Source organism: Streptomyces sp. NPDC057249, from assembly GCF_042669245.1.
Taxonomy (GTDB): Bacteria; Actinomycetota; Actinomycetes; order Streptomycetales; family Streptomycetaceae; genus Streptomyces.
Genome location: NZ_JBHUXS010000028.1, coordinates 1 through 57671 on the forward strand (window position 1 = coordinate 1; position 57671 = coordinate 57671).

General features: G+C 71.8%; 42 protein-coding genes and 1 other RNA gene (1 of these 43 running past the window's edge). 27 read left to right on the plus strand and 16 right to left on the minus strand.

Annotation, left to right across the window (positions count from 1 at the left end):
* Positions 1-138 precede the first annotated feature (138 nt).
* From ACFUJY_RS32910 to ACFUJY_RS32930, 5 genes are read right to left on the minus strand one after another with little or no spacing between them, the layout of a single operon-like run.
* Positions 139-1449, minus strand: a complete 1311-nt coding sequence (locus tag ACFUJY_RS32910; RefSeq protein WP_383306452.1) for a DUF58 domain-containing protein — start codon at positions 1447-1449, stop codon at positions 139-141.
* 11 nt (positions 1450-1460) lie between these two features.
* Positions 1461-2471: an AAA family ATPase gene (locus ACFUJY_RS32915; RefSeq protein ID WP_383306454.1), complete on the minus strand. Its 1011-nt coding sequence runs from the start codon at positions 2469-2471 to the stop codon at positions 1461-1463.
* The gene (locus ACFUJY_RS32920; RefSeq protein WP_383306456.1) at positions 2468-3688 is read right to left on the minus strand and encodes a DUF4350 domain-containing protein; all 1221 of its coding nucleotides are present in this window, start codon (positions 3686-3688) and stop codon (positions 2468-2470) included. Before ACFUJY_RS32920 ends, ACFUJY_RS32915 begins: the two co-directional genes overlap by 4 nt.
* Positions 3685-4371, minus strand: coding sequence for a DUF4129 domain-containing protein (locus tag ACFUJY_RS32925; RefSeq protein ID WP_383306458.1), 687 nt, complete (start codon positions 4369-4371; stop codon positions 3685-3687). Before ACFUJY_RS32925 ends, ACFUJY_RS32920 begins: the two co-directional genes overlap by 4 nt.
* A 4-nt stretch (positions 4372-4375) precedes the next feature.
* Positions 4376-5830 (minus strand): glycerophosphoryl diester phosphodiesterase membrane domain-containing protein, encoded by a 1455-nt coding sequence (locus ACFUJY_RS32930; RefSeq protein WP_383306460.1) that lies wholly within the window; start codon positions 5828-5830, stop codon positions 4376-4378.
* A 140-nt stretch (positions 5831-5970) separates the two neighbouring features.
* Between ACFUJY_RS32930 and mtnA the strand changes: the two genes are divergently transcribed.
* The 7 genes from mtnA to ACFUJY_RS32965 all read left to right on the plus strand — a co-directional run bounded on the left by mtnA (position 5971) and on the right by ACFUJY_RS32965 (position 14477).
* Complete coding sequence (gene mtnA, locus ACFUJY_RS32935) at positions 5971-7116, plus strand: S-methyl-5-thioribose-1-phosphate isomerase (RefSeq protein ID WP_383306462.1); 1146 nt, start codon at positions 5971-5973, stop codon at positions 7114-7116.
* 4 nt (positions 7117-7120) lie between these two features.
* A complete protein-coding gene (gene mtrA / locus ACFUJY_RS32940) occupies positions 7121-7810 on the plus strand; it encodes a two-component system response regulator MtrA (RefSeq protein ID WP_005316841.1) in 690 nt (229 codons plus the stop codon).
* Between the two features lies 1 nt (position 7811).
* Positions 7812-9854, plus strand: coding sequence for an MtrAB system histidine kinase MtrB (gene mtrB, locus ACFUJY_RS32945; protein WP_383306465.1), 2043 nt, complete (start codon positions 7812-7814; stop codon positions 9852-9854).
* A gap of 85 nt (positions 9855-9939) precedes the next feature.
* Positions 9940-11709 carry an LpqB family beta-propeller domain-containing protein gene (locus tag ACFUJY_RS32950; RefSeq protein WP_383306533.1) on the plus strand — a complete coding sequence of 590 codons (1770 nt, stop codon included), beginning with the start codon at positions 9940-9942 and terminating at the stop codon, positions 11707-11709.
* Between the two features lie 69 nt (positions 11710-11778).
* Entirely contained in the window at positions 11779-12525 is a 747-nt protein-coding gene (locus ACFUJY_RS32955) for a ComF family protein (protein WP_383306467.1), read from the plus strand.
* 322 nt (positions 12526-12847) lie between these two features.
* On the plus strand, positions 12848-13537 hold the full coding sequence (gene hpf, locus ACFUJY_RS32960) for a ribosome hibernation-promoting factor, HPF/YfiA family (RefSeq protein WP_383306469.1): 690 nt from the start codon (positions 12848-12850) through the stop codon (positions 13535-13537).
* Positions 13538-13721: 184 nt separating this feature from the next.
* Positions 13722-14477 (plus strand): response regulator, encoded by a 756-nt coding sequence (locus ACFUJY_RS32965; RefSeq protein WP_383306471.1) that lies wholly within the window; start codon positions 13722-13724, stop codon positions 14475-14477.
* Between the two features lie 31 nt (positions 14478-14508).
* Here ACFUJY_RS32965 and ACFUJY_RS32970 read toward each other — a convergent pair whose 3' ends face one another.
* Both ACFUJY_RS32970 and ACFUJY_RS32975 read right to left on the minus strand, forming a co-directional pair.
* A complete protein-coding gene (locus ACFUJY_RS32970; protein WP_383306473.1) occupies positions 14509-15684 on the minus strand; it encodes a winged helix-turn-helix domain-containing protein in 1176 nt (391 codons plus the stop codon).
* A 10-nt stretch (positions 15685-15694) separates the two neighbouring features.
* On the minus strand, positions 15695-16285 hold the full coding sequence (locus tag ACFUJY_RS32975; RefSeq protein WP_383306535.1) for a GNAT family N-acetyltransferase: 591 nt from the start codon (positions 16283-16285) through the stop codon (positions 15695-15697).
* 251 nt (positions 16286-16536) lie between these two features.
* Between ACFUJY_RS32975 and secA the strand changes: the two genes are divergently transcribed.
* Positions 16537-19359 (plus strand): preprotein translocase subunit SecA, encoded by a 2823-nt coding sequence (secA, locus tag ACFUJY_RS32980; RefSeq protein WP_383306475.1) that lies wholly within the window; start codon positions 16537-16539, stop codon positions 19357-19359.
* Positions 19360-20038: 679 nt separating this feature from the next.
* Here the strand turns inward: secA and ACFUJY_RS32985 are convergent.
* Complete coding sequence (locus tag ACFUJY_RS32985) at positions 20039-20458, minus strand: Rv3235 family protein (RefSeq protein WP_383306477.1); 420 nt, start codon at positions 20456-20458, stop codon at positions 20039-20041.
* Between the two features lie 285 nt (positions 20459-20743).
* Between ACFUJY_RS32985 and ACFUJY_RS32990 the strand changes: the two genes are divergently transcribed.
* From ACFUJY_RS32990 to ACFUJY_RS33000, 3 genes are all read left to right on the plus strand, one after another.
* The gene (locus ACFUJY_RS32990) at positions 20744-21250 is read left to right on the plus strand and encodes a DUF6912 family protein (RefSeq protein WP_383306479.1); all 507 of its coding nucleotides are present in this window, start codon (positions 20744-20746) and stop codon (positions 21248-21250) included.
* A 39-nt stretch (positions 21251-21289) separates the two neighbouring features.
* The gene (locus ACFUJY_RS32995; protein WP_383306481.1) at positions 21290-21967 is read left to right on the plus strand and encodes an HAD family hydrolase; all 678 of its coding nucleotides are present in this window, start codon (positions 21290-21292) and stop codon (positions 21965-21967) included.
* Between the two features lie 380 nt (positions 21968-22347).
* Complete coding sequence (locus ACFUJY_RS33000) at positions 22348-27351, plus strand: NAD-glutamate dehydrogenase (RefSeq protein ID WP_383306482.1); 5004 nt, start codon at positions 22348-22350, stop codon at positions 27349-27351.
* A gap of 124 nt (positions 27352-27475) precedes the next feature.
* On the opposite strand, the gene ACFUJY_RS33005 is transcribed toward ACFUJY_RS33000, so the two are convergent.
* Together ACFUJY_RS33005 and ACFUJY_RS33010 are read right to left on the minus strand one after the other, a co-directional pair.
* Positions 27476-28246 (minus strand): ABC transporter ATP-binding protein, encoded by a 771-nt coding sequence (locus ACFUJY_RS33005; protein ID WP_383306484.1) that lies wholly within the window; start codon positions 28244-28246, stop codon positions 27476-27478.
* On the minus strand, positions 28239-29177 hold the full coding sequence (locus tag ACFUJY_RS33010; RefSeq protein ID WP_383306486.1) for an ABC transporter permease: 939 nt from the start codon (positions 29175-29177) through the stop codon (positions 28239-28241). Before ACFUJY_RS33010 ends, ACFUJY_RS33005 begins: the two co-directional genes overlap by 8 nt.
* A gap of 159 nt (positions 29178-29336) precedes the next feature.
* Here ACFUJY_RS33010 and ACFUJY_RS33015 point away from each other — a divergent pair, with 159 nt between their 5' ends.
* The 5 genes from ACFUJY_RS33015 (at position 29337) to ACFUJY_RS33035 (ending at position 37096) form a co-directional block, all read left to right on the plus strand.
* Complete coding sequence (locus ACFUJY_RS33015; protein WP_383306488.1) at positions 29337-29960, plus strand: TetR/AcrR family transcriptional regulator; 624 nt, start codon at positions 29337-29339, stop codon at positions 29958-29960.
* 206 nt (positions 29961-30166) lie between these two features.
* Positions 30167-33700, plus strand: coding sequence for a CDP-glycerol glycerophosphotransferase family protein (locus tag ACFUJY_RS33020; protein ID WP_383306490.1), 3534 nt, complete (start codon positions 30167-30169; stop codon positions 33698-33700).
* A 144-nt stretch (positions 33701-33844) separates the two neighbouring features.
* On the plus strand, positions 33845-35074 hold the full coding sequence (locus ACFUJY_RS33025) for a glycosyltransferase family 39 protein (protein WP_383306537.1): 1230 nt from the start codon (positions 33845-33847) through the stop codon (positions 35072-35074).
* Between the two features lie 62 nt (positions 35075-35136).
* Positions 35137-36651, plus strand: a complete 1515-nt coding sequence (locus tag ACFUJY_RS33030) for a methyltransferase domain-containing protein (protein WP_383306492.1) — start codon at positions 35137-35139, stop codon at positions 36649-36651.
* Positions 36652-36721: 70 nt separating this feature from the next.
* Positions 36722-37096 carry a hypothetical protein gene (locus ACFUJY_RS33035; RefSeq protein ID WP_383306494.1) on the plus strand — a complete coding sequence of 125 codons (375 nt, stop codon included), beginning with the start codon at positions 36722-36724 and terminating at the stop codon, positions 37094-37096.
* 87 nt (positions 37097-37183) lie between these two features.
* Here ACFUJY_RS33035 and ACFUJY_RS33040 read toward each other — a convergent pair whose 3' ends face one another.
* The 5 genes from ACFUJY_RS33040 to ACFUJY_RS33060 form a co-directional block, all read right to left on the minus strand.
* Complete coding sequence (locus ACFUJY_RS33040) at positions 37184-39340, minus strand: CDP-glycerol glycerophosphotransferase family protein (protein ID WP_383306496.1); 2157 nt, start codon at positions 39338-39340, stop codon at positions 37184-37186.
* A gap of 310 nt (positions 39341-39650) precedes the next feature.
* Positions 39651-40526 carry a carbohydrate ABC transporter permease gene (locus ACFUJY_RS33045; RefSeq protein ID WP_383306498.1) on the minus strand — a complete coding sequence of 292 codons (876 nt, stop codon included), beginning with the start codon at positions 40524-40526 and terminating at the stop codon, positions 39651-39653.
* A complete protein-coding gene (locus ACFUJY_RS33050; RefSeq protein WP_383306500.1) occupies positions 40523-41938 on the minus strand; it encodes a carbohydrate ABC transporter permease in 1416 nt (471 codons plus the stop codon). The genes ACFUJY_RS33045 and ACFUJY_RS33050 overlap by 4 nt, the downstream gene beginning before the upstream one ends.
* 4 nt (positions 41939-41942) lie before the next feature.
* Entirely contained in the window at positions 41943-43313 is a 1371-nt protein-coding gene (locus tag ACFUJY_RS33055; protein WP_383306502.1) for an ABC transporter substrate-binding protein, read from the minus strand.
* Positions 43314-43596: 283 nt separating this feature from the next.
* Positions 43597-46995 carry an FtsK/SpoIIIE domain-containing protein gene (locus ACFUJY_RS33060; RefSeq protein ID WP_383306504.1) on the minus strand — a complete coding sequence of 1133 codons (3399 nt, stop codon included), beginning with the start codon at positions 46993-46995 and terminating at the stop codon, positions 43597-43599.
* A gap of 387 nt (positions 46996-47382) precedes the next feature.
* Between ACFUJY_RS33060 and ACFUJY_RS33065 the strand changes: the two genes are divergently transcribed.
* The 4 genes from ACFUJY_RS33065 to ACFUJY_RS33080 all read left to right on the plus strand — a co-directional run bounded on the left by ACFUJY_RS33065 (position 47383) and on the right by ACFUJY_RS33080 (position 52422).
* A complete protein-coding gene (locus ACFUJY_RS33065) occupies positions 47383-49035 on the plus strand; it encodes a serine/threonine-protein kinase (protein WP_383306506.1) in 1653 nt (550 codons plus the stop codon).
* A 184-nt stretch (positions 49036-49219) separates the two neighbouring features.
* A complete protein-coding gene (locus ACFUJY_RS33070) occupies positions 49220-50461 on the plus strand; it encodes a protein kinase (RefSeq protein ID WP_383306508.1) in 1242 nt (413 codons plus the stop codon).
* Between the two features lie 68 nt (positions 50462-50529).
* Positions 50530-51636: a peptide chain release factor 2 gene (gene prfB, locus ACFUJY_RS33075; protein WP_143616284.1), complete on the plus strand. Its 1107-nt coding sequence runs from the start codon at positions 50530-50532 to the stop codon at positions 51634-51636.
* A 126-nt stretch (positions 51637-51762) separates the two neighbouring features.
* On the plus strand, positions 51763-52422 hold the full coding sequence (locus ACFUJY_RS33080; protein ID WP_383306511.1) for an LPXTG cell wall anchor domain-containing protein: 660 nt from the start codon (positions 51763-51765) through the stop codon (positions 52420-52422).
* 92 nt (positions 52423-52514) lie between these two features.
* Here ACFUJY_RS33080 and ACFUJY_RS33085 read toward each other — a convergent pair whose 3' ends face one another.
* Positions 52515-52712, minus strand: coding sequence for a hypothetical protein (locus tag ACFUJY_RS33085; protein ID WP_383306512.1), 198 nt, complete (start codon positions 52710-52712; stop codon positions 52515-52517).
* A gap of 268 nt (positions 52713-52980) precedes the next feature.
* On the opposite strand from ACFUJY_RS33085, the gene ftsE reads away from it, so the two are divergent.
* The 7 genes from ftsE to ACFUJY_RS33120 form a co-directional block, all read left to right on the plus strand.
* On the plus strand, positions 52981-53670 hold the full coding sequence (gene ftsE, locus ACFUJY_RS33090) for a cell division ATP-binding protein FtsE (protein ID WP_026242629.1): 690 nt from the start codon (positions 52981-52983) through the stop codon (positions 53668-53670).
* 23 nt (positions 53671-53693) lie between these two features.
* Complete coding sequence (gene ftsX / locus ACFUJY_RS33095; protein WP_383306515.1) at positions 53694-54611, plus strand: permease-like cell division protein FtsX; 918 nt, start codon at positions 53694-53696, stop codon at positions 54609-54611.
* A 68-nt stretch (positions 54612-54679) separates the two neighbouring features.
* A complete protein-coding gene (locus ACFUJY_RS33100; protein ID WP_383306517.1) occupies positions 54680-55867 on the plus strand; it encodes a S41 family peptidase in 1188 nt (395 codons plus the stop codon).
* An 18-nt stretch (positions 55868-55885) separates the two neighbouring features.
* On the plus strand, positions 55886-56374 hold the full coding sequence (smpB, locus tag ACFUJY_RS33105; protein ID WP_365681903.1) for an SsrA-binding protein SmpB: 489 nt from the start codon (positions 55886-55888) through the stop codon (positions 56372-56374).
* 123 nt (positions 56375-56497) lie between these two features.
* Positions 56498-56884: a transfer-messenger RNA gene (gene ssrA, locus ACFUJY_RS33110) on the plus strand.
* A 211-nt stretch (positions 56885-57095) separates the two neighbouring features.
* Positions 57096-57485, plus strand: a complete 390-nt coding sequence (locus ACFUJY_RS33115; RefSeq protein WP_383306519.1) for a hypothetical protein — start codon at positions 57096-57098, stop codon at positions 57483-57485.
* A 72-nt stretch (positions 57486-57557) separates the two neighbouring features.
* A protein-coding gene (locus ACFUJY_RS33120; RefSeq protein WP_383306539.1) for a glycosyltransferase crosses the window boundary here: on the plus strand, positions 57558-57671 show its start. Its footprint extends 2013 nt past the window's final position; 114 of the gene's 2127 nt are visible here — the first part of the coding sequence; it begins with the start codon at positions 57558-57560; its stop codon lies beyond the right edge, outside the window.

Genomic DNA, 57671 nt, shown 5'->3' on the forward strand with positions numbered 1-57671 from the left:
TGGTACTGCAGGGGGGACCCTGTGGGAGAGTAGGACGCCGCCGAACAATCATTGTGGGAAAGCCCCGTGCCGTTGGCACGGGGCTTTTCTGCGTTCACGGGCGGATCACATCGTCCGGGGACCGTCCCGGCGCCCGCGTTACAGGCGTCCCGCTGCTTTGACTGCCAGATAGGCATCGGCAAGTGCGGGCGCGAGAGCGTCGGGTGAGGCGTCCACAACGACTACACCGTGGTTCCTGAGTTTGTGCGCGGTGCGGTGACGTTGAGCCTGGGCCTCGACACCGGCGGCCGCCTCGTACATCGCGTCCACTGTTCCGCGCGCGTCGGCCATGTCCGCGATGCGCGGGTCACTCACCGCCGCGACCAGGACGGTGTGCCGCTGGGTGAGCTGGGGCAGCACGGGCAGCAGCCCTTCTTCGACAGGAGCCGCGTCAAGGCTCGTCAGAAGGACGACGAGCGAGTGCCGAGGGGCCTGTGCGATGGCGGCAGCCACGAGTCCTCGTGTGTCGGTCTCCACGAGTTCCGGTTCCAGTGGTGTCAGGGCATCGACCACGGCCGGCAGGACGTCCCCGGCTGCCCGGCCCCGGACCCTCGCCTTCGTACCGCGGCTGTAGGCGAGGAGACCGACACGATCGCCGGCGCGCGTGGCGAGCGCCGTCAGAAGCAAAGTCGCGTCCATCGCCGCGTCGAGGCGGGGCACGTCGCCGACCCGGCCCGCCGAGGTACGGCCGGTGTCGAGGACGACCAGGACATGCCGGTCGCGTTCCGGGCGCCAGGTCCGGACGGCGACCTTGGACTGGCGGGCGGTCGCCCGCCAGTCGATCGATCGGACATCGTCGCCGGGAACGTAGGCGCGCAGGCTGTCGAACTCCGTGCCCTCCCCACGCGTGAGGACGCTGGTACGACCGTCGAGTTCGCGCATCCTGGCGAGCCGCGAAGGGAGATGCTTGCGGCTTGTGAACGGCGGAAGGACGCGTACCGTCCACGGCACGCGGTGGCTGCCCTGGCGCGCGGCCAGACCCAGCGGCCCGTACGAGCGGACGGTGATCTGTGCGGCCTGACGGTCACCGCGACGGGTGGGGCGCAGAATCGTACGGATGAGCCTTCGCTCACCGGCCGGGACGGTCAGCTCGTGGCGGGAGGCGGCGGGCTCGGTGCCGGGCAGCCAGCTGCTCGGAGGCCAGGCGTCGCGGAGCTGTGCCCGCAGAGGGCGGCGGGAAGGGTTGACTACGGTGAGTTGTACTTCTGCCCGGTCGCCGAGTCGAACGGATGTATCACCGGATCGGGTGAACTGCAGCGATCGCACTGGCGCGGCCAGGGCATAGTCGCACAGAATTGCCAGTGAGAGCGGGCCGTCGACCGCGAGCATTCCCGTCCAGCTCGGGGCCACGACGGCTACGGGGAGTGATCCCAGAGCTGCTAGCAAGGCAGCACGTCCGGTGAGGGCCACGGTTCATCGCCTCACCGGGGTACGGGGACTTGGGCGAGCACAGCGGTGATGACGGAGTCGGGGGTGACCCCTTCCATCTGGGCTTCCGGGCGCAGTTGGATGCGGTGCCGGAGCGTCGGGAGGGCCAGGGCCTTCACATCGTCCGGGGTCACATAGTCGCGGCCGGTGAGCCAGGCCCAGGCTCGGGCGGTGGACAGCAGGGCGGTGGCTCCACGGGGGGAGACACCGAGAGAGACCGAGGGGGATTCACGCGTGGCACGACAGATATCGACGACGTAGCCGGTGATCTCGGGGGACACGGCCGTCTTGGCGACCGCGCCGCGGGCGGCTTCGAGATCGGCGGGTCCGGCGACCGGGCGGATGCCCGCGGCCTTCAGATCACGGGGGTCGAACCCGTCGGCATGGCGGGTCAGGACAGCGACCTCGTCCTCACGCGTGGGCAGCGGGACGGTCATCTTCAGTAGAAATCGGTCCAGCTGGGCTTCGGGGAGGGGGTACGTGCCTTCGTACTCGACGGGGTTCTGCGTCGCGGCTACGAGGAAGGGATCGGGCAACAGGCGGGGCGTGCCGTCGACGGTGACCTGTCGCTCTTCCATCGCCTCCAGCAGGGACGACTGTGTCTTGGGAGGCGTCCGGTTGATCTCGTCTGCGAGGAGGAGGTTGGTGAAGACGGGGCCGGGCTGGAAGGAGAACTCGGTCGTGCGCGCGTCGTAGACGAGGGACCCGGTGACATCGCTCGGCATCAGGTCGGGTGTGAACTGCACGCGTGTGGTGTCCAGTTCGAGCGATGCGGCGAGGGCTCGGACCAGCAGGGTCTTGGCCACACCGGGGACGCCTTCGAGGAGTACATGCCCTCGGCAGAGCAGGGCGACGACGAGCCCGGTGACGGCCGGGTCCTGACCGACCACGGCCTTGGCGATCTCGGAGCGCAGCGCCTCCAGGGCGGCGCGGGCTGCGTCGTCGGAGCCGGCTGGCCCGGCGGTTCCTACGGGCCCGGTGGGCGCGGGGGGTGGGGCGCTCATGAGGTTCGGACCTCTCTTTCGAGGGAGTCGAGTCGGTCTGCCAGAAGTACGAGCGCCCGGTCGTCGGCGGGGGCTGGGCCGAAAAGCAGGTCGCTGAGGTTGCCGTGAGCCGGACCGAGGCGTGCGGACAGGGCGGGGAGGAGGACTGCGGCAGAGTCAGCGTCCCCGGGGGAGACACCGGCGAGAGGTGCCAGTTTGGCGCGGGTCGCGTGGCGGAGTGACGCGGCAGCGCGGTCGCGGGCATTGGCCCTGCGGCTGAGCCTGGCCCGGCCCTCAGTGGACTCGGAGGCCCGGATGGCCACGGGCAGGCGTTCGGCGACGAGGGGGCCCAGGCGCCGGGCGCGCCAGACCGCTGCGAGCACGGCGGCGACGGCGAGTTGCAGTGTGCCCCACAGCCAGCCGGACGGGATCAGCTCGATGAGGCTGCTCCGGCCGCCCGTGGTGCCGTCACCACCGGCCGCGCTGCCGGTGGCGGAGGAATCGGTGAGCGAGGGGAGGTACCAGACCAGATGGGCGCGGGAACCGAGGAGTTGCAGGGCCAGGGACGCGTTTCCCTGGTGGTTGAGACGTTCGTTGTACAGGAAGTCGGGGGAGCCCAGCAGAACGGTGTCGCCGGCCGAGGGCCGGCGCAGGAGGAGCACGGAGGGAAGCCCCCCTGCGGGGTAGCAGGCCTCGGCATCGAGGCGCTGGGCGGCGTAGCGGATGCCGCCCGTCTCGACGGCTCCGGCTCTCCGGGCCGCGGGCGACGAGCAGTACGGGGGCCGTGCGACGACGGGGACGGCGGGCTTCGCGTGAACTCCGGGGGCCAGGGTGCCGAGCGAGGGGGAATCGGCACCGAGGAGCACGGTTCGGCCGGTCGTTGTCGCGGTCGCTTTGTGCAGCGCCCTTTGCTGGTGGGGCGTCAGCAGGTTGGGGGCGGTGACCAGGAGTGTCGTGTCGGGGCCTGTCGCGGACACGGCGTCCCGGAGCGTGGTGACGACACGGACGGATATGCCGTGTTCCTTGAGGAGTTCGGCGATGGCCCTGCTGCCGTAGCGATCCGTAGAGCGGGGGTCGAGGCGGCCGTGCTGGTCCCCGGAGCGGGCGGCCGCCAGGGCTATGGCAGCGACTACGAGCAGGAGGGCGGCGAGCAGCACTCCGCGGGAGCGGAGCCAGATCTGGTGCGGCGTGACGGAGATGGAGGTGGAAGAGGGGGACGGGGCGGTGGCCGGTGTCATGGGGATGCCCCCTCGCGGGCGTCGGCCGGTCGCGGGGTGGCGGTCTCGACGGCGCGGTCGAGGTCGAGCAGAGTCAGGTACGCCGCCCGGTCGGCGGAGCGGCCCCCGTATGTGACGTCGTCGAAGCCCCGGGCCGCCGCCCGTAGGCGTGCGTCGTACGCGGGAAGGGCGCGGCCCGCCTCTGCGGCTGCTTCGTCGGCGGTGCGTCCGGGGCGGGGCTCCAGCAGGGCCCGCTCCTCGAGCGAGCGGACGATGGCACGCATCCGTTCCTGGACGGCCTGGTTCCAGCGTCCGGCCGCCGCGTGGGTGTCGGCGGCGGCACGGTGGTCCGCGGCGCTGCGTGGACCGTGTGCGAAGAGTGCTTCGGTGGGCCTCCGACCGGGGCGCGGGACGCCCAGCCGCCACCGGAGCGCGGCCCCCAGACCGAGGACGGCCAGGAGGAGAACGATGAGGCCGGCTGGTCCGCCCGGTGCGGCGACGGAGGCCGCCGAGACGACATCGCCGAACCAGGTCCACAGGTGGTCCAGAGCGCGTTGGAGGGGGTGCGGATCGTTCTCGTGGTACGCGCCCTTGGACAGTTCGCGCCGGGCCGCCTCCCGGGCGGGGAGGCGGCCGGTCTCCACAGGGGCGCCGCCGCTCGCTCGTACCAGCAGCCGTGCTGCCGTACCGCCCGCCCCCGGCACGGTGTCAGTTCCTGGTGCCGAAGCCGGGCAGACCCGCTGCCCTGGCCAGATCGAGGTCGAGCGCTTCGCGGCGGATGCGCTGGTCCACGTAGAGAAGGGCCATGACTCCGGCGGAGAGCGGATACGTGAGGGTGGCGGCGATCACGTCACCGATGGCGGTGACGATCAGGAACGGCCAGCCGAACTCGGTGACTTCCCCGGAGACGAGGGAGCTCAGGGTGCCCTCGTCCACACCCACCGCGACGACGCCGAAGGGGATGCCGACCACCAGACCCACGATGAGTGTCAGCAGCCAGGTCAGGGCGAGGACGCCGAACGTCCGCCACCAGGCGCCGCGGACCAGCTTCGCGGAGCGCCGCATGGCGGCGGCTACCGGCTGCCGTTCCAGCATCAGCGCGGGGGCGGCCAGGCTGAATCGGACGGACAGCCAGAGGAAGACACCGGTCGCGGCGAGCAGCCCGAGGAATGCGAGGCCGACTCCCGCCGCGTCGCCGAGGAGGAACCCGGGGAGGATACCGGCGGTCATGATCGCACCGCCCATGACGGCGATCAGGAGGGTCAGGCCCAGCAGCGGGAGGAGCCTGGGACGGGCCTCGGCCCAGGCTTCGGACAGGCTGACCTGGCGGCCCAGCACCGAGCGGCTGATCACCACGGTGAGCACCGACGTGGTGAAGATCGTGGCCGGCATCGAGATGAGCAGGGGCGGGGCGAGGTCCAGAAGGCTGTACCGGAGCGATTCGGTGGCCTGGCGCAGCGCCTCGGAGCCGGTGGCGTTGCTGTCGACCGAGGGAGGGTCGGGCAGCAGGTTGCGCTGGACAAGGAGGATGGCGGCCTGGGCGATCACGGAGACCACGAGCGTGATGCCGAGGACCGTGCGCCAGTGGGCGCGCATGGTGGAGACGGTGCCGTCGAGGATCTCGCCGATGCCGAGCGGCCGGAGTGGGATGACGCCGGGCTTCGCCGCCGGCGGCGGGCCGCCCCAGCCGGCTCCGCCCGGTGGAGAGCCCCAGCCGGATCGCTGCGGCGGCGCGCCCCAGCCGGGGCCGGTGCTGGAACCAGGCCCTTGTGCCGGGGTGCCCCAGCCCCGGTCGGGCGGCGAGGCGGTGGGGCCGGTTCCGGTGGAGCTTGGAGGGGACCACTGGCCGGCGGGCGGCTGCTGGGCGGCCCAGGTTCCCGAGGGGGCGGTGTCGTCGGCCGGTTCGGAGGGGCGGGGGATGCCCGTTTCGAGGTGGTCCGGCTCCGGGGCGGCCGTTTCCTGGCCGTCTCTTCCCTCGCCGTCTCTTCCCTCGCCGTCTCGCTCCTGACCAGCCGCTTGCTGACCGGCCGCTTCTCGATGTGCCGTTTCCTGACCCGGCGCTTCGCGGTCGGCCGGCTCTCGGTGGTCCGTTTCGCGGCCGTTCGCTCGCTGGTCGTCGGAGGGGGCGGATCCGGGCGAGGCCCAGCCCGGAGTGTCGTTCATTGTCGCTCCTTCGCGGTCCTGTCCGCGCGTCGCGGCGTCAGGCTGGCAGCCATCGTGCCACGCGCCCATGCCGTCCGGGCCCGGCCCTGTGACCGGCTCGTGCCTTCAGGTTCGGGAGGGTCACCGGGCAGACTGGGCGGATGGCTGATCAGGACGTGCAAACGCCGGTGGGCAGCGAGCCCGCCGGGCTGCCCTCAATTCGCTGGGACGAACCTCCGGAAGGCCCCGTGCTGGTGCTCATCGACCAGAGGCGGCTGCCCGCGGAGGAGACGGAGCTGGTGTGCACCGATGTGCCGGCTCTGGTGGACGCGATCAGGACGCTCGCCGTGCGAGGGGCACCCCTGCTGGGGATCGCCGGAGCCTACGGGGTGGCTCTGGCCGCCGTGCGGGGCTATGACGTGGCGGAGGCCACCGGACTTCTGGAGCGGGCGCGGCCCACCGCTGTGAACCTGGGGTACGGCGTGCGCCGGGCCGCCGCGGCGTACTGGGCGGCGCTCGACAAGGGGACCGGTCAGGAGCGGGCCGGGGCGGCCGCGCTGGCGGAGGCCAGGGCGCTGCACCGCGAGGACGCCGAGGCCAGCGGGCGGATGGCCCGGCACGGGCTCGCCCTGCTGGACGAGCTGGTTCCGGGCGGGGGGCACCGGCTGCTGACCCACTGCAACACGGGGGCGCTCGTCTCCGGGGGCGAGGGCACCGCCTTCGCGGTGGCGCTCGGAGCCCACCGGGAGGGGCGGCTGAGGCGGCTGTGGGTGGACGAGACCCGTCCCCTGTTGCAGGGCGCCCGGTTGACCGCGTACGAGGCGGCGCGCAACGGCATGCCGTACAGCCTGCTCACGGACAACGCGGCGGGGTCGCTGTTCGCGGCGGGGGAGGTGGACGCCGTGCTGATCGGGGCGGACCGCATCGCCGCGGACGGGTCGGTGGCCAACAAGGTGGGGAGCTATCCGCTGGCGGTGCTCGCCAAGTACCACCACGTACCGTTCATCGTGGTCGCGCCGACGACGACCGTGGATCTGCTCACCGCGGACGGGACGTCCATCACCGTGGAACAGCGTTCCGGACGGGAGGTGACGGAGCTCATACTCCCGCCGCGCGGAGCGGGGGAGGAGGAGGCGGGCGGAGTGCCCGTCGCCCCGGTGGGGACTCAGTCGTACAACCCCGCCTTCGATGTCACGCCGCCGGAGCTGGTCACGGCGATCGTCACGGAAGAGGGCGTAATCTCGCCGGTCACGGGGGCCGGGCTGGCAGAGCTGTGTGCCAGATCATCGCAGGTAACGATTAGCTAATGGGATGATGTCGTTTATGAAGGGACGCGTCCTTGTCGTCGACGACGACACCGCACTGGCCGAGATGCTCGGCATTGTGCTGCGTGGTGAGGGTTTCGAGCCGTCGTTCGTAGCGGACGGCGACAAGGCACTTGCTGCATTTCGAGAAGCGAAGCCGGACCTGGTCCTGCTCGACCTCATGCTGCCCGGCAGGGACGGCATCGAGGTCTGCAGGCTGATCAGGGCCGAGTCGGGTGTGCCGATCGTCATGCTCACTGCCAAGAGCGACACGGTTGACGTGGTGGTGGGCCTGGAGTCCGGGGCCGACGACTACATCGTCAAGCCGTTCAAACCGAAGGAGTTGGTGGCCCGGATCAGGGCACGTCTGCGCAGGTCCGAAGAGCCGGCCCCGGAGCAGCTGACCATCGGGGACCTGGTCATAGACGTCGCCGGGCACTCGGTGAAGCGGGACGGGCAGTCCATCGCCCTGACGCCGCTGGAGTTCGACCTGCTGGTCGCGCTCGCCCGCAAGCCGTGGCAGGTCTTCACCCGTGAGGTGCTCCTGGAGCAGGTCTGGGGTTACCGGCACGCGGCGGACACCCGCCTGGTCAACGTGCATGTGCAGCGGCTGCGCTCCAAGGTCGAGAAGGACCCGGAGCGGCCGGAGATCGTGGTGACCGTCCGAGGCGTCGGTTACAAGGCCGGACCGAGCTGACATGTCCCTGGGTAGCACTGCTCCGAAGCCCGGGGAGCCGGGAGTCCGTGCGGAGCGGGCTGCCGGTTCAGGGCACACGTCGTCCCCCGTCGACCGTTTCCTGCAGGGCGGCCGGTTGTTCCAGGACCGGGCGCCCGGCGGGCCGGTGCCGCGACTGCTGATGCGCTGGGTGCGGCGCCCGCTGCTGCCCGTCGTCCGGCTGTGGCGGCGCAACCTCCAGCTGCGGGTCGTCGCGGGCACTCTGCTGATGTCGCTCGGAGTGGTGCTTCTGCTCGGCCTCGTCGTGATCGGGCAGGTGCGCAACGGCCTGCTCGACGCGAAGGGCAAGGCGGCCCAGACACAGGCCGCGGGCGGCTTCGCGGCCGCCCAGGAGAAGGCCAACGCGCCGCTCACCACCGTCGCCGGCCAGGGGGACGACGCGGCCGACGGCACGATCGAGAACAACTCCTGGCGCACCGAACTCCTCGACCAGCTCGCCAGTGGCGGCAAGAACGCCTTCAACGTGATGGCGCTCAGCGCCGACGAGGGGGCCCGCGCGCCCCGCGGTTCGGGGCACGTCAAGGCGGTGAGCATTCCGCAGAGCCTGCGGGACGCGGTGAACAAGGGCCCCGGGGCCTTCCAGACGTACTCGCTGATCCAGTACGAGAACGGGCAGGAGTCCCAGCCCGGCCTCATCGTCGGCAAGCGCCTCTACGACATCGACCGCGACCCGTACCAGCTGTACTACGTCTTCCCGCTCACGCAGGAGGAGAAGTCCCTGAACCTGGTCAAGGGCACGCTGGCGACCGCCGGCCTGTTCGTGGTGGTGCTGCTGGGCGCCATCGCCTGGTTCGTGGTGCGCCAGGTCGTCACGCCCGTGCGCATGGCCGCGGGCATCGCCGAACGGCTCTCCGCCGGCCGGCTCCAGGAACGGATGAAGGTCACCGGCGAGGACGACATCGCCCGGCTCGGCGAGGCCTTCAACAAGATGGCGCAGAACCTCCAGCTGAAGATCCAGCAGCTGGAGGAGCTGTCCCGGATGCAGCGGCGGTTCGTCTCGGACGTCTCGCACGAGCTGCGTACGCCCCTCACGACGGTACGGATGGCCGCCGACGTCATCCACGAGGCACGGGCCGACTTCGACCCCATCACAGCCCGGTCCGCCGAGCTGCTGGGCGACCAGCTCGACCGCTTCGAGTCATTGCTCTCCGACCTGCTGGAGATCAGCCGCTTCGACGCCGGCGCCGCCGCGCTGGAGGCCGAGCCGATAGACCTGCGGCAGGTGGTGCGCCGGGTGATCGGCGGCGCAGAACCGCTCGCCGAGCGCAAGGGCACCCGGATCCGGGTCGTCGGCGACGAGCAGCCGGTGATCGCCGAGGCCGACGCACGGCGCGTCGAACGGGTCCTGCGCAACCTCGTGGTCAACGCCGTCGAGCACGGCGAAGGGCGCGATGTGGTCGTGCGCCTGGGCGCGGCCGGCGGAGCGGTCGCCGTCGCCGTCCGGGACTACGGCGTGGGGCTGAAGCCCGGCGAGGCGACCCGGGTCTTCAACCGCTTCTGGCGGGCCGACCCGGCCCGGGCCCGGACCACCGGCGGCACCGGTCTGGGCCTCTCCATCGCGGTGGAGGACGCGCGGCTGCACGGCGGCTGGCTCCAGGCGTGGGGCGAGCCCGGCGGCGGTTCCCAGTTCCGGCTGACGTTGCCGCGCACGGCGGACGAGCCGCTGCGGGGCTCGCCGATACCGCTGGAGCCGGAGGACTCGCGGCGCAACCGGGAGAGCCGGGAGCGGGCCGAGGAGGCCCCCGTCACGGACACCTCCGCCACGGGCGGCGGGCACCGGCTGCTGGCCGTGCCCTCGCAGCACGCCGGTACCGGCCGCGCCCCGCTGCCGGTCCCGGGACGGGCCGCGGTGCCGGCCGGGACCGCACCCGCATCGGTGCATCCAGCGGCCCTGCCGGGCAGTGGGGCGCGCGTGGTGCCGCGCCCCTCGGAGGAACGGCAGGCCGGTCACAACGACTCTCCGGGGAGTGGACCGGGGCGGGAGGACACGATCCGTGAGGACTGACCGTCGTCAGGGCGGCCGTGGGCGTGTGGTGGGGGTGACCGTGCTGGTCGGGTGCGGCGCGCTCGTCCTGTCGGCGTGCGGCTCGATGCCCGTGTCCGGGGACATCAAGGCCGTCGACGCCTCGCAGCCCGGTGACTCCCAGGTGCAGGTGTACGCGGTCGCCCCACGGGACGGCGCCACCCCGAACGAGGTGGTGGACGGCTTCCTCGAGTCGATGACCAGCGACGACTCCGACTTCCGGATGACGCGCAAGTACCTGACCAAGGAGGCGTCGCGGCGGTGGAAGCCGAGCGCGGAGACCACCGTGCTGGCCAAGGCGCCCAATCGGAGCGACCGCCCCGTCCGCGACCACGACCGCAGCGCGAACGAGGTCAGCTTCACCCTGACCGGCGAGCAGGTGGCGACGGTCGACGCGCAGAACGCGTACCAGCCGCTCGCGCCGACCGACTACTCCCGCACGGTGCACCTGGTGCGGGAGAAGACGCCGGAGGGCAAGGAATGGCGCATCGACTCCGTGTCGGACGGCCTGGTGCTCGGGCAGTCCGACTTCAAGCGGCTGTACCGCTCGGTCAATAAGTACTACTTCGCGACGGGGCGGTCCGACGCGGACGCCACCCTCGTCGCCGACCCCGTCTACCTCCGCAACCGGACCGACCCCGCGACGGGGATGGACACGGTGACGCAGGCGGTCCGCAGCCTTCTGCGGGGCCCGACCGACTGGCTGCGGCCGGTCGTCGACTCGCGCTTCCCCAAGGGGACGGACCTCAGGAAGGGGGTCGCCTCGCTGACGCCGGACGACCGCAACGTCCTGAAGGTCCCGCTCAACAAGCACGCGGACGGGACCGGGCAGCGGGTCTGCCGGATGATGGCCTCGCAGGTCCTCTTCACCCTCCGGGACCTGACATCCGCGCGGGTCGAGCAGGTGGAGTTGCAGCGTTCCGACGGTTCGCCGCTGTGCGTGCTCGACGCGGACCAGGCCGAGGAGTACGCCCCCGACGCCTCCTCCGGCGGACCCGACAGCCAGTACTTCGTGGACGCCAAGGGCCGGGTCGAGCGCATCCCGGGCAGCACCAGGGGCAGCGGCGAGCCGGAACCGGTGGCCGGCCCCTTCGGCGACGGCGCGCTGAAGGTGAGCGCGGTCGGCGTGGCCCGGGACGAGCAGTCGGCGGCGGCGCTCTCCCAGCACCACGGGTCGCTCTACGTGGCCTCCATCGCGGTGGACGGCGAGCTCCCCGTACCGGCCGTGACGAGCAAGGGGGCCGACCCCGAGGACCGGCTGACGGCGCCCAGCTGGGACGGCCGGGGCGACCTCTGGGTCGCCGACCGCGACCCGGAGAACTCCAGGCTGCTGCGGCTTCCCCACGGCACGGGCAAGGCGCAGGAAGTGCCCGTGCCGAGCCTGGGCGGCAGCCGCATCGCCGCGCTGCGGCTCTCGTCGGACGGGGTGCGCATAGCGCTGCTGCTGACGAAGGACGGCCACACGACGCTGAAGATCGGCCGGATCGAGCGGCTCGGCCCGCAGGACGACGCCCAGGTGTCGGTGGTCGACCTGCGCCAGGCGGCGCCGCAGTTCGCCGACGTGACGGCGGTGTCCTGGTCCGGCCGCAGCCGCCTCGTGGTCGTCGGCAAGGAGCAGGGCGGCGTGCAGCAGGTGCGTTACGTGCAGGCGGACGGCTCGACGCCCTCCTCGGGCGTCCTGCCCGGGGTGAACCAGGTGCTGGCCATCGCCGCCGCCGACGACGAACAGCTGCCGCTGATGGCGGACACCTTCGGCGACGGGATAGTGAAGCTGCTCCCCGGGGACAGCTGGCAGACCGTCCTCAAGGAGGGCTCGGCGCTGGTCTACCCGGGCTGACGCACCGCCGCCCGGCCGGGGTTTTCCACAGGGGTGGCCCGCCGGCTCCGCGAGGAGCACAGTTGAGGTGTGCGGGGGTGGTGGCAGGAGATCAGCGGGCTCGTTCTTCCGGTGTCCTGCGGCGGCTGCGGCAGGGCGCGGACGGAGCTGTGCGAAGCGTGCGGCGCACAGGTGCACGGTGGCGCACCGCGCCGGGTGCGGCCCTCGCCGGAGCCGCCCGGGCTGCCCGTGGTGCACGCCGCCGCCGGGTACGAGGGCGCGGCGCGGGCGGTCCTGCTGGCCCACAAGGAGCGCGGCGTGCTCGCGATGGCGCGCCCCCTCGGGCGGGCCCTGGCGGGCGCGGTACGGGCCGGAGCGGGGCGGCATCCCGACGGGCGGCCACTGCTGCTCGTACCGGTGCCTTCCGCGCGCCGGGCCGTCGCGGCGCGCGGGCACGACCCCGCTCGCCGGATCGCCCTGGCGGCGGCCGTCCGGCTGCGGCGGACAGGCGTCCCGGCGACCGTCGCCGCGGTGCTGCGGCAGCGGCGGGCGGTGGCCGACCAGTCGGGTCTGACCGCGGCGGAGCGCCGGGCCAACCTGGCCGGTGCGCTGGACGTGGTGGCCGGAGGCGGGCGGCTGCTCTCCGCCGGACGGGTGGTGCTGGTGGACGACCTGCTCACCACGGGGGCCACGCTGGCCGAGGCGGCCCGGGCGCTCGACGCCGCGTGTGGGCGCACGGAGCCCGGCGTACGCGACGCGGCCGTGGTCGCGGCCTCCCCGCCGGCCTTCGACGCAGCATGTCCCGTCGGCCGCGAAATAAACCGGAACTGGAAATGAACTTGCATCGTTGCAGGTAGTGAGGGAGCGAAGAGACCTGAACGGAGGTACGTGCGAGTAGCGGGTGCCGACATCCGTCCGGGCAGGCTATGTTCGGTTGTGAGGAATGGTGAATGCCGGCCCTCGACGAATGCACCATCAGGTTTCGGGCAGGCGACCCACCAGTGGTTCGGAAACCGGAAATCCGGTGGGGTGGAAACCCAGCCGGCTGGGGAGGAGGAGGTGGAAGTCACCGAGTCCGCGGTCCCGGCCATCACCGGGGCCTGGTGCAAAAGGGAGATGCTCCGCCGCCGAGCGGAGCGATCCGGGAACGGAGTTCTGCGTGGACATCGTCGTCAAGGGCCGCAAGACCGAGGTGCCCGAGCGGTTCCGCAAGCACGTGGCCGAGAAGCTGAAGCTGGACAAGATCCAGAAGTTCGACGGCAAGGTGATCAGCCTCGACGTGGAGGTGTCCAAGGAGCCGAACCCTCGTCAGGCTGACCGCTCCGACCGGGTGGAGATCACCCTCCGCTCGCGTGGACCGGTCATCAGGGCGGAAGCGGCCGCAGGCGACCCGTACGCAGCGCTGGACCTGGCCACCGGAAAGCTGGAGGCCCGGCTGCGCAAGCAGCACGACAAGCGCTACAGCCGCCGGGGCACGGGACGCATCCCCGCTGCCGAGGTCGGAGAGATGGTGCCGGACGCGGCATCCTTCAACGGCGACGGCGAGCTGATTCCCGACGAGACGGCACAGGCCGTACCCACCACCAGGGTCGGTTCGCTCGAGGTGCAGGGCGAAGGACCGCTGGTGATGCGCGAGAAGACGCACGTCGCGGCGCCCATGTCGCTCGACCAGGCCCTCTACGAGATGGAACTGGTCGGACACGACTTCTATCTGTTCGTGGACAACGAGACGAAGGAACCCAGTGTCGTCTACCGGCGGCACGCCTACGACTACGGTGTCATTCATCTGAGGACCGACCCGCTGGCCGCCGACGAGGCGGGCGGCGCGGGCGGCGCGCTCGGCGGCTGACGCCACCATCGAGTGGTGCCCCTGGAGCGTCCGTGCGCCCCCAGGGGCACCCGTCTGTCACCAAGTCATCACCGAACTGACGTCCCGGCATGAAATCATGGGTGCCAAGCCAATCGGTGCTCTGCGGACTGCCGTTGGCGGACCGTTCGTGAATTTCAGGCCGTGGCCTTCAGGGGGAGGAACGATGGCGGACACCTTCGGGCCCGTGCGCGACGCGAGTGAGGCCGACGACGCCGCACGCGGTCTCGGCGGTGCGGACCGGGACGGCGGCTACCGCAAGGAGCCCATCCGGGTCCTGGTGGTCGACGACCACGCGCTCTTCCGCAGAGGCCTGGAGATCGTCCTCGCGCACGAGGAGGACATCGAGGTCGTCGGCGAGGCCGGGGACGGCGCCGAAGCGGTCGACAAGGCGGCCGACCTGCTCCCGGACATCGTGCTGATGGACGTCCGGATGCCCCGGCGCGGCGGAATCGAAGCCTGCACGTCCATCAAGGAAGTGGCCCCCAGCGCGAAGATCATCATGCTGACGATCAGCGACGAGGAAGCCGATCTCTACGAGGCGATCAAGGCCGGGGCCACCGGGTATCTCCTCAAGGAGATCTCCACGGACGAGGTGTCCACCGCGATTCGCGCCGTCGCCGACGGGCAGTCCCAGATCAGCCCGTCCATGGCGTCGAAACTGCTCACCGAGTTCAAGTCGATGATCCAGCGCACCGACGAACGCCGTCTGGTGCCGGCGCCCCGGCTCACCGAACGGGAACTGGAAGTCCTCAAACTGGTCGCCACCGGCATGAACAATCGCGATATCGCGAAGGAACTGTTCATTTCCGAGAACACCGTGAAGAACCACGTCCGCAACATTCTGGAGAAGCTCCAGCTCCACTCCCGGATGGAAGCGGTCGTCTACGCCATGCGGGAGAAGATCCTGGAGATCCGGTGAACCGGCGCGGCGGCCGGCGCACCGGGCGCGGTCAGGACAGCAGGCGGCCGATTTCCGCCGCGAGCGGACCACGCAGCTCCGGAGCCTCCACCCGGTCGAGGCGGACATCCGTGCAGCCGACCCAGGACGCCGCCTCCACCAGGGCCTGAGCCATCGGCGCCACCGCCTTCGCGCCCGTCAGGGACACCTGCCGGGCGATCAGCGTCGTCCCCTCGCGGGCGGGATCGACCCGGCCCTGAAGCCGGCCGCCGGCCAGCAGCGGCATCGCGAAATAGCCGTGGACCCGCTTCTGCTTGGGCACGTACGCCTCAAGGCGGTGGGTGAAGCCGAAGATCCGCTCGGTCCGTGCCCGCTCCCAGACCAGCGAGTCGAACGGCGAGAGCAGCGTCGTCCGGTGCCGGCCGCGGGGCTCGGAGGCCAGTGCCGCCGGGTCCGCCCAGGCCGGCTTCGACCAGCCCTCCACGGCCACCGGCACGAGCCCGGAGTCCGCCACCACGGCGTCGAACTGCTCGCCCTTGATGCGGTGGTAGTCGGCGATGTCCGCCCGGGTGCCCACGCCGAGCGACCGCCCGGCGAGCGCCACGAGCCGGCGCAGGCACTCCGCGTCGTCCAGGTCGTCGTGCAGCACGGTGTCCGGCAGGGCGCGCTCCGCGAGGTCGTAGACCCGCTTCCAGCCGCGCCGCTCGGTGCAGACCACCTCGCCGTACATCAGGGCCCGTTCGACGGCGACCTTCGAGGCGGACCAGTCCCACCACTCCCCGCCGTTCTTCGCGCCGCCCAGCTCCGTCGCCGTCAGCGGGCCCTCGGCGGTCAACTGCTTGATAACGGTGTCGTACGCCCCGTCCGGCAGGTCGTGGGACCACTGCGGCCGGGCCCGGTAGGCGCGCCGCCGGAACGCGAAGTGCGGCCACTCCTCGACGGGCAGGATGCACGCCGCGTGCGACCAGTACTCGAAGGCGCGGCCACCCGACCAGTACGCCTCCTCGACCGCACGCCGCCCGATCGCGCCGAGGCGCGCGTACGGGATCAGCTCGTGCGAGCGGGCCAGCACCGAGATCGTGTCCAGCTGTACGGCGCCGAGGTGGCGCAGCACCCCGGGCACCCCCGACCGCCGGTCCGGCGCGCCCAGGAAACCCTGGGCCCGCAGGGCTATCCGGCGGGCCTGGTCGGCGGAGAGTTCGACTGCGGGTGGCTGCACAGACGTCATGCTCCGCACTCTAGGGGGCGGCACTGACACCGCCCGCCGGAACGTAGGCGGCGGTGCCCGGCAGGCCGAGGTCCGCGGGGAGCAGCGCGCCCGCCCACGTGTCGCGGCGCACGCCCTTGTTGAGCAGCCCCGAGCGCTGCTCACCCTCCATGCGGAAGCCGGCCCGCAGGGCGACGGCCCGCGAGGGCACGTTGCCGACCTCCGCACGCCACTCCAGCCGGTCGCAGCCGAGCGCGGTGAAGGACCAGCGGGCGGCGCACAGGACGGCCTCGGTCATGTAGCCGCGGCCGCGCTGCTCCGCGGCGGTCCAGAAGCCGATCTCGTACGTCCCCGAGAGGGTCCGCCGGTTGACGCCGAGCGCGCCCGTCAGCGCCCCGTCCGCACGGGTCCGCACCGCGAAGTTGTACATCGAGCCGTCCCGCCAGCCGTCGGGCGACAGCCGCTCCGTGAAGAACTCCGCGTCCGAGCGCGCGTACGGCGAGGGGACGACCGTCCAGCGCTGGATGTCCGGGTCCTGGCAGGCCTCGTACACCGCGTCGGTGTCCTCGGCGGTGAAGGGGCGCAGCAGCAGGCGGTCGGTGGTGAGGGTGATCGGTTCCAAGGGTTCCATGAAGGGATTCTGGTGAGGCGCCGGTGAGGACGCGAGTACTTTTCGTGGTTCCCCGGCACCTTCGGTGCCCTTCGTCCGTTGACTCTGAAGGGCACCGCGGGGACAACGCGGTGGCAGCCCTCCCGGCGCGGCGGGGTCCTCGCTTACGATGACCGTTGCGGTGGGGCCCACCTGCCGTGCCCGTGCCAGAGTCCATCACACGACCCAGTGCCCAGGCCCGACCGGCAAGGAGACCAGCCTCAGTGTCCGTCTTCAACAAGCTCATGCGTGCAGGCGAAGGCAAGATCCTGCGCAAACTGCACCGCATCGCGGACCAGGTCAGCTCCATCGAAGAGGACTTCGTCAACCTCTCCGACGCCGAGCTGCGGGCGCTCACCGACGAGTACAAGGAACGGTACGCGGACGGCGAGAGCCTGGACGACCTGCTCCCCGAGGCGTTCGCCACCGTCCGCGAGGCGGCCAAGCGCGTTCTCGGCCAGCGCCACTACGACGTCCAGATCATGGGCGGCGCCGCGCTGCACCTCGGCTATGTGGCCGAGATGAAGACCGGTGAGGGCAAGACCCTCGTCGGCACGCTGCCGGCGTATCTGAACGCCCTGTCCGGCGACGGCGTCCACCTGATCACGGTGAACGACTACCTGGCCTCGCGTGACTCCGAGATGATGGGCCGGGTCCACAAGTTCCTCGGCCTCAATGTCGGCTGCATCATCGCGAACATGACGCCGGCCCAGCGCCGTGAGCAGTACGCCTGCGACATCACGTACGGCACGAACAACGAGTTCGGGTTCGACTACCTCCGCGACAACATGGCGTGGTCGAAGGACGAGCTGGTCCAGCGCGGCCACAACTTCGCGATCGTGGACGAGGTCGACTCGATCCTGGTGGACGAGGCGCGTACGCCGCTGATCATCTCCGGCCCCGCCGACCAGGCCACCAAGTGGTACGGCGACTTCGCCAAGCTGGTCACGCGCCTCACCAAGGGCGAGGCGGGCAACCCGCTCAAGGGCATCGAGGAGACCGGCGACTACGAGGTCGACGAGAAGAAGCGGACCGTGGCGATCCACGAGTCCGGTGTCTCCAAGGTCGAGGACTGGCTCGGTATCGACAACCTGTACGAGTCGGTGAACACCCCCCTCGTCGGGTACCTCAACAACGCCATCAAGGCCAAGGAACTCTTCAAGAAGGACAAGGACTACGTCGTCATCGACGGCGAAGTCATGATCGTCGACGAGCACACCGGCCGTATCCTCGCCGGCCGCCGTTACAACGAGGGCATGCACCAGGCGATCGAGGCGAAGGAAGGGGTGGACATCAAGGACGAGAACCAGACGCTCGCCACGATCACCCTGCAGAACTTCTTCCGCCTGTACAACAAGCTCTCCGGCATGACCGGTACGGCGATGACCGAGGCCGCCGAGTTCCACCAGATCTACAAGCTGGGCGTCGTGCCGATCCCGACGAACCGGCCGATGCAGCGCGTCGACCAGTCGGACCTGATCTACCGCACCGAGGTCGCGAAGTTCGCCGCCGTCGTGGACGACATCGCCGAGAAGCACGAGAAGGGGCAGCCGATCCTGGTCGGCACCACCTCCGTCGAGAAGTCGGAGTACCTCTCGCAGCAGCTCTCCAAGCGCGGTGTCCAGCACGAGGTGCTCAACGCCAAGCAGCACGACCGGGAGGCGACGATCGTCGCCCAGGCCGGCCGCAAGGGCGCGGTGACCGTCGCGACGAACATGGCCGGACGAGGCACCGACATCAAGCTCGGCGGCAACCCGGACGACCTCGCCGAGGCGGAGCTGCGGCAGCGCGGTCTCGACCCCGTCGAGCACGTCGAGGAGTGGGCGGCCGCCCTTCCCGCCGCGCTGGAGAAGGCCGAGGAGTCCGTGCGGGCGGAGTTCGAGGAGGTCAAGGACCTCGGCGGGCTGTACGTGCTGGGCACCGAGCGCCACGAGTCGCGCCGCATCGACAACCAGCTGCGCGGTCGTTCCGGCCGTCAGGGCGACCCGGGCGAGTCCCGCTTCTACCTGTCGCTGGGCGACGACCTGATGCGGCTGTTCAAGGCGCAGATGGTCGAGCGCGTCATGTCGATGGCCAACGTGCCGGACGACGTGCCGATCGAGAACAAGATGGTCACGCGGGCCATCGCGTCCGCGCAGTCGCAGGTCGAGCAGCAGAACTTCGAGACGCGCAAGAACGTCCTGAAGTACGACGAGGTGCTCAACCGGCAGCGTGAGGTCATCTACGGTGAGCGGCGCCGGGTCCTGGAGGGCGAGGACCTCCAGGAGCAGATCCGCCACTTCATGGACGACACGATCGACGACTACATCCGTCAGGAGACGGCGGAGGGCTTCGCCGAGGAGTGGGACCTCGACCGGCTGTGGGGCGCGTTCAAGCAGCTCTACCCGGTGAAGGTCACCGTCGCCGAGCTGGAGGAGACCGCGGGGGATCTGGCCGGGGTCACCGCGGAGTTTATCGCCGAGTCGGTCAAGGAAGACATCCACGAGCAGTACGACGAGCGGGAGAAGACGCTCGGCTCCGAGATCATGCGTGAGCTGGAGCGGCGCGTGGTGCTGTCCGTCCTGGACCGCAAGTGGCGTGAACACCTCTACGAGATGGACTACCTCCAGGAGGGCATCGGCCTGCGGGCCATGGCGCAGAAGGACCCGCTGGTCGAGTACCAGCGTGAGGGCTTCGACATGTTCAACGCCATGATGGAGGGCATCAAGGAGGAGTCCGTCGGCTACCTGTTCAACCTGGAGGTCCAGGTCGAGCAGCAGGTCGAGGAGGTGCCGGTGGAGGACGCCGTGACCTCGCTGTCCAAGGAGGACGCGGTGCCGGCCGGGCGGCCGGAGATCCGGGCCAAGGGGCTGGACGCTCCGCAGCGGCCGGACCGGCTGCACTTCTCCGCTCCCACGGTCGATGGGGAGGGCGGGGTCGTCGAGGGCGACTTCGCGAATGTGGACGGTGGGTCGGGGTCCGGGGCCGGTGCGGGGTCGGACGGGCTTACTCGGGCGGAGCGGCGTAAGGCGCAGAAGTCTTCTGGGGGGCGGCGGCGTAAGAAGTAGCTTGCGCTGACGTTGTGCGTTGTGGCTGGGCCGGACACCGGGTGGTGTCCGGCCCGGTTGCGTTTGGGGCGGGCTCGGGGCGGTGGGGTGCGGGTGGGGTGCGCGGTGGGGGCGCCTGCGGCGGGCCTGTTCCCCTACCCGCCCCTTCCCGAAACCGGGGCTCCGCCCCGGACCCCGCTCCTCAAACGCCGGAGGGGCTGGAGGGGGGCCCGGGGCTCCGCCCGGGACCCCGCTCCTCAAACGCCGGAGGGGCTGGAGGGGGGCCGGTGGGGTCGAGAGGGTGCGGATGGGTGGGGTTGGGGAGGGGCAGGTGAGGCGCTGGACGCGCGTGTGTGAGGCCGGGGGAGGGGGCCGCGGAGCCCCGGGAGGGCATGCGTGGGGCCGGTGAGGGGCCGGTGAGGCTCCGGAAGGGCGTGCGTGGGGCTGCGGGCCCGCTACGGCCCTTGGCTCCCTGCGCAGCCCTCGGGGCCTTCCCGCGCAGCCCCTCGGGCTCTGTGCGGCTTCCTGAGCGCCCTGCACACGGCTCTCCGGCCTCCTCGGCACCCCTCTGTCCGTTCCTTCGCCTCCTGGCCCTCCGCGAGGGCTCCGAGCCTTCCGGGTCCGATGGTCCGAGGGGTCACGGAGAGTCCGGCCCCGGTCCGCTGTCACGGGGGTGCTCGTCCGCGTTCCTTATGCGCGCTCACCGCGTGCGCATCGGGGTGTTGCCCAGTTCCACCGCTGCGCAGCGCCAGCGGAGGTCCGGGCCCTGTTCCAGGCGGAAGGCCATGGCCCGGACTTCCTCGCCTGCGGCGATGCTCGCGCAGGCCTCCACCACGCCGGGGGCCGGCTGGGCGCCTCGGCACATGCGGATGACCGGGCGGGTGCCCCGGGTGCGCAAGGGGGTCGTGGGGGCGAGTTCGGCCAGTTGGTCGTAGGCGTCGCCGATGGTGTGGCCCAGCATCCAGTGGACCGGGCGCTGGCCGCTCAGGACCGCGAGCAGGCGTTCCGCGAACCAGTGGTGGGGACGCATGCGCCTCGGGACGCGGTGGCGCTGGGCCGGTACGGCTTCGGGCCTGCGGGTGTCGCGGCGTCCTGCGGGCCGGGTCCTGTCCGTGGTCATCTGTCGCCCCCGTGCTCCAGAGGCCCGGCTATACCGGGCGGTAACTTCTGTTGGGGGATCTTCTACGGGGGAGTCGGATTTGTCGCAAGTGTCGGAGAGGGCGGGCGGGGTGCGGCGGGATTCACCTGTCCGGGTGGTCGGAGGGCGGGGGAGCCGGGCGCGGTGCGGGGCGCGGGGGTGAGTGGGGCGTCGCCGGGTGGACGGGGACCGGGGCGTACGGGTAACCCCAAAGGGGGACGTCGCACGTATCCTGAGGGCGTCTCCGACTACGAAAGCGGCCGAGCCATGCGCGTGTACGTACCCCTGACCCTCGCCGGGCTCGCCGCCGCGCACCGGGCGGGTGAGCTGGGGCCCGGTCCGCTCACCGCCTACGCCGTCACCCCGGCGCTGCGTGAGTGGTACGTCTCCGACGACATCGAAGAGCTGGAGTACGCGGCGCTCAACCGGGCCGCCTCCGCCTCGCTGCGGCTGATCGCCGGGGACCCGCGGGCGGCCAGGCGCCGTGTCGTCGTCGCCGTCGACGTGGCCGACGGGGACGCGGTCGCCGACCCGGACCACATCCTGGACGCCTCCTCGCTCGGCGAGGTCACGATCGCCGCCGCCGTCCCGCTGGCCAAGGCCGCCGCGGTGCACGTCGACTCCGACGACGCGGACGAGGACGTCACGGCCGCCGCGGCCGCGCTCGGGGCCGCGGACCTGGGGGACGACGACGCGCAGTTCACCGTCGACGGCGCCGAGGACCACGAGCTGCTGTGGTTCGGGGTGCAGGAGATCCCCGGCCTGATCGGGTAGGGCGGCCGGTTGTCAGTGGGGGCGAGTACCGTTTCCGGCATGGGGATCGCACCGGGGGAACACCACCGCACGCATCTGGTCTGGGACTGGAACGGCACGCTGCTCGACGACAACACCGCCGTCGTCGGCGCGACCAACGCCGCCTTCGGTGAGGTCGGCCTGGCGCCGATCACCGTGGAGCAGTACCGGGAGATGTACTGCATCCCGATACCCCGGTTCTACGAGCGGCTGATGGGCCGGCTCCCCACTGACGCCGAGTGGGAGCGGATGGACGGGGTCTTCCACCGCCACTACACCGCGCAGCGCGACGCCTGCGGGCTGACCGCCGGGGCCGCCGAACTGCTGGCCCGGTGGCAGCTGACCGGGCACAGTCAGTCGATCATGAGCATGTACCGGCACGAGGAGCTGGTCCCCGTCGTGCGCGGATTCGGCATCGAGCGGCACTTCGTACGCGTGGACGGGCGCACCGGTCCGTCCGGCGGCAGCAAGTCGGAGTACATGGCGCGGCATCTCGCCGCCATGGACGGGATATCCCCGCAGCGCACGGTCGTCATAGGTGACGCGGTGGACGACGCCGTGGCCGCCGCGTACGCCGGTGCCCAGGCCGTCCTCTACACAGGCGGTTCGCACAGCCGTGCCAGCCTGGAGAAGGCCGGGGTGCCCGTCGTGGACACGCTGACCGACGCCATAGCGCTCGCCGAGCAGCTGACCCGGTAGCCGGGAGGAGCCCCGTCGGGCGCGTCCGCAGCCGGGGGAGGGCCCCGTCCGCACTGTCCAGAGTGTCAAATTTCGCGGCCTTCTTTTGTACACATCCGGATCGTGACGGTCACCGGTGCGGGCGAGATAGCCTGGTCCCGTGATCAGCGCGATATGCCTCGGGGGCAGCGAAGCCCCCGGCCCGCGCCCGGAGCGCCACCGTGCCCGGGCTGCCTCGGCTGATCCCTCCCGCCCGGACCGGCCGCTGAAAATGGCCGATACGGTCCCGGCGGTCTCTCCCCGCGGCATAGCGTCGACCCCGACCGGAAAACCCGCGTCGTGGCGTTACGCCGACCTTTTCACCTACGTCACGCAACGGCGCGCGACAGGAGCCAGAGGACATGCAGACCAAGCTGGACGAAGCCAAGGCCGAGCTGCTCGCACGGGCCGCCAAGGTAGCTGACAACAGCCCGGGCGGTGGTGTCGGCGGGCCGGGCGGTGCCCCCCGGGTGCACGTCGCGGCCACCGGGGCCGACGGCTCGGGGGCCGGGCAGGAGCACTCCCGCCAGGACGTCCTGCTCTCCTACCTCCAGCGCTACTACCTGCACACGGCCCCCGAGGACATCGTGGGCCGGGACCCGATCGACGTCTTCGGCGCCGCCTCGTCCCATTACCGGCTGGCCGAGGAACGCCCCCAGGGCAAGGCCAACGTCCGGGTGCACACCCCGACCGTCGAGGAGAACGGCTGGACGTGCAGCCACTCCGTGGTCGAGGTCGTCACCGACGACATGCCGTTCCTGGTCGACTCCGTGACCAACGAGCTCTCCCGCCAGGGCCGCGGCATCCACGTCGTGATCCACCCGCAGGTCGTCGTCCGCCGCGATGTGACCGGCAAGCTGGTCGAGGTCCTGACCGACGGCACCCGCCGGGACGGCGGCAAGGGTCCCAAGGACGCCAAGGCGGGCCTGCCGCACGACGCGCTGGTCGAGTCCTGGATCCACGTCGAGATCGACCGCGAGACCGACCGCGCCGACCTCAAGCAGATCCAGACGGACCTGCTGCGCGTCCTGTCCGACGTACGGGAGACCGTCGAGGACTGGGAGAAGATGCGCAGCGCGGCGCTCCGCATCGCCGACGACCTGCCCGGCGAACCGCTGGACGACCTCGCCGACGACGAGGTCAACGAGGCCCGGGAGCTGCTGCGCTGGCTCGCCGCCGACCACTTCACCTTCCTCGGCTACCGCGAGTACGAGCTGAAGGACTCCGACGCGCTGGCCGCCGTCCCCGGCACCGGACTCGGCATCCTGCGCTCCGACCCGCACCACACCGAGGACGAAGCGCACCCCGTCAGCCCGTCCTTCGACCGGCTGCCCGCCGACGCCCGTGCCAAGGCCCGCGAGCACAAGCTCCTCGTCCTGACCAAGGCCAACAGCCGGGCGACCGTGCACCGCCCCAGCTACCTCGACTACGTCGGCGTGAAGAAGTTCGACGCCGAGGGCAACGTCGTCGGCGAGCGCCGCTTCCTCGGCCTGTTCTCGTCCGCCGCCTACACCGAGTCCGTGCGCCGGGTCCCCGTGATCCGCCGCAAGGTCGCCGAGGTGCTGGAGGGCGCCGGGTTCACGCCCAACAGCCACGACGGCCGCGACCTGCTCCAGATCCTGGAGACCTACCCCCGCGACGAGCTGTTCCAGACGCCCGTCGACCAGCTCCGCTCGATCGTCACCTCGGTGCTCTACCTCCAGGAGCGGCGCCGGCTGCGCCTCTACCTGCGCCAGGACGAGTACGGCCGCTACTACTCCGCGATCGTCTACCTGCCGCGCGACCGCTACACCACCGGTGTGCGGCTGCGGCTGATCGACATCCTCAAGGAGGAACTGAACGGCACCAGCGTCGACTTCACGGCCTGGAACACCGAGTCGATCCTCTCCCGGCTGCACTTCGTCGTCCGTGTCGCGCCCGGCAGCGAGCTGCCCAGCCTCACCGACGCCGAGACCGACCGCATCGAGGCGCGCCTGGTCGAGGCCGCCCGCTCCTGGGCCGACGGCTTCCAGGAGGCGCTGAACGCCGAGTGCGGTGAGGAGCGCGCCGCCGAACTGCTCCGCCAGTACGGGCACTCCTTCCCCGAGGGCTACAAGGCCGACCACTCGGCGCGCGCCGCCGTCGCCGACCTCGTCCACCTCGAAGCGCTCAAGGAGAACGAGCGGAGCTTCTCCCTCAGCCTGTACGAGCCCGTCGGCGCCGCCCCCGGCGAGCGGCGCTTCAAGATCTACCGCACCGGTGAGCAGGTCTCGCTGTCCGCCGTGCTGCCCGCCCTCCAGCGGCTCGGCGTCGAGGTCGTCGACGAGCGGCCCTACGAGCTGCGCTGCGCGGACCGTACGCACGCCTGGATCTACGACTTCGGGCTGCGGATGCCGCAGGCCACCGCCAACGGCGGCTACCTGGCCGACGGTGCGCGCGAGCGGTTCCAGGACGCCTTCGCCGCCGTCTGGACCGGCGAGGCGGAGAACGACGGATTCAACGCGCTGGTGCTGAGCGCCGGCCTGGACTGGCGCCAGGCCATGGTGCTGCGCGCCTACGCGAAGTACCTGCGCCAGGCCGGCTCCACGTTCAGCCAGGACTACATGGAGTCCACCCTCCAGAACAACGTCCACACCACCCGGCTGCTCGTCTCGCTCTTCGAGGCCCGGATGTCGCCGGGCCGCCAGAGCGCGGGCACGGAGCTGACCGACGGACTCCTCGAAGAGCTCGACGGAGCCCTCGACCAGGTCGCCTCGCTCGACGAGGACCGCATCCTGCGCTCCTTCCTCACCGTCATCAAGGCCACCCTGCGCACCAACTTCTTCCAGCACGCGGACGACGGCGAGCCGCACGCGTACGTCTCGATGAAGTTCGACCCGCAGTCCATCCCGGACCTGCCGGCGCCGCGCCCGGCGTTCGAGATCTGGGTCTACTCGCCGCGGGTGGAGGGCGTCCACCTGCGCTTCGGCAAGGTCGCCCGCGGCGGCCTGCGCTGGTCGGACCGGCGCGAGGACTTCCGTACGGAGATCCTGGGCCTGGTCAAGGCGCAGATGGTGAAGAACACCGTCATCGTGCCGGTCGGCGCGAAGGGCGGCTTCGTCGCCAAGCAGCTGCCCGACCCGTCCGACCGGGACGCCTGGATGGCCGAGGGCATCGCCGCGTACCGCACCTTCATCTCGGCGCTCCTCGACATCACCGACAACATGGTGGCCGGCGAGGTCGTCCCGCCCAAGGACGTCGTCCGGCACGACGAGGACGACACGTACCTGGTCGTCGCGGCGGACAAGGGCACCGCGAAGTTCTCCGACATCGCCAACGAGGTCGCCGTCGCGTACGGCTTCTGGCTCGGGGACGCGTTCGCCTCCGGCGGTTCGGCCGGTTACGACCACAAGGGCATGGGCATCACCGCCCGCGGCGCCTGGGAGTCCGTCAAGCGGCACTTCCGGGAGCTCGGCCACGACACCCAGACCGAGGACTTCACCGTCGTCGGCGTCGGTGACATGTCCGGTGACGTCTTCGGCAACGGCATGCTGCTCTCCGAGCACATCAGGCTCGTCGCCGCGTTCGACCACCGGCACATCTTCATCGACCCGAACCCGGACGCGGCCACCTCCTACGCCGAGCGGCGCCGCCTCTTCGACCTGCCGCGCAGCTCCTGGGCCGACTACGACAAGGACCTGATCTCCGCGGGCGGCGGCGTCCACCCGCGCAGCGCCAAGTCCATCCCGGTCAACGCCCACGTGCGCGAGGCGCTGGGCATCGAGGCCGGCGTGAGCAAGCTGACGCCCGCCGAGCTGATGCAGGCCATCCTCAAGGCCCCCGTCGACCTCGTGTGGAACGGCGGCATCGGCACGTACATCAAGTCCACCGCCGAGTCGAACGCGGACGTCGGCGACAAGGGCAACGACGCGATCCGCGTCAACGGCGCCGACCTGCGCGCCAAGGTCGTCGGCGAGGGCGGCAACCTCGGTGCCACCCAGCTCGGCCGGATCGAGTTCGCCCGGGACGGCGGCCGGATCAACACCGACGCGATCGACAACAGCGCCGGCGTCGACACCTCCGACCACGAGGTGAACATCAAGATCCTGCTCAACGGGCTGGTGCGGGACGGCGACATGACGGTCAAGCAGCGCAACAAGCTGCTCGCCGAGATGACCGACGAGATCGGGCACCTGGTGCTGCGCAACAACTACGCGCAGAACACCGCCCTGGCCAACTCGGTCGCCCAGGCGCCCTCCCTGCTCCACGCCCAGCAGCGCTTCATGCGGCGGCTCGGGCGCGACGGCCACCTGGACCGGGCGCTGGAGTTCCTGCCCAGCGACCGGCAGATCCGTGAGCTGCTGAACGCCGGCAAGGGGCTGACGCAGCCCGAGCTGGCCGTGCTGCTCGCCTACACGAAGATCACGGCGGCGCAGGAGCTGATCGGGACCAGCCTGCCCGACGACCCGCACCTCCAGAAGCTGCTGCACGCCTACTTCCCGGAGCAGCTGCGCACGCGCTACGCCGAGGCCGTCGACGGGCACGCCCTGCGGCGCGAGATCATCACCACGGTGCTGGTCAACGACACGGTCAACAGCGGTGGTTCGACCTTCCTGCACCGGCTGCGGGAGGAGACCGGGGCCTCCATCGAGGAGATCGTGCGGGCGCAGTTCGCGGCCCGCGAGATCTTCGGGCTCGGTGAGGTCTGGGACGCGGTGGAAGCCCTCGACAACGAGGTCGCCGCCGACGTCCAGACCCGGGTGCGGCTGCACTCGCGGCGGCTGGTCGAGCGCGGCTCGCGCTGGCTGCTGGGCAACCGGCCGCAGCCGCTGGCGATCTCCGAGACGGTCGACTTCTTCCGCGAGGGCGTCGAGCAGGTCTGGGCGGCGCTGCCGAAGATGCTGAAGGGCGCCGACCAGGAGTGGTACCAGGGCATCCTGGACGAGCTGACCGGGGCGGGCGTCCCGGACGAGCTGGCGCAGCGCGTCGCCGGCTTCTCCTCCGCCTTCCCCGCGCTCGACATCGTGGCGATCGCGGACCGTACCGGCAAGGAGCCGCTGGCCGTCGCCGAGGTGTACTACGACCTGGCGGACCGGCTGGGGATCACGCAGCTGATGGACCGGATCATCGAACTGCCCCGGGCGGACCGGTGGCAGTCCATGGCGCGGGCGTCCATCCGCGAGGACCTGTACGCGGCGCATGCGGCGCTGACGGCCGATGTGCTGAGCGTGGGCAACGGGTCGTCGTCGCCGCAGGAGCGGTTCGCGGCGTGGGAGGAGAAGAACGCGGCGATTCTGGCCCGGTCGCGGTCGACGCTGGAGGAGATCCAGGGGTCGGACGCGTTCGATCTGGCGAATCTTTCGGTGGCTATGCGGACGATGCGGACGTTGTTGCGTACGCACGTCTAGGCTGCGCCGAGGGTGGGGTGGGCGGCTGCGGGGCGTGGCCGCCCGCCCTTGTCCTCAATCGCCGGACGGGCTTGAAAGGATGCCCTCAATCGCCGGGCGGGCTGGATGTGGCCGGGGGCTGGGGTTATCGGTTTTTTGTGAACCTTTCGTACTCCGCCATGACTTCCTTCGCCGGGCCGTCCATGCGGAGGGTTCCGGACTCCAGCCACAGTGCCCGGTCGCAGGTTTCGGTGATCGACTTGTTGTGGTGGCTCACCAGGAACACCGTTCCGGCCTGTTCGCGCAGTTCGAGGATTCTGGCCTTGCTGCGTTGCTGGAAGCGGGCGTCGCCGGTGGAGAGGGCCTCGTCGATCAGCAGGACGTCGTGGTTCTTCGCGGCGGCGATCGAGAAGCGGAGGCGGGCGCCCATGCCGGAGGAGTACGTGCGCATCGGCAGGGTGATGAAGTCGCCCTTGTCGTTGATGCCGGAGAAGTCCACGATGTCGTCGTAGCGTTCGCGGATCTCCGCGCGCGTCATGCCCATCGCGAGGCCGCCGAGCACCACGTTGCGCTCGCCGGTCAGGTCGCTCATCAGGGCGGCGTTGACGCCGAGCAGCGAGGGCTGGCCGTGGGTGTGGACGCGGCCCTTCGCGGTGGGGAGCAGGCCCGCGATGGCCTTCAGCAGGGTGGACTTGCCCGAGCCGTTGGAGCCGATGAGTCCGATCGCCTCCCCCTTGTACGCGGCGAAGCTGACGCCCTTGACGGCGTGCACCTCGCGCACGCCCGGGGCCTGCCGGCGGGAGGCGATCCGGCTCAGCGCGGAGGTGGCGCTGCCCCGGCCGGTGCGGGCGCCGTTGACCTTGTACGTGATGTGGACGTCGTCCACGACGACGGTGGGCGTGCGGGAATCAGCCACGTCCGTAACTCTCCTCGGCCTTCCAGAAGTAGATGAAGCCGCCCGCGCCGCACACCAGCGCCCAGCCGGCCGCGACCGCCCAGACGTGCGGCGGCAGCTGACCGCCGCCGAAGCTGTCGATGAGCGCGAACCTCACCAGGTCGATGAAGACGGCCGCCGGGTTCAGTTCGAGCGCCAGCTTCACCCAGTCCGGCACCCGGTCCCCGCGCAGCATCGTGTCCATGCTCCACATCACGCCCGAGGCGTACATCCAGGTGCGCAGCACGAACGGGGTGAGCTGGGCGATGTCCGGGGTGCGCGCGGCGAGCCGAGCCATGGCCATCGAGATCCCGGTGTTGAAGACGGCCTGGAGGGCCAGGGCCGGCACCGCCAGCAGCCAGGCCGGCCGCGGGTACTGCCCGAAGGCCAGCAGGATCAGGACCAGCGCCCCCAGCGAGAACAGCAGCTGCTGGAGCTGTTGCAGGGCCAGCGCGACCGGCAGCGAGGCGCGCGGGAAGTGCAGCGCCCGTACGAGGCCGATGTTGCCGCTGATCGCGCGGGTGCCGGCGGTGATCGAGGAACTGGTGAACGTCCAGATGAAGACGCCGGTGACCAGGAACGGCACGAAGTCGGGCACGCCGTGCTTCGTCTTCATCAGGATGCCGAAGATGAAGTAGTAGACCGTCGCGTTGAGCAGCGGGGTCATGATCTGCCAGATCTGGCCGAGCTTCGCCTGGCTGTACTGGGCGGTGAGCTTGGCCGTGGCGAAGGCCGTGATGAAGTGCCGCCGCCCCCACAGCTGCCGCACGTACGCGGGCAGCGAGGGCCGCGCGCCGCTCACGGTCAGCCCGTGCCGCGCGGCGAGCGCGGCGAGCTCGCCGGAGCCGTACACGGGCGGGGAGAGGGGCGGCGGGCTGTCCGCCGGGGCCGGGGCTGTTGTCTGGCTCACCACGATCGCTTTCGACGGGAGGCGGGCAGGCGGGGGGCACGGCGTGCGGGCGGAGGAGGGCACGCCCGGCGACGGGACGGAACCGTATCGTCGCAACGCCGAGGGTAGGACGCACTCACGTCGGAACGCAACCGTTTCGTCGTCGCGGACTATGATTCGGCCATGACCACCGACCCCGGAAGCCGCCGCCGAGCCCCGGCGGGAGCCGCCGTCCTGCGCGAGGACGTGACCGACGCCATCCGCAGCGCGGTGTTCGCGGAGCTCGCCGCGGTCGGATTCGCCCGGATGTCCATCGAGGGCATCGCCCGCCGGGCCGGCGTCGGCAAGACCGCCGTCTACCGGCGCTGGAAGTCCAAGCTGCACCTGGTCCTGGACCTGGTCTCGGCCGTCGCCGCGCAGGGCATGCCCGCCCCCGCAACCGGCTCCCTGTACGGGGACGTGCGCGCCGTGCTCGAACTGGCCGCGTACGCCCTGCGCCACCCGCTGGCCTCCCAGGTCATCCCGGACCTGCTGGTCGAGGCCGCCCGGAACCCGGAGATCTCCGACGCCATCAAGGCCGCTCTGCTCGACCCGCAGCAGGGCGTCGCCGCCGTGGTCGTCCGGGACGCCGTCGCGCGCGGTGAGCTGCCGCCCGGCAGCGATCCCGACCGCGCCCTCGACCTGATCGTCGGACCGCTCTACTGGCGGCTGGCGGTGGTCCGCGGCGAGGTGCCCGCGGGGTATCTGGACGACCTCGCGGCCTCCGCCGTGGCGGCGCTCACACAGGGTGCGGACCCCGCCCGATGACCGCGCGCGGGGGTGTGCCAGCGTGCTTGTAGGGGTCACCCTTCGATCGGTTAATCTGGTGGGCGGGCCGCCCACCGGGCCTTCCGGAGCATGTGCACGGGGCGAGCACGGTGCAGGCGCAGTCACTCGTTCGGGACCGTAACCGGTGACCCCCGACCGCCCCTGCGGTTGAGCCCTACGGATAGCCAGGCCCTTGATGAACGGACGTGCTCAACATGCCGCCACGGCTCAGTGTCGTTGTCCCCGTCTACAACGTGGAACTCTTCCTGACGGACTGTCTGAAGTCCCTCGCGGAGCAGACCATGACCGACCTCGAGGTGGTGATGGTCGACGACGGGTCCACCGACGGCAGCGCCGCGCTGGCCGCCGAGTTCGCCGCGAGCGACGACCGCTTCAAGCTGGTCAGGCAGAAGAACGGCGGACTGGGGCACGCCCGTAACACCGGCTTCCGCAACGCGCACCCGGAGAGCCGCTACCTGGCCTTCTGCGACAGCGACGACATCATCCCGCCGAACGCCTACGAGCTGCTGGTCGAATCGCTGGAGGAGACCGGCTCGGACCTGGCGTCCGGCAACGTCCTGCGGCTGCGCGCCGGCGGCAAGCTGGTGCAGTCGCCGATGTTCCGCAAGCCCATGGCCACCACGCGCAAGCGCACCCACGTCTCGCGCGACCTGGACCTCCTCGGCGACCGCATCGCCTGCAACAAGGTCTTCCGCCGCTCCTTCTGGGACAAGCACGAGTTCGCCTTCCCGGTCGGCGCGCTGTACGAGGACATCCCCGTCGTGCTGCCCGCCCACTTCCTGGCCGGCTCCGTGGACATCGTCAAGGACCCCGTCTACTACTGGCGCGACCGCCCCGGCTCCATCACCACCAGCCGGGCCGTCGTCCGCGGCATCCACGACCGCGTCGCGCACGTCCAGGGCGTCTCGGACTTCCTGGCCGAGAAGCGCACCCCCGCCGACAAGAACCACTACGAGGCGCACGCGCTGGCCAACGACCTCTGGTACTTCATGGAGGTCCTGCCGGACGGTGACCAGGAGTACCGGGACGCGTTCCTCACGTACACCAACAAGTTCATCGACCAGGTCGACCCCTCGGTGCTCGACGGGCTGCCGCTGCGCCTGCGCGTGATGTGGTACCTGGTACGCGAGCACCGCATGGACGAGCTGCTGGCGCTGCTCCTCCAGGAGAAGCGGGAGCCCGGCGCGTTCGAGGTCAGCGGCATCCGCAAGCGCGTGGCCCATTACCCCGTGCTCACCCGGCCCGTGCCCGCGCCCGTGGCCCGCGTCGCCGACCGCGACCTGCCGCTCGCCGCCCGGCTGCGCGACGCCCGGTGGCGCGACGGCAAGCTGCACCTCAGCGGCTACGCCTACATCCGCAACCTGCCCGTCACCAGCGGGGCCGCCGAGTTCCGGATCGGCTGGCTGCGCGCCGGCCGGCGCCATGTCGTCCCGCTCCGGCTGCGCCGCACCGACGAGCCCGAGGCCACCGCCCGCTCGCGGCAGAGCCTGCACGACTACCACCGGGCCGGCTTCGAGACCTCCGTCGACGCCTCCAAGCTGCGCATCCAGGCGGACAGCGGACCCAAGCAGCTCACCTTCCAGTTCCAGGTCGGCATCGCCCGGGGCGGCCTGCTGCGCCGCGCCTTCCCCTCGGTCCGCGAGGCGTCCGTCGCGCCGCCCGTCCACCGCCCCGACGGCGACCACCGCATCGTCCCCGCCTTCGAGGGCGACAAGCTCGTGCTGCACTCCGAGCGCGTCGACGCCCGCTTCGAGACCCACGGCCCCGGCGACCAGCCCGGCACCGTCAAGGTGACCGGCGTGGTCCGCGCCCGCCTCGTCAAGGACGAGCTGACGCTGGTCCTGACGCACGGCGCCACCAAGACCACCGTCGAGGCGCCGGTCACCGTCGGCTCCGGCGCCGGAGCCGGCTGGAACCGCTTCACCGCGGAGCTGCCGCTCGCCGCCGTCGAGGAGACCCGCCCCGCCGGCGAGGACGCCCCGAAGAGCGTCGCGTACAGCGTCCACCTCGTCGGCAAGGGCCTGAAGGCGTCGCTCGACGCGCCCGGCTCGGTCCACCCCGGCCGCTACCCGCTCGCCGACGGGCCGGACGGTGCCCGCCGCGAGCTGGCCCTCGTCGCCAGCGTGCGCGGCAATCTGGTGATCAGCGACCGCCCCGTGCAGCCCGCCGTCGAACTGGCCAGCTGGACGGACGACGGCCGGCTGTTCCTGGAGGGCACCTTCCCCGAGGACCCGGAGCACCCGGTCGAGCTGGTCGTGCAGAACAGCGGCCACCGCGAGGAGCAGGTCTTCCCGGTCGAGTTCACCGGGCCCGAGGGCGCCCGCCGCTTCCGCGCCGAGCTGCGGCCGGACGCGGTGGAGGGACCGGGCGGCGCCGTGCCGCTCGGCGAGGGCAACTGGTACTTCTTCTTCCGGGCCAAGGGCGCCGCCGACGAGAGCGGCGACCGCGCGCTGCGGCTCCCCGCCTCCGCCTTCCACACCCTGCCCGCCACCCGCCGGCTCGGTGGCCGCGACTACACCCTGGAGCGCCGCTTCGGCGACCAGCTCCTCGTGGTCTCCGGCTCCGTGCTCAGCGCCGCCGAGCGCGGCCCGCGCGCCAAGCGCCTGCTGAGCGAGGCGTACGCGGCACAGCGCTCCGAGCCGCTGCGCGCCGCCGCGCTCTACAGCACCTTCGACGGCCGCCAGTACTCGGACTCGCCGCGCGCCGTCTACGAGGAGCTGGTGCGCCGGGGCACCGAAGTGGAGCACATCTGGGTCGTCCGCGACCAGCAGGCGATCGTCCCCGAGGGCACCACCGCCGTCGAGCACGGCTCGGCCGCCTGGCACGAGGCGCTGGCCCGCAGCCGCTACATCATCACCAACACGCAGCTGCCCGAGTGGTTCGTGCGCCGCGAGGACCAGACCGTCGTCCAGACCTGGCACGGCACCCCGCTCAAGCGCATCGGCCTCGAACTCGCGGGCACCGCCCAGGCGAACGCCGGGTACATCGCGACCCTCGCCGAGCGGGCCAAGCAGTGGAACTTCCTGGTCTCGCCCAACACGTACTCCACGCCCGTCCTGCGCCGTTCGTTCGGTTTCGAGGGCGAGGTGCTGGAGTGCGGCTACCCGCGCAACGACATCTTCCACGCCCCGGACCGCGCCAAGGTCGCCGCCGCGGTACGGGAGAAGCTGGGCATCCCGGCCGGCAAGCGCGTCGTCCTGTACGCACCGACGTGGCGCGAGGACCAGCGCCTCGGCGGCGGGCGCTACTCGCTGGGGCTCCAGCTCGACCTGGCCGCCGCCGAGCGCGAACTCGGCGAGGACACCGTGCTCCTGGTGCGCCGTCACTACATGGTCACCGACCGGCTCCCGGACAGCGGTACGGGCTTCGTCAAGGACGTCTCGCGCTACCCGGACGTCGGCGAGCTCATGCTCATCAGCGACGCGCTGGTCACCGACTACTCCTCGCTGATGTTCGACTTCGCCCAGACCGGGCGGCCGATGCTGTTCCACACGTACGACCTGGAGCACTACCGCGACACGCTGCGCGGATTCAGCTTCGACTTCGAGAAGCGGGCGCCCGGGCCCCTGATCCCGGGCTCCGACGACCTGATCGCCGCGCTGCGCGACCCCGAGCAGGCGATCGCCGGACACGCCAAGGCGTACGAGCAGTTCCGGCACGACTTCTGCGACCTGGACGACGGCCGGGCCACCGCCCGTGTGGTCGACCGCATGCTGTAGTCGTCACCGACGCGCCCCGGTGCCCGGCCGGTCCGTACCGGCCGGGCATCGGCGTTTCCCGGGGCGGTGTTTACGCCACGGTGACGATTCGCTGCGTCGCATAGCGTCGTCACCTTGCTACGTTCTGCTTTCATGGGTATCCGAATGTGGGGCGAAACGGACGTGCGGCGCGCCAGGGCCGCCGTGCTCGTCGCGGCGACCGCGGGCCTCCTCACCCGCATGATCATCGCGGCCAACTCGCCCGGCCCCGCCGACGTGCGGATCTTCGCGGGGTTCGCCGCGGCCATCACCGGGTACGGGCCCGTCCGTATCTACGCGCACCCGCTTCCCGGTCTTCCCGTCTACAACCACCCGCCACTGGCCGGGTGGCTGCTGCTGGGCCTCGACCGACTCACCGAACTCGGCTTCTCCTTCGCCACGCTGATCCGCGTCCCCGCGTCGGCCGCCGACTTCGCCTGCGCGGTCCTCGTGTTCGAGATCGTCCGCCGCCGAGCTTCCCCGCGCACCGCGATGCTCTGCGGGATCGGGGTCGCCGTCAGCCCGGTGCTCATCGCGACCTCCGGCTACCACGGCAACACCGACGCCGTCGCCGTCGCCTTCGCGTTGGCCGCGGCCCACCTCCTGGCCGACCGGAAGGCGCCGCTCGCGGCCGGTGTCGCGGCGGCCCTCTCGATCAGCGTCAAGTTCATCCCGGTCGTGGTGATCCCGGCCCTCCTCGTGGCCGCGCTGCGCGGCGGGCGGCCGGTCCTGGTCCGCTTCGGCGCCGGGTTCGCCGGTGTCACCGCGCTCGTGTGGGGCCCGGCGCTGCTGACCGTGCCCGCGGACCTGGTGCACAACGTCCTGGAGTACGCGGGCGGCAGCTACCGGCTGTGGGGGCTCGTGCGCTTCGCGGACGTCCTCGGGCTGCCCGAGCCGGTCATCGCCTTCATGCAGGGCGGCGGCCACTTCCTCTTCGTCCTCGTGTGCGTGGCCGCGGGCGTCCGGCTCGCCTGGCTGCGGCCCGCCGAGGCCCCCGGGGTCGTCGCCGTCACGCTGGGGCTGCTGCTGCTCCTGTCCACCGCGTCCGGCCTCCAGTACCTGACCTGGGCCGCCGCCGGGATGTTCGTGCTCGGCCCGGTCGAAGGGTTCGCGTACAGCGCGGTCGTCGGCCTGGTCGCCGTCCTCGGCTACAGCGGCCGGTCCGCCGTGCGCTGGAGCGAGCCCGTGCTGTACCTGGGCGCCGCCGGCTGGTTCGTCCTGGCGGCCGGCCTGCTCACCGGCGCCCGCCGCCTCCTGGCCACGCCCCCGGGCGCGCCCCCGCGCGCCGCCCCCGCCGAGCGGGCGCCCCTCTCGGCCCCCCGTACGGAATTCCGCTCCTGCTCGTCCGTCGACTGATCCCGCAACGCCCCCGTCCCCGACCCCGGCACCGCACCCCGAGCGCAACTGGAGAACGCCCCGTGAAGGAAAGCCCGAGCCCCAGGATCGGCATCCTGGTGGTCGCGTACAACGCCGAGACAACGCTGGAGAAGACCCTCGACCGGATTCCGGAGGACTTCCGGTCACGGATCGACGAGATCCTCATCCTCGACGACGCGAGTCACGACGCCACCTTCACGGCGGGCTGCCGATGGTCGCAGGCCGAGGGCATGCCCCGGACCGTCGTGATGCGGCACACCAAGAACCTCGGCTACGGCGGCAACCAGAAGGCCGGGTACGCGCTGGCCGCCGAGCACGGACTCGACATCATCGTGCTGCTGCACGGGGACGGGCAGTACGCCCCCGAGATGCTCCCCGAGATGGTCGCGCCCATCGAACGCGGCGAGTGCGAAGCCGTGTTCGGGTCACGCATGATGACGTCGGGCAGTGCGCTCAAGGGCGGCATGCCGATGTACAAGTGGCTCGGCAACCGCATCCTCACCCGGCTGGAGAACGGACTCCTCGGCTCGGACCTCACCGAATTCCACTCCGGTTACCGCGCGTACAGCGTCGCGGCCCTCAAGCGGCTGCCCGTCGACCGGAACACCGACGCCTTCGACTTCGACACCCAGATCATCGTGCAGCTGCTGCACGCGGGCATGCGGATCAAGGAGATCCCCGTCCCCACGTACTACGGCGACGAGATCTGCTACGTCAACGGCATGAAGTACGCCAAGGACGTCGTCAAGGACGTCCTCGAATACCGGCTCGCGGTCAAGGGGTTCGGCACCTGCCGGTGGATTCCCAAGCCCGTCGAGTACGCCTTCAAGGAGGGCGACGGTTCCTCGCACGCGGTCATCCTGGAGAAGATGCGCGCGCTGCCCCCCGGCCGCGTACTGGACCTCGGCTGCTCCGGCGGGCTGTTCGCCGAGCGGCTGGAGGCCCTGGGCCACGAGGTGACCGGCGTCGACTACGTCGAGGTGCCCGGCGTCCGCGACCGGTGCAGCCGCTTCCACCTCGCCAACCTGGAGGAGGGGCTGCCCGCCGAGGCCGGGAGCGGCTTCGACTACGTGGTCGCCGGTGACGTCATCGAGCACCTGTCCCGCCCCGAACGCGTCCTCGCCGAGGCGGCGTCCGTGCTGCGGCCGGGCGGGCGGATGCTGCTGTCCGTTCCCAACTTCAGCCACTGGTACTCCCGGCTGCGGGTCGCCCTCGGCGCCTTCGACTACGACCGCCGGGGCATCCTCGACGAAACGCATCTGCGCTTCTTCACCCGGGCCAGCCTGCGCCGGACCGTGCGCGCCGCCGGCTACGACGTCCTGGAACTCTCCTCCACCGGCGCGCCGTTCTGGTCGCTGCTCGGCCGGGGCCCGCTCGCCGCCGTGCTCGGCGGGGCGTCGCGGCTGCTGACCCGCGTCCGGCCGACGCTGTTCGGCTATCAGCACGTCGCCCTGCTCACCCCGCACGCGGCCGAGACGATCATCGCTGGAGAGCACGTCGATGTACAGGACATCCTCAACCGACAGTACGTCCCCGCCGACCGGGTCGGTGTCTGAGGCGCCCCGCCCCGGACCCGCGCCCGCCCGGGCGCCCGAACCGCCCGCCCCCGCAGTCAGGAGCAAGTCCTTGACCCTCCCCAGTGTGCTGCTGCTCCTGTTCGCCGTGTTCTCCTCGGCGGGCGGCCAGATCATGCTCAAGCACGGGATGAAGGGCGCCGCGGCCGCCGCCGGGCGCGACGGCGGTTCCGTCGCCCTGCGGGCCGCGGGCAGCCCGTGGGTCGTGCTCGGGCTGCTGGTCTTCGCGGTGTCCGCGCTCGCCTGGATGACGACGCTGGCCAAGGTCCCGCTCTCGGTCGCGTACCCCTTCAACGCGCTCGGCTACCTGCTGATCGTGCTGGCCGGGGCGACCGTGCTGCACGAGCGGACCTCGCTGTGGACCTGGGGCGGCTCGCTGCTCGTGGTGGTCGGCCTGATCACGGTCATGGCCGGCCAGCAACGCTGAGCGCTGTCCCGGGACAGCCCCGGGAAGCGGTACGCCGAGGGGCCCGCACCGGAACGTTCCGGTGCGGGCCCCTCGGCGTCGTACGGTCTAGGACTCCTCGCCCAGCAGCACCCGGCGCACCACGCGCTCGGCGGCGCGGCCGTCGTCGTACGGGCAGAACCGCTCCTTGAACGCCTTCAGCAGCGCCTCGTTCTCCGGGCTGTTCCAGCTGCCGTCGGTGAAGATCGCCGCCAGCTCGTCCGTGTTGGTGGCCACCGCACCCGGCGTCTCGCCCGGCTGCCCGGACAGCAGGTCGAAGACGACACCGCGGACGGTGCGGTACGTCTCCCAGTCCGGGGCGAGGATCACGATCGGGCGGTTCAAGTGGGCGTAGTCGAACATCACCGAGGAGTAGTCGGTGACCAGCGCGTCCGCCGCCAGGCACAGGTCCTCGACGCGCGGGTACGTGGAGACGTCGATCACCGACGCGTTCTCCGGGAGACCCGACCCGCCGTAGAAGTAGTGGGCGCGCATGAGGACCACGGTGTCCGGGCCGACGGCCGCGCAGAACCGGTCCAGGTCCAGGCGGTTGGTGAAGCCCGCCTCGTAGTCGCGGTGCGTCGGCGCGTAGAGCACGGCGCGCTGGCCGGGGCGGATGCCCAGGTCCTCGCGGATCTTGGCGATCTGCTCCTCGGTGGCCGTCGCGAAGACGTCGTTGCGCGGGTAGCCCGTCTCCAGCGGGCGCGCCGCGCTCGGGTAGGCGCGGGACCACACCTCGGTGGAGTGCGGGTTGGCGGAGACGCTCCAGTCCCAGCGGTCCACGCGCTTGAGCAGCCGGTCGAAGTTGAGCCCCTGGGCGGCGGCCGGGTAGTTCTGCTGGTCCATGCCCATGATCTTCAGCGGGGTGCCGTGGTGGGTCATGACATGGATCTGGCCGGGGCGCTTGACCAGGTGGTCCGGGAAGTTCACGTTGTTGAAGAAGTACGTGGCACGGGCCAGCACCGACCAGTAGCGGCGGGTCCCGGGCACCACGTAGTCGATGCCCTTGGGCACCGAGTCCACGTTCTTCTTCGACACCACCCACACGCCGTGGATGTCGGGCGCCAGCTCCTTCGCCTTGCGGTAGATCGCCTCGGGGTTGCAGCTCACGCCGCGGTTCCAGTAGGCGGCGTACACGGCCAGCTTGGGGTCGAGGGGCAGCTTGCGCTGCGCCTTGTAGTAGCGCTTGGTGAACTGCTTCTTCGCCTTCGCGCGGGCCGTGGTGGGCGCGGCGCGCAGGCTGCGGCGGGTGGCGAGCGCGGTGTCCAGGGCGCCCAGCGCGGTGTACTTGCCGCCGCCCATCAGCTGCGGGCGCAGCCCCTTGGTGCCGCCGGGGAACTTGAAGCCCTCCGGGCGGTGCGCCCCGTGGAACGCGCCGACCGCGCCGACGTACTGCCGGCGGCGCTTGGTCACCGTCGGGTACGCGGTCAGCAGCTCCTGCACGGCCCGGTCGAAGAGGAGGCCGCGCACGTCCTTCAGGGCCGGACGCGCCTCCACGAAGGTCATCAGCGCGTCGTACGCCTCGACCAGCTCCAGCGGGGTCGAGCCCGTCCGGGGCTCCACGTCGTCCACCAGGCCGGGCAGGTAGCGCTGCTGGCGGTGCTCGACGCAGGCGGTGCCCAGGGTGGCCACCGAGGCGGCGACGGCGACGGTCGCCAGCGCGTACATCCGCTCGCCGTGCGGGCCCGGACCGAAGGTCACAGTCTCGCGCTCCAGGAGCGCGCGGCGGACCGCGCGGTTCCAGGAGACCGGGGCGATGTCCAGCAGATCCGGGCGCTTCGCCAGCGTGAACGGGCCCTCGGGCATGGCGTCCAGCTTCTGCAGGGACCGCGTCGAGCGGACCTTGCCGCGGAACGGGCGCTTCTGGTGGCCGAACAGCAGTACGTCCGGGTCGCCGGTGGCGTCCAGCCGGTCCGCGACGGCCTGGAGCGCGCCGGGCAGGAAGACGTAGTAGCCCTCCAGGAACAGGACGTACTCCCCGGCGGCCTCCTCCATCCCCGCGTTGCGGCGGCCGTGCGCCCCGGCGCCGGGCTCCAGGTGCACGGCCCGGACGCGGCTGTCGCGCGCGGCAAACTCGTCCAGGACCAGGCCCGAGCCGTCCGGCGCGCCGTCGTCGACCCCGATGACCTCGATGTCCGTGAACGACTGGGAGAGCACCGACTCCAGGCACTCGCGCAGACTTCCTCGGGCGCGACGGACGGGGATGATGACACTCAGCCGGGGCATACGGACTCTTTCTCGGACTGTGCGTACTGGGAGAGCACACAGCGTACTGGGGCGGGCTCCGCAGGGCGGGTCAGGGGGCGGGCGGGCGTACGAAGGCCGAAGAGACGGGCGCGTCGGGCCCGTGAGCGGTCGACCGCGCGGCTGATGAAGGCCCCACTTATCATACTACCCGGGACAGTAAGTGAACCTTGGGCAATACGGGGCGTACGGGCCCATGGCGGGCGCTCCCGACGTCCGTGATCCCGGGCACCGCACGGCTGCGGGGCACCCCCGCCGGCCGGCCAGAATGCCCCGCGCTGTCCCGTCCCCGCTACTTGACCGCCCCCGCCATCACGCCGGAGACGAACTGGCGCTGGAAGGCGAAGAACACCGCGAGCGGAATCACCATCGAGACGAAGGCGCCGGGCGCCAGCACGTCGATGTTGTTGCCGAACTGGCGCACCTGCTGCTGGAGCGCCACCGTGATCGGCGGTGAACCGGAATCCGCGAAGATCAGCGCGACCAGCATGTCGTTCCAGACCCAGAGGAACTGGAAGATGCCGAGCGAGGCGATCGCCGGACCGCCCAGCGGCATCACGACCCGGGTGAAGAGGCGTATCTCACCCGCCCCGTCCAGCCGCGCCGCCTCCAGGAGCTCGCGGGGGATCTCCGCGAAGAAGTTGCGCAGCAGGAAGATCGCGAACGGGAGCCCGAACGCGGTGTGGAAGAGCACCACACCGAGCGTCGTCTCGAAGATCCCGATCTCGCCGAACAGCTTCGACACCGGGATCAGCGCCACCTGTACGGGGACCACCAGCAACCCCACGACCAGCAGGAACCACCAGTCACGGCCGGGGAAGTCCATCCAGGCGAACGCGTATCCCGCGAACGAGCCGATCACCACGACCAGGACCGTGGACGGCACGGTGATCATGACCGTGCTGAGCAGGGAGTCCGTGATCGCCGAATTGTCGAGCAGCCGGGAGTAGTTGTCGACGGTCAGCTCGGAGGGGGCGGTGAAGATCTGCCACCAGCCGGTCGACGCGATCTTCTCCGGGCTGCGCAGCGAGGACAGCAGCAGCCCGACCGTCGGCATCAGCCAGAACAGGGCCACCAGGACCAGGAAGACCCGCATCGCGCCGCCGGCGGCCCGCGCCGCGATCCGCGCGCCGAGCGACCGGGTCGCCGTTGCCGAGGGTGTCGTCATCGGCGCCCCTCCTTCCGTATCCGCCTGATGTTGAAGAGCATCACCGGGATCACCAGCAGCAGCAGGAGTACGGCGATGGCGCTGCCGACCCCCAGGTCCGCGTCCGTGCCGAACGAGGACCGGTACAGCTGGAACGCCAGTACGTTGGCGTCGTCCTGGGTCGAACCGGGCGCGATGATGAACACCAGGTCGAAGATCTTCAGCACGTTGATCATCAGCGTGACCAGCACCACCGCGAGGACCGGGGCGAGCATCGGCACCGTGATCCGGCGGAACACCTGCCACTCGTTGGCCCCGTCCACCCGGGCCGCTTCGAGGAGTTCACGCGGCAGACCGGCCAGGCCCGCCGCGATCAGCACCATCGCGAAGCCCGCCCACATCCACACGTAGCTCCCGATGATCCCGGGCGTCACGAGCGTCGGGCCGAGCCAGTTCACGCCGTTGTACGGCTCCCTGAAGTTGGAGGCCGGGAGCCGCAGTTCGGCACCGTCCGCCGAGGCGGGCAGCGTGAACGTGCCGTCCGCCCCGGCCTTGGCGGTCGCGACCACCTCGCCGTTCTTGACGGCCTCCACCTTCAGGCCCTTGAGCCCGAGCTCCTTGGCATCGATCACGTTCGGCCGGCCGCCGCCGCCCTTGGTGAAGTCGAGCCACGCGGTACCGGTGATCCCGCCGTCCCCGGCCGCCGCCGGGGCCTTCGCGGGCTTCGCGTCGCCCGGCATCTTCGCCGGGAGCACCCCGACCAGGGGGAGCTGGGCCGGCTGCCCGGCGTGCACGGTCGTCTTCGTCACGAAGGCCCCGCCGCCGGCCGCCTTCAACGGGGCGACGGGAAGCGGATGCGCCTTCGGGAAGCCCGAGGACTCGGCGAACGTGTCGTGCACGCCCACCCACACCGCGTTGGCGACCCCGCGCTCCGGCGCCGCGTCGTACACCAGCCGGAAGATGATGCCCGCCGCCAGCATCGAGATCGCCATCGGCATGAAGACGACCAGCTTGAAGGCCGTGCCCCAGCGGATGCGCTCCGTCAGCACCGCGAAGATCAGCCCGAGCGCGGTGGAGACCGTCGGCGCGAAGACCACCCAGATCGCGTTGTTCTTGACCGCCGTACGGATGGTGTCGTCCGTGAACAGCGTCTTGTAGTTGTCGATGCCGGCGAAGCCCGTACCCGCCTGGTCGAAGAACGACCGGTAGACGGAGTACACGATCGGGTACACCACCAGCGCCCCGAGCAGCACCAGCGCCGGCAGCAGGAAGAGCGCCGCGACCACCTTGCGGGTGCCGGTCACACTCCGGGGCGCACGCCCCGGGGAGCCGGCCGGAGGGGCCTTCCTGGGGGCGGGCACGCGAGGCCCGCCTGACGGTTGCCTGTCGGCGGGGAGCGCCTCGTCGGCGCCCCCCGCTGCCGCTGTCGTCATGCCGTCAGCTCTTGTACGCCTTGGCCGCGTCGGACTCCAGCTTGGCTTGAGTCCCCGCGATGTCCTTCGGGTTCTTCAGGAAGTCCTGGAGGATCTTCCACTCGCCCTTCCCGGGCGTTCCGCCGAACGACTGCGGCGCCTGGTCGGACATGTCGAACCGGACGGCGTCACCGGCCGCGATCAGCGCCTTCGCCATCGTGCGCTGCACGTCGTTCGGGTACGCGGCGGCGTCCAGGCCCTTGTTCGGCGAGATGAACCCGCCCTGCGAGGCCGCGATCTTCGCCGCGTCCGTGGAGGCCAGCCAGGTCAGCAGCGCCTGGGCGCCCTTGCCGTCCTTCAGCGCGATCGCCGCGTCGCCACCGGTCACCACGGGCGACTCGGCGCCGACCGCGGGGAACGGGAAGACCTTGGCGTCCGTGCCGATCTTCGCCTTCGTCTGCGCGATGTTGACGCCGACGAAGTCGCCCTCGTAGACCATGGCGGCCTTGGGCTGGTCACCGCCGGTGAAGGTCTGCGTCACCGACGCGGGGAACTCGGTCTGGAGCGCGCCCTCCGCGCCGCCCGCGATCAGGGAGGGCTTGCCGAACAGCTGGGCCAGCGTGGTCAGCGCGTCCTTGACGGACGGGTCCGTCCACTTGATCTTGTGCTGGGCGAGCTGGTCGTACTTCTCCGGGCCCGCCTGCGACAGGTAGACGTTCTCGAACCAGTCGGTCAGCGTCCAGCCGTCCGCGCCGCCGACCGAGACCGGGGTGACGCCCGAGGCGGACACCGTCTCGGCGGTCGCCAGGAAGTCCTTCCAGGTCTTCGGCTCGCTCGCGCCCGCGTTCTCGAACGCCTTGGTGTTGTACCAGACCAGCGACTTGTTGGCGGCCTTGAAATACACCCCGTACTGGGTGCCGTCCACCGCGCCGAGGTCCTGCCAGACCTGCGCGTAGTTCTTGCTCAGCTGGGCCTTCGCCTCGGCGCCGACCGGCTTCGCCCACTTCTTCGCCACGGCCTGCTGGACCGCCCCCACCTGCGGGATCATCGCGACGTCCGGCGGCTGGCCGCCCGCGATCTTCGTACCGAGGAAGTTGACGATCGGGTCCTGTGCCGGGACGAACGTCACCGTCGCGCCGGTCCGCTTCTCGAACTCCTTGAGGACCTTGACGAAGTTGGCCTGTTCCGGACCCGTCCAGACCGCGGCGACAGAGAGCTTCTCACCGTCCAGTTTCGGTAAAACGACACTCGGGGTGGACCCCTTGCCCGTCGTGGAGCCGCCTTCGTCCGTCTTCTTGTCTCCGCCGTCACCGTCGCCGCCGCAGCCGGTGAGGGCCAGTGCGCCGATGGCGGTGAACACCACGGCCGCCCTGCGAATCCGTAGGGTTGTGCGCATCCCTGCCCCGTCTCTCTGTCCGCGCGCGCCCACCGGGCGCCGGGTCGGAGAGCCAGCGCTGCCGGTCGAGCGTCACGTCGTCGTGTGCGCACAGTCCTATGCCCGGGGTCCCGGTGCCGCAATACCGTCATCGCCCCCGAATCCCTGATCGTGATGGCCTCGTGACGTGGGGTCAGTGCCGGTATCCGGCTATTGGGGGACGATCGGGCCGCCCTGCCAGGGCCCCGCCCGCGGGTCCTTCGAGGGCGGCTCCGGCGCGACTCGGGCGGAGCTGGGCGGGCTTTCAGGTGAACAGGGGCGCGAGGGGTTGTGCGTTGACGGAACGCGCCGCCCGGTCCAGGGCGCTGGCGAGCAGCGCGAGGTCCGTCGGCCCGTTGCCCAGTTCGCGGACCGGGCGGCGGGTGGGCGGGTCGCCCATCCGCTCCCACTCCAGCGGGACGACCGTCGGCCGCAGTGTCGCCGTCCGCGGGATGCGGCCGGTCACCCGGCCGCCCTGGAACGGCGTCACCCGCCCGTCCGGATGCCCCAGCCGCCCCCGGCCCGGCGCCGGTTCGTCCGGCGAGGGCGGGACCGCGGGCGGATCGAGCACGATGCGCAGCCGCGCGCCGCGGGCCAGCTCGGTGTCCTCCGTGCGGTCGGGGCGGGCCGAGGCCGCCACCAGGTGGATGCCGAGCCGCCCGCCGTCCCGGGCCACCGCCTCCAGCGCCCGCACCACCGAACCGGCCGCCGGCCGGCCGGGGCTCCCGAGCGCCGGGGCTATGAGCGCGTCGAAGTCGTCCACGAGCACCACCAGCCGGGGCAGCGGCGAGGGGCCGGGGTCCACGGGACGGCCCGCGCCCGGGCGCAGGCGCAGGGTGCCGCTGAGGGGGGCCTCCACGTCGCCGCGCTGCTCGGGGACGGGCGTGGGCGTGGGCCCGTCCTCGTTACGGCTGTGCCACTCGGCGAAGTCGAGCTCGCCGAGCAGTTCCGCCCGCCGCTTCACCTCGCCGCCCAGCGCCTGGGCGAACTCCCGCATCCGGACCGGGTCCGAGGCCACCAGGTGCGTGAACGCGTGCGGCAGCTCCGTGCACGGGCCCAGTGACTCGCCGCGCTCGCCGCCGGCCCCGTCGACCAGCACGATGCCCAGCCGGTCCGGCCGGGCCGCCGCCGCCAGCGACGCCGCGACGGCCCGCAGCAGCTCGGTCCGCCCGCTGCCGCCGGGGCCCTCGATGAGCAGGTGCGGCCCCTCGTCGGCGAGATCCACGCTCACCGGCCCGCGCGGCCCGGCACCGAGCACGACGACGGGCCGCCCGGCGTGGACGGCCGGCCGCGCGACGGCACGCGTGGCGGTCTGCGTCCCACCGGCCGCATCGGCCCCACGCGCGGCGACCTGAGGCCCCCCGGCCCGCCGGGGCCCGCCGACCCGCGCGGGGGCGGGGTACGGCGTGCGGCCGGAGCCGGTCGTGGTGGTGTCGGGGTAGGGGGTGCGGCCGGAGTCGCTTGTGCCGGTGCGGGGGTGCGGGGTTCGGCCCGAGTTGCTCGTGGTCGCGCCGGGGTGCGGGGTGCGGCCGGAGCCGGAGCCGGTGCCGGTGTCGGGGTACGGCGTGCGGCCCGAGCCGGTCGTGGTGGTGTCGGGGTACAGGGTGCGGCCCGAGTCGCCTGTGGTCGCGCCGGGGTACGGCGTGCGGCCCGAGCCCGTCGTCGTCGCGGCCGGGTATGCCGTGCGGCCCGAGTCCGGCGCCTCGGCCGCCGTGCGCTGGGCGCCCACGCGGGGCGCCGGGCGGTCGTCCGCCGTGGATGCCCAGCGGGCCATCAGGGAGGCCGGGGTGGCGCGGGCCAGGCCCAGTTCGTCCAGGAGGCGGGCGGACGGGGGGAGCGCCACCGGCACCTGGCGGCCCGGCAGCGCGGCCGAACCCTCCGCGCGCAGGGGGGCCAGCGCCCGGGCGAACCGCTGGGCCCAGTGCGCCGACACCGCGTCCACCGAGGCCACCGTGCCGTGGCCCGCAGCCCGGCCGCCCGCCGTGCGCAGCAGCCGCAGGGCCGTCGCCACATCACCGCTCAGCATCCCGACCGCCCCGCACTCGCGGAAGGCGATCGACGCGTGGCACGCGGCCTCGTACGTCGCGGCGACCGGCGAGGTGGGCGTCGCGGCCGGGGTCTCCGCCAGACAGATCAGATGGACGCCCGCCGCCGCACCGGCCGCGGCCAGCCGGGCGGTGTGCTCGCGCAGGACCGCCGCGCCGGGGTCGCCGTCGAGGATCACCACCGTGAACGGGCCCTCGTGGTCGCGGGCGGCCTCGGCGACCGTGGCCGCGTCCTGGCTCGCCCAGCCCGGGCCGAGGGGCCCGTCGTCCAGCCGACGGACCAGCTCGGCGGTGCGGGCGAGCGCCTGGTCGCGGTCGTACGCGAGGAGCAGCCGGCAGTCCTGGCCGTGCATCGGGCGCAGATGGGGCAGCCACCCCAGCCAGGCCCACTCGCGCCGGCGCTCCTCCGTGCTCCGCGCCCGGTCCGTGCTGATCAGCACGATCTCCAGGTCGGCGGGGGAGTGCAGCGCGGCCAGCTGGGCCACGGTGGACCGGGCGAGTCCGGCCAGCCGCTCCCGGGGCCCGGCGAGCCCCAGCGAACCGGCCTCCCGCAGGCTCACGGTCACCGGCACGGCGGGCAGGTCGGCCCGGTCGGTGGTGCCCAGCCGGACCACCAGCGCCTCCGGGTGCGCGGGGTCGCGCTCCCACAGCCGGGGGCCCGGGCCGAGCGCGGTCAGCAGCACGGCGGCCGGATCGGGCCAGGTGCCCTCCGGGGCGGTGGGCGGTGAGGCGAAGGTGTCGGGGGCGGCCGGGACCGGCTCGGCGGGGGCGCTCGGCGGTGGCGGCTCGGCCCGGGCTCCCTTGAGCCGGCGGGCCCAGGCCCCTATGCCGCCGCGCCGGGGCGCCTCCTGCTCCGGGAAGCGGCCCGGATGCCCGGCGGAGGACCCGGGCCGGGCCCCGGGGTCGTCGGGGGCGGGCCGGTCGTGGTCGGGCGGGGAGGGCTCGGGGGAGGGGGCGGCCGGTGCGGCGGGGACCCGGGCGACCCGCAGGTGGCCCTCGCCGTCCGGGGTCGTCGGCAGCACCGGCGGACGCGCGCCGGAGGCGAGCCGGAGCGTCGACTCACCGAGCCGCAGCAGCGCCCCCGGGGCCAGCCGGACCGGGCGGTCGTGGACCTCGGCCCCGTCGAGCGAGGTGCCGTTGGTGGAGCCCAGGTCGGCCACGGAGACCCGGCCGTCCTCGGAGACCGCCACCTCGCAGTGCAGCCGGGAGACGTCGGGGTCGTCCAGCGGGACGTCGGCCTCGGCCGAGCGGCCGACGCGGACCGTGCCGCCGTGCAGCAGATGGACCCCGCCCGCGTCGGGTCCGGCGACCACCTGGAGCTGGGCGGGGACCGCGTCGTCCGCGGTGTCGTCCTCGCCGGGAACCTGGAGCGAGAGCACCGCGCCGTCGACCAGGGGCGGCTCACCGAGGGCGCAGCGCTGCGCGTCCAGCCGCTCCCGGCCCGCGAAGAGGACCACCGCACCGCTGCCGAGGGAGCCGTCGGGACCGGCGATGGCCATGGCCAGGGCCGACGCGACGGAGGCCAGCGCCGTCCCCGCGGGGGCGGTGACCAGCACATCGCAGGCGCGCGCCGGGGTCTGGCCGCTGGGCGGCGCGAGGACGGTCAGCCGGATCTGCATCGCCGTCAGCGGTCCCTTCTGCGCGCGGCACCGGCCGGGGGAACGCCCTGTGATTCCCCCCACCCGGCTCGGACGCGTCGTCCGGTACAGGTTCGTCACGCACCACGAGGCTCCAGAGCCCGCAGTCGTGCTCCAGGCATCCTCGCACCTGCCACTGACAACACGCCCGGCGGTCATCAGTTAGTGATCTTGGAACGTCTGCTGTGGCCCCAAAAGTGCGGCATGACCGGTTCCCGGCGTACGGCCCTGGCAACCATCCGCGCCGGGCGGACGTCTTCCCCCGGGACCCGGACCCGACCGGCCCTCCCCCGTACAGCCTCTAGAGTGGGCCGGAAACTCCGGGGGGACCCCGGATCGATCCACCACGACCAGCAGGGAGCGCATGACGTGCGGCCGGTAGGCAGCAAGTACCTGCTCGAGGAGCCGCTGGGACGCGGCGCCACGGGCACCGTCTGGCGCGCCAGCCAGCGCGAGGCGGCGGGCGCCGAGGCGGCCGTGGCCGGCCGGCCCGGCGAGACCGTGGCGATCAAGGTCCTCAAGGAGGAGCTGGCCAACGACGCGGACGTGGTGATGCGGTTCCTGCGGGAACGCTCCGTCCTGTTGCGGCTGACCCACCCCAACATCGTGCGCACCCGCGACCTCGTGGTCGAGGGCGACCTCCTCGCCCTCGTCATGGACCTGATCGACGGCCCCGACCTGCACCGCTACCTGCGCGACAACGGCCCGCTCACCCCGGTCGCCGCCGCGCTGCTCACCGCGCAGATCGCCGACGCGCTCGCCGCCAGCCACGCCGACGGCGTCGTGCACCGCGACCTCAAGCCCGCCAACGTGCTGCTCGCCGACCCCGACGGCGCGATGCGCCCGATGCTCACCGACTTCGGCATCGCGCGCCTCGCCGACTCGCCGGGCCTGACCCGGACCCACGAGTTCGTCGGCACCCCCGCCTACGTGGCGCCGGAGTCCGCCGAGGGCCGCCCGCAGACCTCCGCCGTCGACATCTACGGCGCCGGCATCCTGCTGTACGAGCTGGTCACCGGCCGCCCGCCGTTCGCCGGCGGCACCGCGCTCGAAGTCCTGCACCGGCACCTCAGCGAGGAGCCCCGCCGCCCCAGCACCGTCCCCGAGCCGCTGTGGACGGTCATAGAGCGCTGCCTGAGCAAGGACCCGGACCGCAGGCCGAGCGCGGAGAACCTGGCCCGTGCCCTGCGTACCGTCGCCGACGGCATCGGGGTCCACGCGAGCTCCGCGCAGATCGCCGCCGCCGACGGGGTCGCCGCCCTGCTCGCCCCCGACCCGGCGCCCACCGCCGTGCCGGAGATCCCCGGCGCGGCCGACCCGACGCAGGTGCTGCCCAGCAACGCCGGCTCGTACGACCCCAACGGGGTCACCAGCGTCCTGCCGCACGGCGGCGCGCCCGGCGGAGGCCCCCAGGCCGATCCGACCGCCGTCCTGCCGCCCGTGCCGCCGCGCCCCGACGGCGACCCGCGCCCCGAGGACCCGCACCCCTGGCAGTCCCAGCTCCGGGCCGCCCGCGACCGCAACGAGCAGACCCAGGTCCAGTACCTCGACCCGAGCCAGGACCCGTTGCGCCGCCGCCCGCAGCGCCGGCAGCAGCCGCCCCCTCAGCAGCCGCGCGACCGGCAGCCCGGGTACCAGCAGCACCAGCCCCAGCCCCAGCAGTACCCGCAGCAACAGCGGCAGCAGCAGTACCAGCCGCAACCGCAGCAGCAGTACCAGCCGCCGCAGCGCCAGCAGTACCAGCCGCAGCCGCAGCCGTACGCGCCCCCGCAGCAGCCCCAGCAGCCCCAGCGCGCACCCCGCGAGCCGAGGCGGCGCAGCGCCAACCCGATGAAGATCCCCGGGCTCGGCTGCCTCAAGGGCTGCCTGTTCACGCTGGTGCTGCTCGTCGTGGCGAGCTGGCTGATCTGGGAACTGACCCCGCTCAAGGACTGGATCGGGCAGGGCCAGAGCTACTGGCACGCGATCACCGACGCCGTGTCCACGGTGTCGGACTGGATCTCCAAACTGGGCGGCAGCTGACGCGCCGAGCACACCGGAGGCGTACAACTCTGTAGCTATATCGACTTCCGCGGGCCGATTACGAGGCAATTCGCCCGCAGAAGCGAAGGTTGGCGCCAACCACGGCACGCGGGCCCCCGATCGCCGCGTAACTTTGTCGACCGGGGGTTGTTGGGGTCCATCGCCAGCCGCTGAGGGAGCAGTCTTGGCACGGAAAATCGGCAGCCGGTACACCGCCCACCAGATACTGGGGCGCGGCAGCGCCGGCACGGTGTGGCTCGGGGACGGCCCCGAGGGCCCCGTGGCCATCAAACTGCTCCGCGAGGACCTGGCGTCCGACCAGGAGCTCGTCGGCCGGTTCGTCCAGGAGCGCACCGCGCTCCTCGGACTGGACCACCCGCACGTCGTCGCCGTCCGCGACCTGGTGGTGGACGGCAACGACCTCGCCCTCGTCATGGACCTGGTCCGGGGCACCGACCTGCGCACCCGGCTCGACCGCGAACGCCGGCTGGCCCCCGAGGCGGCCGTCGCCGTGGTCGCGGACGTCGCCGACGGCCTCGCCGCGGCGCACGCCGCCGGGATCGTCCACCGCGACGTCAAGCCCGAGAACATCCTGCTGGACATGGAAGGGCCGCTCGGCCCCGGCAACGCCCACCCCGCACTCCTCACCGACTTCGGCGTCGCCAAGCTCATCGACACCCCGCGCCGGACCCGCACCACCAAGATCATCGGCACGCCGGACTACCTGGCCCCCGAGATCGTCGAGGGCCTGCCGCCGCGCGCCGCCGTCGACATCTACGCCCTGGCCACGGTGCTGTACGAACTCCTCGCGGGCTTCACGCCCTTCGGCGGCGGCCACCCCGGCGCCGTCCTGCGCCGCCATGTCACGGAGACCGTCGTCCCGCTCCCCGGCATCCCCGACGAGCTGTGGCAGCTGCTCGTCCAGTGCCTGGCCAAGGCCCCCGCCTCCCGGCTGCGCGCCTCCGAGCTGGCCGCCCGGCTGCGCGAACAGCTGCCGCACCTGGCCGGCATCCCGCCCCTGGAGGTGGATGAGCCGGACGAGGAGCCCGAGACCCCGCAGGGCTACGACGAGCAGCAGTACACCCCGGCCGGCGACGAGCCCCGCCGGCGCGGCGCGGTCCCGCTGGTGCCCGGCTCGTCCCCGGACTCCAACCGCGACACCCACACGAGCATGCGCGTCCCGGCCCCCGACGAGCTGTCCGGCGGCCCCCGGGGCACCGCCCGGGCCCCGCGCGCCCCCGGCCGGCCCCGCCCGGGCTCGGCCCGCAACAAGTCGGCGGCCGTCCGCAAGCGCCGCCTGACCCTGGGGGCCGCGGCCCTCGTGCTGGTCGCCGGGCTCGGCGCGGCCGGCTGGCTCGCCCTGAGCGGCGACGACGCGGACCCGGGCCCGCAGGACACCAGGAACTCGGCCCCGGCGGCCCCGTGACCGGGTCCCGGAGGCGGTGATCCGGCAGCCCGAGGAACGTACGCGCCGACAGCCGTTACGCTGGACCCGTGGCAGTCGTCGATATTTCCGAAGAGCTGAAGTCCCTCTCCTCGACCATGGGGTCGATCGAGGCCGTCCTGGACCTGGATGCGCTGAGGGGGGACATCGCCGTGCTCGAGGAGCAGGCGGCCGCCCCGTCCCTGTGGGACGACCCCGAGGCGGCGCAGAAGATCACCAGCAAGCTTTCCCACCTCCAGGCCGAGGTCCGCAAGGCCGAGGGCCTGCGCGGCCGGATCGACGACCTCGAAGTCCTCTTCGAGCTCGCCGAGGCCGAGGGCGACGCCGACGCGCTCGCCGAGGCGGAGGCCGAGCTGGAGTCCGTCCGCAAGGCGCTGGACGAGATGGAGGTCCGCACCCTCCTCTCCGGCGAGTACGACGCCCGGGAGGCGCTGGTCACCATCCGCGCCGAGGCCGGCGGCGTCGACGCGGCGGACTTCGCCGAGCGGCTCCAGCGGATGTACCTGCGCTGGGCCGAGCGGCACAACTACAAGACCGAGGTGTACGAGACGGCGTACGCGGAAGAGGCCGGCATCAAGTCGACCACCTTCGCCGTCGAGGTGCCGTACGCCTACGGCACGCTGTCCGTCGAACAGGGCACCCACCGCCTGGTGCGCGTCTCGCCGTTCGACAACCAGGGCCGCCGCCAGACCTCGTTCGCGGGCGTCGAGGTGCTGCCCGTGGTCGAGCAGACGGACCACGTCGAGATCGACGAGTCCGACCTGCGCGTCGACGTGTACCGCTCCTCCGGCCCCGGCGGCCAGGGCGTCAACACCACGGACTCCGCGGTGCGTCTGACCCACCTGCCGACCGGCATCGTCGTGTCCTGCCAGAACGAGCGCTCGCAGATCCAGAACAAGGCGTCCGCGATGAACGTCCTCCAGGCGAAGCTGCTCGAACGCCGCCGCCAGGAGGAGCAGGCCAAGATGAACGCCCTCAAGGGCGACGGCGGCAACTCCTGGGGCAACCAGATGCGCTCCTACGTCCTGCACCCGTACCAGATGGTCAAGGACCTGCGTACGGAGTTCGAGATGGGCAACCCGGACGCGGTGTTCAACGGCGAGATCGACGGCTTCATCGAGGCCGGCATCCGCTGGCGCAAGCAGAACGAGAAGTAGTCCGAGAAGTGCCGCAACCCCCCGTGCGGCGGGGGACATTGGCCCGGAACGGCCTTGACCCTCCTCGGCGGCCCCGCGAGGCTGCCGGAGCAGCCTGACGAGAACGGCTCCTGGGGGTAGCGGTACATGACCAAGAAGACGCGCATACGCGTCGCGCGGACGGCGGCGGGTGCGGTGATCGCCGCCGGAGCGTCGCTGACCGTCGCGGGCGCGGCGCAGGCCGTCGGCATCGGCGCCGAGGTCGCGGGCGTGGAGGCCGGCGTGCGGACCGCCGCCGAGCCGGGGGACGATGACCCGGGCGAGGACGGTGATCCGTGCAGCCCACTCGATCCGCGCTGCGAGCCGTCGGAGCCGCCGGCCACCCCGTCGCACCCTTCCACCCCGCCGACCGGCCCGGCGGACCCGAGCGGGCCGCCCACGGACCCGGACGACCCGCCGACCGGCCCCACCGACCCGGAGGACCCGCCCTCGCAGTCCGCGGAGCCCTCGGCGAAGCCCACCCAGGACCCGACCGGTCCTGCGGACCCGGGCGGGCGGACGGGCGACGGGACCGGGAACACCGGTGACGACGGCGGGGTGGGGCAGATCGGGGTCTCGGGCGGCGGTGGCAAGACCGACACCGACTCGGTCGGCAACCAGCCCGTCGAGCAGGGCGAGGGCAAGGACGAGCTGGCCGAGACGGGCGCGGGCCGGACCACGTTCCTGCTGGCCGGCGCCGCGACGATGATCGCCGGCGGCATCGGCTTCCGGGTCCTGCCCCGCCGGATGGGCAACCGCCCGGCCTAGGCCCTCCGGGCGGACGACGGTGCCACGGGAAGGGGCCCGGACCGCGTTGCGGCGGTCCGGGCCCCTTTCCGTGCGTCGGCCGGTGGCGGGCGCTACACGGTCTGGTGGGCCAGCAGGGCCAGGGCGGCCAGGAGCACCACAAGCAGCGCGGCCAGCGCCGCCGGACTGATCCCGGCGAAGGGCCCCTGCCCCTGCTCCCGCATCCGCTCGCGGCTCGCCCGGCACACGGGGCAGCGACCCTCGGTGACGGGCGCCGCGCAGTTCGCGCACACCAGTCGGTCGTAGGTCATGCGCCTTCCTCCTCCCGCGCGGCGGAGCCGCACAAGCCATCTCTCCGCACAACGCTCACGGAAACGCAACCGTTCCCTCTACCACTGTGCCAGCTCGCGGCCGGTTCGGCCCGCCCCGCCGCCGCACGCGGGCCCCTTCCCCGCCGCGCCGCCCCGGAATCGGGGCCGTTTCACCGTAAATCACCCATCCCGGTACGCGTGCCTGCACGGCTCAGCCCGGTTCGCGTATGGTCACGCTCACCTACTCCCGGCCGACCGTGGTGCATCCGTGATCCGATTCGACAACGTCTCCAAGACCTACCCGAAGCAGAGCCGTCCCGCTCTCCGGGATGTGTCGCTCGACATCGAGAAGGGCGAGTTCGTCTTCCTGGTCGGCTCGTCCGGCTCCGGCAAGTCCACCTTCATGCGGCTCATCCTGCGCGAGGAGCGCGCCAGCACGGGCGCCGTCCACGTCCTGGGCAAGGACCTCGCGCGCATGTCCAACTGGAAGGTGCCGCACATGCGCCGCCAGCTGGGCACCGTCTTCCAGGACTTCCGGCTGCTGCCCAACAAGACCGTCGCGCAGAACGTGGCCTTCGCCCAGGAAGTGATCGGCAAGCCGCGCGGCGAGATCCGCAAGGCGGTGCCCCAGGTCCTCGACCTCGTCGGACTCGGCGGCAAGGAGGACCGGATGCCCGGCGAGCTGTCCGGTGGTGAGCAGCAGCGCGTGGCGATCGCGCGGGCCTTCGTCAACCGCCCCATGCTGCTGATCGCCGACGAGCCCACCGGCAACCTCGACCCGCAGACCTCCGTCGGCATCATGAAGCTGCTGGACCGGATCAACCGGACCGGCACCACCGTGATCATGGCGACCCACGACCAGAACATCGTGGACCAGATGCGCAAGCGCGTCATCGAGTTGGAGAAGGGCCGTCTCGTACGCGACCAGGCGCGCGGCGTCTACGGCTACCAGCACTGAGCACCCAGCACTGAAAGGACGCCATGCGCGCCCAGTTCGTCCTGTCGGAGATCGGCGTCGGCCTCCGTCGCAACCTCACGATGACCTTCGCCGTCGTCGTCTCCGTCGCCCTCTCGCTCGCCCTGTTCGGCGGCGCGCTGCTCATGCGCGAGCAGGTCAGCACGATGAAGGACTACTGGTACGACAAGGTCAACGTCTCCATCTACCTCTGCGGCAAGGGCGACGCGGAGACGGTGGTCCAGTGCGCCAAGGGTGCGGTCACCAAGCAGCAGAAGGACGAGATCGAAAGCGATCTCAAGAAGATGGACGTCGTGGAGAAGGTGATCTACGAGTCCAGCGACCAGGCGTACAAGCACTACCAGGAGGAGTTCGGCGACTCCCCGATGGCCGGCAACATCACGCCGGACCAGATGCCCGAGTCCTTCCGGGTCAAGCTGCACGACCCCACCAAGTACAAGGTCGTCGCCACCGCCTTCGCCGGGCGGGACGGCGTCCAGTCGGTCCAGGACCAGAGAAGCATCCTGGACAACCTCTTCGGGCTGATGAACGGCATGAACGTCGCCGCGCTGTTCGTGATGGCGCTGATGCTCGTCATCGCGCTGATGCTGATCGTCAACACCGTGCGCGTCTCCGCGTTCAGCCGGCGCCGGGAGACCGGCATCATGCGGCTCGTCGGCGCCTCCGGTTTCTATATCCAGGCGCCGTTCATCATGGAGGCCGCCTTCGCCGGTCTGATCGGCGGTGTGCTGGCCTGCGTGATGCTGCTGGCCGGGCGCTACTTCCTGATCGACGGCGGCCTCGCGCTCAAGGACAAGCTCAACCTGATCGACTTCATCGGCTGGGACGCGGTCCTCACCAAGCTGCCGCTGGTGCTGGCGATCGGCCTGCTGATGCCCGCCGTTGCCGCTCTCTTCGCCCTGCGCAAGTACCTGAAGGTGTGATGTGCGCCCTGTGAGGCGCACGGTCAACGTCCCGTGCGCCTCCGGGGCGTTGTCCTAGACTCGGCGCCATGTCGGACCCCGGATGTCGCGTCGGGCCCCGCGGTCTGCGCCGCGGGGCGGCCCTGACGCTGGTCTTCGCCGGCGTCCTCGCCACCGGGGCCGCGACCGGCGCACTGCCCCACGGCGAGGCGCGGGAACGCCCGGTGCACCCCCGGTCCGTGGCCGCCACCGCCGACCGCGACGAGGTCGCCGAGGCCGCCGCCGACGCGGTGGCCGACGGCAAGTCCGGTACCGAGGCGGCCGAGGAGGTCGTCAGCCGCAGCGGCGACCGCTGGGGCGCCGTCTACGACCAGCGCGAGTACCAGGAGTTCGAGGACGCCCTCGGCGGCACGTACACCGGGGTCGGCCTCGCCGCCCGGCGCTCGGCCGACGGCCGGGTGGCCGTCGCCCGCGTCCAGCCCGGCAGCCCCGCCGACCGCGCGGGCATCCGCTCGGGCGACCTGCTCCGCACCGTGGACGGCCGCCGCGTCGACCGGCTGCCCGTCTCCGACGTGGTGGCCCTGCTGCGCGGCGACCGCACCGGCGCGAAGGCCGGGAGCACGGTCAGCCTCGGCGTCCGCCGGGGGGCCGTCGCCCGGACCGAGACGCTGCGCCGGGCCCGGCTGACGGTCGAGTCGGTGACCGTGCGGCGGATCGGGGAGCGGCGTTCGGGCCCGTCCGGGGCGGTGCGCATCGCGGTCGCCTCGTTCACCAAGGGCTCCGGGGCGGCCGTGCGCGACGCGGTCCGGGACGCGCCGCCGGGTGCCGGGGTGCTGCTGGACCTGCGGGGCAATCCGGGCGGCCTGGTCACCGAGGCGGTCACCGCCGCCTCCGCGTTCCTGGACGGCGGCCTGGTCGCCACGTACGACGTGCACGGAGAGCAGCACGCCCTGTACGCACGGTCGGGCGGGGACACCGAGCGCCCCGTCGTCGTGCTGGTCGACGGGGGGACGATGAGCGCGGCCGAGCTGGTCACGGGGGCGCTCCAGGACCGGGGCCGGGCGGTCACGGTCGGCTCGCGGACCTTCGGCAAGGGGTCCGTGCAGATGCCGAGCGAGCTGCCGGGCGGCTCGGTGGCCGAGCTGACCGTGGGCCACTACCGCACACCGGCGGGCCACGGGGTGGACGGCAAGGGCATCACACCGGACCTCGCGGTGACCGCCCGGGCCCAGGAACGGGCCGAGACGGTATTGAGTGGCCTCGGGGGCGGGTCGTAGTGCGAAAATGGCCGCACTATGGCTAAGGAAAAGGACACCGGGCGCAAGCTCATCGCGCAGAACAAGAAGGCGCGCCACGACTACACCATCCTTGACACCTACGAGTGCGGCCTCGTGCTCATGGGGACCGAGGTCAAATCGCTCCGCCTGGGCCGGGCGTCCCTGGTCGACGGCTTCGTCCAGATCGACGGCGGCGAGGCGTGGCTGCACAACATCCACGTCCCGGAGTACGTCCAGGGCACCTGGACCAACCACTCCGCCAAGCGCAAGCGCAAGCTGCTGATGCACCGGGCCGAGATCGACAAGCTGGAGTCGAAGTCGCAGGAGACCGGCCACACCATCGTGCCGCTCTCGCTGTACTTCGTGAACGGCCGGGTCAAGGCCGAGATCGCGCTCGCGAAGGGCAAGAAGGAGTACGACAAGCGGCAGACGCTGCGCGAGAAGCAGGACACCAGGGAGACGAACCGCGCCATCGCGGCGGCCCGCCGCCGTCAGCGGAGCGCCTGATCCGGAGGCCGGCACCCGCCGCCGGCCGCTCCGGCAGGAATACGCTGGCATCGGCCCGCGTTGGTCACGTACGATGGCAGCGCACCCCACGGAGGGTGTGGCACCACCTTGAAAAATCAACATGGGGATGATCGGTTTCGACAGCGGATGTCGAAGCAGGGGAAGCGAGTCGAGGAAGCGGCAATGATCTCGTAAACCATATGTCGCAACCAATAATCGCCAATTCCAAGCGCGATTCCTCCGCCTTCGCCCTCGCTGCCTAATTAGCAGCTAGCGAAGACTCTGCGGAGTGTCAGCCCGGGGGTGATCCCGACCCGGATCCTGGCATCATCAAGGGATCTAAACTTCTGAGTCCGGTCACGGGGCTCAGAAGGAAATCAAACAGTGACTGGGCCTGTCGGAGGCTTGTCCGCGTGACCTCCGAGGCCGAGAAAAGCGCAGCGGACTGCACTCGGAGAAGCCCTGGTTCCGCACCGTTGGACGCGGGTTCGATTCCCGCCATCTCCACAGATTCCCATGTGAGCGAGGACCCCGCTGCCACCGGCAGCGGGGTCCTCGCTGTTTCTGCGTCCGGGTGTGCCGGGAGGCCGGGCGTGCGCTACATTCATGGCCCGGGTGCACTGTGGTAGGGGGCGCGTGGACGAGGTGGGGGCCCGTCCGGCGACACACGACAGGGTCAGTTGCGCGCACCCGTTCCTGAGTGGGGGAAGTGCGTACACCAGTGGAAACTTGGCGTGAAGGTGCCCATGCGGGGCACACACACGAGCCGAACGAAGTCACCATCCAGCTGGACGGAATCGGACGGCAGCTCTCCGAGCTGCTACCGGAACCATCCGCTCCGGACGACTCCGACGGCCCCGTCTTCGTGGACGAGAGCGGCCGGCGCGGCAAGACGCTGCGCCGCCTCGGCTGGGTCCTGGCCGCGGTCTTCGTCTGCTACGCGATGACCCTGGTCGTCGCGGTGCTCGGCGGCAACTCCAGCGCCCCCTTCCTCCCGCTCTCCAACCAGGAACAGCAGGACACGGGCAGTACCGACCCGACGGTTCCGGACGCCGGCCTTCCCACCGGCGGCTCCCCGGCCCCCGCGCAAGAACAAGAAGGCGCCAACTAGATGACCACCCCTGCCCCCCGGGGCAGGCGCAACTCCCACCGGAAGAAGCAGACCCGCCGGCGCAGACTCCCCATGCGCTACATGCTGCCGCTCCTCTTCCTCGTTGCCCTGCTCGCCATGCTGATGCTGCGTGGCTACGTGCACAGCGAGATCCTCGCCGACCACCGCATCCGGCCACCCGTCGCG

Coding starts and splice junctions, on each gene's coding strand:
- ACFUJY_RS32915 (WP_383306454.1), bottom strand. CDS start 2,471: ATGAGCGCCCCACCCCCCGCGCCCACCGGGCCCGTAGGAACCGCCGGG.
- ACFUJY_RS32920 (WP_383306456.1), bottom strand. CDS start 3,688: ATGACACCGGCCACCGCCCCGTCCCCCTCTTCCACCTCCATCTCCGTC.
- ACFUJY_RS32930 (WP_383306460.1), bottom strand. CDS start 5,830: ATGAACGACACTCCGGGCTGGGCCTCGCCCGGATCCGCCCCCTCCGAC.
- mtnA (WP_383306462.1), top strand. CDS start 5,971: ATGGCTGATCAGGACGTGCAAACGCCGGTGGGCAGCGAGCCCGCCGGG.
- mtrA (WP_005316841.1), top strand. CDS start 7,121: ATGATGTCGTTTATGAAGGGACGCGTCCTTGTCGTCGACGACGACACC.
- mtrB (WP_383306465.1), top strand. CDS start 7,812: ATGTCCCTGGGTAGCACTGCTCCGAAGCCCGGGGAGCCGGGAGTCCGT.
- ACFUJY_RS32950 (WP_383306533.1), top strand. CDS start 9,940: ATGCCCGTGTCCGGGGACATCAAGGCCGTCGACGCCTCGCAGCCCGGT.
- ACFUJY_RS32965 (WP_383306471.1), top strand. CDS start 13,722: ATGGCGGACACCTTCGGGCCCGTGCGCGACGCGAGTGAGGCCGACGAC.
- ACFUJY_RS32970 (WP_383306473.1), bottom strand. CDS start 15,684: ATGACGTCTGTGCAGCCACCCGCAGTCGAACTCTCCGCCGACCAGGCC.
- ACFUJY_RS32985 (WP_383306477.1), bottom strand. CDS start 20,458: ATGACCACGGACAGGACCCGGCCCGCAGGACGCCGCGACACCCGCAGG.
- ACFUJY_RS32990 (WP_383306479.1), top strand. CDS start 20,744: ATGCGCGTGTACGTACCCCTGACCCTCGCCGGGCTCGCCGCCGCGCAC.
- ACFUJY_RS32995 (WP_383306481.1), top strand. CDS start 21,290: ATGGGGATCGCACCGGGGGAACACCACCGCACGCATCTGGTCTGGGAC.
- ACFUJY_RS33000 (WP_383306482.1), top strand. CDS start 22,348: ATGCAGACCAAGCTGGACGAAGCCAAGGCCGAGCTGCTCGCACGGGCC.
- ACFUJY_RS33015 (WP_383306488.1), top strand. CDS start 29,337: ATGACCACCGACCCCGGAAGCCGCCGCCGAGCCCCGGCGGGAGCCGCC.
- ACFUJY_RS33025 (WP_383306537.1), top strand. CDS start 33,845: ATGTGGGGCGAAACGGACGTGCGGCGCGCCAGGGCCGCCGTGCTCGTC.
- ACFUJY_RS33040 (WP_383306496.1), bottom strand. CDS start 39,340: ATGCCCCGGCTGAGTGTCATCATCCCCGTCCGTCGCGCCCGAGGAAGT.
- ACFUJY_RS33045 (WP_383306498.1), bottom strand. CDS start 40,526: ATGACGACACCCTCGGCAACGGCGACCCGGTCGCTCGGCGCGCGGATC.
- ACFUJY_RS33050 (WP_383306500.1), bottom strand. CDS start 41,938: ATGACGACAGCGGCAGCGGGGGGCGCCGACGAGGCGCTCCCCGCCGAC.
- ACFUJY_RS33055 (WP_383306502.1), bottom strand. CDS start 43,313: ATGCGCACAACCCTACGGATTCGCAGGGCGGCCGTGGTGTTCACCGCC.
- ACFUJY_RS33060 (WP_383306504.1), bottom strand. CDS start 46,995: ATGCAGATCCGGCTGACCGTCCTCGCGCCGCCCAGCGGCCAGACCCCG.
- ACFUJY_RS33080 (WP_383306511.1), top strand. CDS start 51,763: ATGACCAAGAAGACGCGCATACGCGTCGCGCGGACGGCGGCGGGTGCG.
- ACFUJY_RS33085 (WP_383306512.1), bottom strand. CDS start 52,712: ATGACCTACGACCGACTGGTGTGCGCGAACTGCGCGGCGCCCGTCACC.
- ftsX (WP_383306515.1), top strand. CDS start 53,694: ATGCGCGCCCAGTTCGTCCTGTCGGAGATCGGCGTCGGCCTCCGTCGC.
- ACFUJY_RS33100 (WP_383306517.1), top strand. CDS start 54,680: ATGTCGGACCCCGGATGTCGCGTCGGGCCCCGCGGTCTGCGCCGCGGG.
- smpB (WP_365681903.1), top strand. CDS start 55,886: ATGGCTAAGGAAAAGGACACCGGGCGCAAGCTCATCGCGCAGAACAAG.